This is a genomic window from Streptomyces sp. NPDC018045 (assembly GCF_044327445.1).
Classification (GTDB): Bacteria; Actinomycetota; Actinomycetes; order Streptomycetales; family Streptomycetaceae; genus Streptomyces.
Genome location: NZ_JBIRFL010000009.1, coordinates 115,344 through 173,014, shown reverse-complemented (window position 1 = coordinate 173,014; position 57,671 = coordinate 115,344). Strand labels below are relative to the sequence as shown.

Annotated in this window: 33 protein-coding genes and 2 pseudogenes (1 of these 35 only partly in view); 15 read left to right on the top strand and 20 right to left on the bottom strand. The window is 70.4% G+C overall.

Annotated features, from left to right (window positions below):
* The 7 genes from ACH4EB_RS22105 to ACH4EB_RS22075 all read right to left on the bottom strand — a co-directional run.
* Positions 1-641, bottom strand: partial view of a cytochrome P450 gene (locus ACH4EB_RS22105; protein WP_398349257.1) — the 5' portion only. Its footprint begins 553 nt before the window's first position; only the first 641 of its 1,194 coding nucleotides appear in the window; its start codon is at positions 639-641; the stop codon falls past the left edge of the window.
* A gap of 129 nt (positions 642-770) precedes the next feature.
* Complete coding sequence (locus ACH4EB_RS22100; protein ID WP_398349256.1) at positions 771-974, bottom strand: ferredoxin; 204 nt, start codon at positions 972-974, stop codon at positions 771-773.
* Between the two features lie 3 nt (positions 975-977).
* Positions 978-2,066: a cytochrome P450 gene (locus ACH4EB_RS22095; RefSeq protein WP_398349255.1), complete on the bottom strand. Its 1,089-nt coding sequence runs from the start codon at positions 2,064-2,066 to the stop codon at positions 978-980.
* A gap of 463 nt (positions 2,067-2,529) precedes the next feature.
* The gene (locus ACH4EB_RS22090; RefSeq protein ID WP_398349254.1) at positions 2,530-3,321 is read right to left on the bottom strand and encodes an ABC transporter permease; all 792 of its coding nucleotides are present in this window, start codon (positions 3,319-3,321) and stop codon (positions 2,530-2,532) included.
* Positions 3,321-4,301, bottom strand: coding sequence for an ATP-binding cassette domain-containing protein (locus ACH4EB_RS22085; protein WP_398349253.1), 981 nt, complete (start codon positions 4,299-4,301; stop codon positions 3,321-3,323). Before ACH4EB_RS22085 ends, ACH4EB_RS22090 begins: the two co-directional genes overlap by 1 nt.
* A gap of 113 nt (positions 4,302-4,414) precedes the next feature.
* Positions 4,415-5,290: a DUF4097 family beta strand repeat-containing protein gene (locus ACH4EB_RS22080; protein WP_398349252.1), complete on the bottom strand. Its 876-nt coding sequence runs from the start codon at positions 5,288-5,290 to the stop codon at positions 4,415-4,417.
* A 48-nt stretch (positions 5,291-5,338) separates the two neighbouring features.
* On the bottom strand, positions 5,339-5,860 hold the full coding sequence (locus ACH4EB_RS22075; protein ID WP_398349251.1) for a hypothetical protein: 522 nt from the start codon (positions 5,858-5,860) through the stop codon (positions 5,339-5,341).
* A gap of 292 nt (positions 5,861-6,152) precedes the next feature.
* Between ACH4EB_RS22075 and ACH4EB_RS22070 the strand changes: the two genes are divergently transcribed.
* Positions 6,153-7,325, top strand: coding sequence for an acyltransferase family protein (locus ACH4EB_RS22070; protein WP_398349250.1), 1,173 nt, complete (start codon positions 6,153-6,155; stop codon positions 7,323-7,325).
* A gap of 107 nt (positions 7,326-7,432) precedes the next feature.
* Here the strand turns inward: ACH4EB_RS22070 and ACH4EB_RS22065 are convergent, their stop codons facing one another.
* The 4 genes from ACH4EB_RS22065 to ACH4EB_RS22050 are packed head-to-tail and all read right to left on the bottom strand — an operon-like array spanning position 7,433 to position 36,163.
* Positions 7,433-7,663, bottom strand: a complete 231-nt coding sequence (locus tag ACH4EB_RS22065) for an MbtH family protein (protein ID WP_398349249.1) — start codon at positions 7,661-7,663, stop codon at positions 7,433-7,435.
* A 53-nt stretch (positions 7,664-7,716) separates the two neighbouring features.
* Positions 7,717-9,066: a lysine N(6)-hydroxylase/L-ornithine N(5)-oxygenase family protein gene (locus ACH4EB_RS22060; protein ID WP_398349248.1), complete on the bottom strand. Its 1,350-nt coding sequence runs from the start codon at positions 9,064-9,066 to the stop codon at positions 7,717-7,719.
* 10 nt (positions 9,067-9,076) lie between these two features.
* Entirely contained in the window at positions 9,077-17,224 is an 8,148-nt protein-coding gene (locus ACH4EB_RS22055; protein WP_398349247.1) for an amino acid adenylation domain-containing protein, read from the bottom strand.
* 3 nt (positions 17,225-17,227) lie between these two features.
* Positions 17,228-36,163 carry an amino acid adenylation domain-containing protein gene (locus ACH4EB_RS22050; protein ID WP_398349246.1) on the bottom strand — a complete coding sequence of 6,312 codons (18,936 nt, stop codon included), beginning with the start codon at positions 36,161-36,163 and terminating at the stop codon, positions 17,228-17,230.
* A gap of 324 nt (positions 36,164-36,487) precedes the next feature.
* On the opposite strand from ACH4EB_RS22050, the gene ACH4EB_RS22045 reads away from it, so the two are divergent.
* From ACH4EB_RS22045 to ACH4EB_RS22010, 8 genes and pseudogenes are all read left to right on the top strand, one after another.
* Positions 36,488-37,678: a LeuA family protein gene (locus ACH4EB_RS22045; protein ID WP_398349245.1), complete on the top strand. Its 1,191-nt coding sequence runs from the start codon at positions 36,488-36,490 to the stop codon at positions 37,676-37,678.
* Complete coding sequence (gene leuC, locus ACH4EB_RS22040) at positions 37,675-39,120, top strand: 3-isopropylmalate dehydratase large subunit (protein WP_398349244.1); 1,446 nt, start codon at positions 37,675-37,677, stop codon at positions 39,118-39,120. Before ACH4EB_RS22045 ends, leuC begins: the two co-directional genes overlap by 4 nt.
* Positions 39,117-39,755, top strand: a complete 639-nt coding sequence (gene leuD / locus ACH4EB_RS22035; protein ID WP_398349243.1) for a 3-isopropylmalate dehydratase small subunit — start codon at positions 39,117-39,119, stop codon at positions 39,753-39,755. Before leuC ends, leuD begins: the two co-directional genes overlap by 4 nt.
* The gene (locus ACH4EB_RS22030) at positions 39,752-40,927 is read left to right on the top strand and encodes a pyridoxal phosphate-dependent aminotransferase (RefSeq protein WP_398349242.1); all 1,176 of its coding nucleotides are present in this window, start codon (positions 39,752-39,754) and stop codon (positions 40,925-40,927) included. The genes leuD and ACH4EB_RS22030 overlap by 4 nt, the downstream gene beginning before the upstream one ends.
* 37 nt (positions 40,928-40,964) lie before the next feature.
* Positions 40,965-42,164 carry a cytochrome P450 gene (locus ACH4EB_RS22025; RefSeq protein WP_398349241.1) on the top strand — a complete coding sequence of 400 codons (1,200 nt, stop codon included), beginning with the start codon at positions 40,965-40,967 and terminating at the stop codon, positions 42,162-42,164.
* 244 nt (positions 42,165-42,408) lie between these two features.
* A pseudogene (locus ACH4EB_RS22020) lies at positions 42,409-42,456 on the top strand (hypothetical protein); the annotation flags it as partial.
* A 246-nt stretch (positions 42,457-42,702) separates the two neighbouring features.
* On the top strand, positions 42,703-43,095 hold the full coding sequence (locus ACH4EB_RS22015) for a hypothetical protein (protein ID WP_398349393.1): 393 nt from the start codon (positions 42,703-42,705) through the stop codon (positions 43,093-43,095).
* Between the two features lie 203 nt (positions 43,096-43,298).
* Positions 43,299-43,544: a hypothetical protein gene (locus tag ACH4EB_RS22010; RefSeq protein ID WP_398349240.1), complete on the top strand. Its 246-nt coding sequence runs from the start codon at positions 43,299-43,301 to the stop codon at positions 43,542-43,544.
* Between the two features lie 63 nt (positions 43,545-43,607).
* Here ACH4EB_RS22010 and ACH4EB_RS22005 read toward each other — a convergent pair whose 3' ends face one another.
* Together ACH4EB_RS22005 and ACH4EB_RS22000 are read right to left on the bottom strand one after the other, a co-directional pair.
* Positions 43,608-43,847, bottom strand: a complete 240-nt coding sequence (locus ACH4EB_RS22005) for a hypothetical protein (RefSeq protein WP_398349239.1) — start codon at positions 43,845-43,847, stop codon at positions 43,608-43,610.
* Between the two features lie 894 nt (positions 43,848-44,741).
* The gene (locus tag ACH4EB_RS22000; RefSeq protein ID WP_398349238.1) at positions 44,742-45,671 is read right to left on the bottom strand and encodes a hypothetical protein; all 930 of its coding nucleotides are present in this window, start codon (positions 45,669-45,671) and stop codon (positions 44,742-44,744) included.
* 296 nt (positions 45,672-45,967) lie between these two features.
* On the opposite strand from ACH4EB_RS22000, the pseudogene ACH4EB_RS21995 reads away from it, so the two are divergent.
* Positions 45,968-46,273 (top strand): annotated as a pseudogene (locus ACH4EB_RS21995) (IS5/IS1182 family transposase); the annotation flags it as partial.
* Between the two features lie 33 nt (positions 46,274-46,306).
* Here ACH4EB_RS21995 and ACH4EB_RS21990 read toward each other — a convergent pair.
* Positions 46,307-47,719, bottom strand: a complete 1,413-nt coding sequence (locus ACH4EB_RS21990; protein WP_398349237.1) for an MmgE/PrpD family protein — start codon at positions 47,717-47,719, stop codon at positions 46,307-46,309.
* A gap of 116 nt (positions 47,720-47,835) precedes the next feature.
* Between ACH4EB_RS21990 and ACH4EB_RS21985 the strand changes: the two genes are divergently transcribed.
* From ACH4EB_RS21985 to ACH4EB_RS21970, 4 genes are all read left to right on the top strand, one after another.
* The gene (locus ACH4EB_RS21985; protein WP_398349236.1) at positions 47,836-48,738 is read left to right on the top strand and encodes a LysR family transcriptional regulator; all 903 of its coding nucleotides are present in this window, start codon (positions 47,836-47,838) and stop codon (positions 48,736-48,738) included.
* 170 nt (positions 48,739-48,908) lie between these two features.
* A complete protein-coding gene (locus ACH4EB_RS21980) occupies positions 48,909-49,817 on the top strand; it encodes an oxaloacetate decarboxylase (RefSeq protein ID WP_398349235.1) in 909 nt (302 codons plus the stop codon).
* On the top strand, positions 49,817-50,956 hold the full coding sequence (locus tag ACH4EB_RS21975) for a 2-methylaconitate cis-trans isomerase PrpF family protein (protein ID WP_398349234.1): 1,140 nt from the start codon (positions 49,817-49,819) through the stop codon (positions 50,954-50,956). Before ACH4EB_RS21980 ends, ACH4EB_RS21975 begins: the two co-directional genes overlap by 1 nt.
* A gap of 359 nt (positions 50,957-51,315) precedes the next feature.
* Positions 51,316-51,447: a hypothetical protein gene (locus tag ACH4EB_RS21970; RefSeq protein ID WP_398349233.1), complete on the top strand. Its 132-nt coding sequence runs from the start codon at positions 51,316-51,318 to the stop codon at positions 51,445-51,447.
* A gap of 153 nt (positions 51,448-51,600) precedes the next feature.
* Here the strand turns inward: ACH4EB_RS21970 and ACH4EB_RS21965 are convergent, their stop codons facing one another.
* Positions 51,601-52,539 carry a hypothetical protein gene (locus tag ACH4EB_RS21965; protein ID WP_398349232.1) on the bottom strand — a complete coding sequence of 313 codons (939 nt, stop codon included), beginning with the start codon at positions 52,537-52,539 and terminating at the stop codon, positions 51,601-51,603.
* Positions 52,540-52,678: 139 nt separating this feature from the next.
* Between ACH4EB_RS21965 and ACH4EB_RS21960 the strand changes: the two genes are divergently transcribed.
* Positions 52,679-53,263, top strand: a complete 585-nt coding sequence (locus ACH4EB_RS21960) for a hypothetical protein (protein WP_398349231.1) — start codon at positions 52,679-52,681, stop codon at positions 53,261-53,263.
* A 2-nt stretch (positions 53,264-53,265) separates the two neighbouring features.
* On the opposite strand, the gene ACH4EB_RS21955 is transcribed toward ACH4EB_RS21960, so the two are convergent.
* From ACH4EB_RS21955 to ACH4EB_RS21935, 5 genes are all read right to left on the bottom strand, one after another.
* Positions 53,266-53,658 carry a hypothetical protein gene (locus tag ACH4EB_RS21955; RefSeq protein ID WP_398349230.1) on the bottom strand — a complete coding sequence of 131 codons (393 nt, stop codon included), beginning with the start codon at positions 53,656-53,658 and terminating at the stop codon, positions 53,266-53,268.
* Positions 53,659-53,684: 26 nt separating this feature from the next.
* The gene (locus ACH4EB_RS21950) at positions 53,685-54,806 is read right to left on the bottom strand and encodes a hypothetical protein (protein ID WP_398349229.1); all 1,122 of its coding nucleotides are present in this window, start codon (positions 54,804-54,806) and stop codon (positions 53,685-53,687) included.
* A 140-nt stretch (positions 54,807-54,946) separates the two neighbouring features.
* On the bottom strand, positions 54,947-55,612 hold the full coding sequence (locus ACH4EB_RS21945) for a TauD/TfdA family dioxygenase (RefSeq protein ID WP_398349228.1): 666 nt from the start codon (positions 55,610-55,612) through the stop codon (positions 54,947-54,949).
* Positions 55,593-56,096, bottom strand: a complete 504-nt coding sequence (locus ACH4EB_RS21940; protein ID WP_398349227.1) for a hypothetical protein — start codon at positions 56,094-56,096, stop codon at positions 55,593-55,595. The genes ACH4EB_RS21945 and ACH4EB_RS21940 overlap by 20 nt, the downstream gene beginning before the upstream one ends.
* 6 nt (positions 56,097-56,102) lie before the next feature.
* Positions 56,103-57,572, bottom strand: coding sequence for a radical SAM protein (locus tag ACH4EB_RS21935; protein WP_398349226.1), 1,470 nt, complete (start codon positions 57,570-57,572; stop codon positions 56,103-56,105).
* Between the last annotated feature and the right edge of the window lie 99 nt (positions 57,573-57,671).

Here is a 57,671-nt window from a genome sequence, read left to right as displayed (position 1 = left end):
GCCTCGACCAGCCCGGTGACCAGGTCGTTCCGTGGGTTGGTACGGCGCTCCTTCGCCAGGTCCCGCAGGTAGTCGGTGAGATGGCGTGCTTGCTCCACTACGGTTTCGATCTCGCTGCCGAGGCTGTCGCGTTCGAGCAACGAGAACTCTGTGGTGCCGCTCAGCATTCTGTCCACCCACCCGTTGATCAGGGCGTGGTCGGCGGCCGGCACACCGAGCAGCTCGGTGATGACGGTGATCGGCAGGGGGTAGGCGAAATCGGCGACCAGGTCGAAACCGCGCTGTCCCTCGGCCTTGGTCAGCAGTCCGTCCACGATGGCGTGAATGCGGGGCTCCAACGCGTTGATCGCCCCGGGTGTGAACGCGTGGCTGACGAGCTTGCGCAGCGCCGTGTGCCGCGGCGGGTCCAGCTGGGTGATCGTGCCCTCGTCGAACTCGCTCCGCTCGGGTATGAGGCGCCCGGTCTCGGAGGAGAAGAGCTGTGGATTGTTCAGCACGTGCAGGGCCTCGGAATATCCGTGGACGTTCCACAAGCCGGTTGTGTCGTCGTACGCGACCCGCTCGGGCGCGAGGTCCTTGTCACCGTACAGCCAGAAAAATCGCTTCGCGTCCAAGTTCCATCGTTCGGCAAGTGCGGACATGTTTTCCCCTGTCGTCACCGATTCCGCTGCGCAGGCGGCTGAACTCATTGAGCGTCTTCTTGCGAATTGCCCCCGGAAATACCGGGGCTGCTCGGCCGCGGCTCGTCCGGGGCACGGGCACACGGGAATTCAGCCGGGCCCGATTTCCTCGGTGATCGCCCCGCACGGGCACGCCTCGACGGCCTGCCGGACCGTCTCATGGAGGGCAGGCGGCGGTGTGGGGTCCACAAGCAGCACCCGCCCGTCCGCATCGTCCTGATCGAACACCTCGGGCGCCGTGATGACGCACATACCCGAACTACAGCAGCGTGCTCGGTCCGTGCCGAGGCGCACCGGTTACGCCTCGTCCCAGGTCACCGGAAGCCGCTGCACACCGTAAACGCTGCCGGTGTAGACCGGCACGTCCTCCGGACGGACCGCCAGGCGCAGGGACGGAAAGCGGGTCAGTAGCGCGGGATAGGCGACGCGCATCTCGACGCGGGCCAGCTGCTGGCCGAGGCACTGGTGGATGCCGTGCCCGAAGGCCATGTGCCCGACGGCGCGGCGTCGCAGGTCGAGTCGGTCAGGGTCGGCGAACCGTGCCGGATCCCGGTTGGCGGCGTGCAGCGAGACGGTGACCGTGTCGCCCGCCTTGATCAGCTGTCCGCCCAGCTCGATGTCTTCGAGCGCCGACTTCGCCTCGGTGTGGATGACGGTGAGATAGCGCAACAGTTCCTCGACGGCGCTGTCGGCAAGGCCCGGGTCGGCACGCAGGGCGGAGAACTGGTCGCGGTGGTTCAGCATGGCGAAGACGCCGAGCGCGATCATGTTCGCGGTGGTGTCCAGCCCCGCGCCCAGCAGGACGGTGCCGATCGCCGCCAGTTCCTCGTCGGTGAGGTCCGTCGACGTCAGATCGCTCAGGAGGTCGTCGGCCGGCCTGGCGCGCTTCGCGGCGACCAGCTCGTGCATGTACTCGTCCATCGCGGTGACCGCGGCGGACACCTCTTCTTCCGTGGCATCGAGCGAGTTCATGACCCTCGCGTCACGCCGGAACACGTCGCTGTCCGCGGCGGGTACACCGAGCAGTTCGCAGATGGTCAGCGCGGGTATCGGGTACGCGTAGGCACTCACCAGGTCCACCGAGGGGCCCTGCTTCTCCATGGCGTCCAGGTGTTCGGTGGTGAACTGCTCGATGCGGGCGGTGAGCTGCTTCATCCGGCGAACGGTGAACTGACCGGTCAGCATCTGCCGGTAGCGGGTGTGCTCGGGCGGGTCCATCGCGTGGAAGTGCCCCACCGGAGCGGGGGGCAGGACGATGTCCGGCGCCCCGGGAAAAGGGAAGTGGATGAGTTCCCGCCGCGTACTGAACCGTGAGTCGGCCAGTACTTCCCGGGCGAGCGCATGACCGGTCACCAGCCAACCCACATGTCCATCGGAATAGGACATTCGACTGATCGGGTGTTTCTCGCGTAGCGGAGCGAGCTCGGCCGGCGGGTCGAAGGGACAGCCGACGGGGCGCGTAAAGGGTAACGGCGCCGCCTCGGGGAGGGTTTCACTCACGTTGATTCCTTACTGCCTGATGAATCGGGTCGGCATGCCGTGACGCGAATCTGCGGTCGCCGTGCCCGACCTGCGGACCGCGCCGATGCTAGCGACACGGAGATCGCCATGTAAATGGCCCGCTATTCCTGATCCGAATTTTCGGTGCCGGGGTAATCGAATGGGCCGGTCGCTGTCGGCGTACGGCCCGGGTCGGAGCTGAGCCGGCCGCTGACGGGGCAGCGCGTCGCAGCGTGTCCTGTCGCCGGGACAACCGGGTGGGGGTGCCCGAGTGGGAACGGAGCTCCACAGCAATACGACAGCAAGCCGTCCGCTCCCGGAGCGGACGGCTCACCGGCATTCCGATTGTTCAGGTCGTACGGGGATCGCGCTTGAACAGCCTCGCCGACCACAAGTAGCCGACCAGCGCGATACCGAGGCACCAGGCGACCGCGATGATCCAGTCGTTACCGAGCGGCCGGCCCAGGAACAGGCCGCGGAGCGTCTCCGCGATCGGTGTGAACGGCTGGTACTCGGTGAACCAGCGCAGGCCCGAGGCCATCGATTCGGCCGGCACGAACGCGCTGGACAGGAAAGGCAGAAGCTGCAGGAGCATCGGCGTGTTGCTCGCGCTCTCGACGGTCTTGGCAGCCAGGCCGAAGGCGACCGCGATCCAGGTGAGCGCGAAGCTGAGCAGCGCCACCAGGCCGAGCGCGGCGAGCCACCCGCCGACGCCCGCTGCGGGCCGGAACCCGGCAACCAGCGCGACCGCGAGCATGATGACGACGCTGACCAGAGCCTGAACCACACTTCCGACGACATGTCCGACGAGGACCGACGTGCGGGCGATCGACATGGTGCGGAACCGGTTGATGATTCCCTTGGTCATATCCATGGCCACCGAGACCGAGGTCGACATGGCGGCCATGACCAGTGCCAGCAGAATGATCCCCGGCGAGAGGTAGTCCACGTAGGCAGTGCCCGCGTCTTTGCCGACCAGGCCCTTGCCCATGACGCCGCCGAAGGCGAAGACGAAGAGCAGGAACATCAGCGCCGGGATCACCACGGTGGCGAGCAGCATCGAGGGATAGCGCGTGATGTGCCGCACATTGCGGCGCACCATCGTCCACGAATCGCTCATGGCGTACGACATTGAAGCCATCAGACCGTCTCCTTCGCTGCGTTCTCCGCCGCTTCGCCGGCCGCCGCGGGGCGGCCGGTGAGGGTAAGGAAGACGTCGTCAAGGTCGGGAGTATGGATGGAGAGGTTCTTGGCCGTCACCGAGGCCGCGTCGAGCCGGTCGAGCAGGCCGCGTATCGCCCCCAGGTCACCGTTGCTGGGCACCCGCAGCGTGAGCCCTTGGTCGTCGCCGGCAGATCCGCCCAGGACGCGGGCGGCCGCGTCGAGTTCGGTGGTGTCGCCGAACGTGAGAAGGATGTGGCTGCCGGGAACCAGGCTCTTGAGCTCGGCGGGGGTGCCCTGGGCGACCAGCTTGCCGTGGTCGAGCACCGCGATCCGGTCGGCGAGTTCGTCGGCCTCTTCGAGGTACTGCGTGGTCAGGAAGATGGTGATGCCCTCGTTGGCGACCAAGCCGCGGATGATCTCCCACATGGTGTGCCGGCTGCGGGGGTCGAGACCGGTGGTCGGCTCGTCGAGGAAGATGATGCGCGGGTTGCCGACCAGGGTCATCGCCAGATCGAGTTTGCGGCGCATACCGCCGGAGTAGGTGCTGGCGACCTTCTTCCCGGCGTCTTCGAGGTCGAACTGCTGGAGGAGTTCGTCGGCGCGGCGCCGGCTCGTCCGACGGTCGAGATGGTGGAGGTCGCCCATCAGAAGAAGGTTTTCCTCCCCGGTGAGCATTTCGTCCACCGCCGCGAACTGTCCGGTCACACCGATGGATCGGCGCACCGCATCGGGGTCCTTGGCCAGGTCATGGCCGGCGACCTGCACGGTCCCGGCGTCGGGCCGGATGAGCGTGGACAGAATCTGCACCATGGTGGTCTTGCCCGCGCCGTTCGGACCGAGCAGCGACCAGATCCGCCCCGAGGGCACATCGAGGTCGATTCCGTCGAGAACGACTTTGTCACCGTACGACTTCCGTAAGCCGAGTGCGGAAATCGCCGATGGAGGGGTGGTTGTCAATTCCCTTTCCTTTCACATGGCCGAGCTAGTGGAATATACCTGCGGGCAGAAACGCCCACGGGTCGCGGCGCCATGGCGCCATCTGGCCGGGGGGTTGGTGAAGCCGTGGTGCCTCACTCGTGCGCCGAAGGGCCGTGCTGCGGTGCGCGGCGGATGACGACGTCGCCGGAGCGGGTACGGGCGCGCACCTTGACCTTCTCCGCGAACTGCTCGGGCCCTTCTTGCGCGGCAAGAGAGTTGCGTACGCTTCCGGTCCTGCTGCGCGCGTCGATCCAGGCAGCGGTGCCCTCTCGGATGCCGACGTCGAGCTGTCCCTCCGCGGTCATCAGCTCCGCCCGGCCGCGCGCCACCTCTCCGATCCGGATGCTGCCGCCGGAGCTCTGGGCAGTGACGTTGCCGGCGGCGCGGTCGACGGCGATGTCGCCGTCGGCTGTGCCGATTTCCAGATCCTGGGCGGCCTGGCCGATCCAGATGTCGCCGTTGACGCCGTCGATCGCGCCGGTGCCGTCGATCTCGCCGATCCGTACCCGCCCCGACGCCACGCTGACCGCGGCGTGCCCGCTCACCCGCCCGACCGTGAGCGGGCCGTCCGCACTGTCCGCGCGCAATGCGCCGGTCCGGTCGAACCGGACCGGGGCCGACGCGGTGTGGACCCGGCATTCGCCGAGCAGGCCCTCGGTACGGATCTCCGCCTTCGCCGTCGTGACCTCAAGGCTGGAGCCGGCCGGCAGCTCAATCGTCACATCGACCGAGTTCTCCGTCCCGATGGCACTCTTCAACCCGCTCGGCTCCGGAGCGGTGACCGTGAGCCTGCCACCGGAAAAGTCGACCTGGGTCTGCTCGGCCGCCTTCACATCGGATGCGCTGGCCTCGTTGCCGGGGTTGATCTGTACGGCTGTGTCGGCGCGGTCGCCGGCGACGATCCTCACCTGGCCACTGGTGACACCGAGGACGACGGTGATGGGCTCGGGGGTGGGAAAGACAGGCACGGTGGTCCCTCTCTGTGGATGGTTGGCTCTGCGGGTGGCCGGTCAGGTTCAGCCGACCCAGCCGGTGAAGCGCTTCTCGCGACCGGCCGCGCGCCGCGGCCGCCGGTGGTTCTGGTTGTCGGCCAGGGCCGCGGTGGTCACACCGACCAGGTAGGCGTTGACGGACAGCCCCTCCTCGGCGGCGGCCTCCTCGATGCGCTGCTTCAGCGGCTCCGGCGGCCGGAAGTTGATCCGGGACACGGGGCCTTCGAGACCGCTGGGGACCGCGGAGCGGGCCTCGGTCGGGCGGCCCGGCGGCGCGGTGCTGTCGTCGCCCGCGAACTCGTCACCGGCGTCGGCGGTCGTGACCACGAAATCCGGGTCGCGCCCACGCAGCCGGACCTCCACCGAACCGGGCGCGAGGTCCTGGCTGATCTCGTCCGCCGCGGCCGACAGCACCTCCAGCATGGTGAGCCGGGTTGCCGCTGCGACCGAGACGACCAGCCGCTCGGCCAGCGCCGTGGCTTCGTCCGTCTTCGCGGCGGCCATGAGTTCACTACGGAGGTTGTCGATGTACGGCGTGAGGTCCATGGCGCCATGGTGCGCCCCTCATGGCGCCATGTCAAGGCGCCATGGCGCCACCTCGTCGGCGGGCGCTTCCACGCAGCCGGGCCGACCGCATTCGGACACCGGCAAACAATCGGGCGACACCGTTTCCCCTTGACCGAAACGAATGGCGGCTTGCGCACCTGCGCGTCAGGTAAGTAGTTTGACCATTTACCGACGACACGGGCGCCCTGCCTTTCCCGCGCCACTATGTCGACATTCGCGCCCCTGGCCCCATCTCGGACCAGGAGAGCCCAAAGATCCGAGGTCGAATTCAGTGCCAACCACGCACATACATCCGTACGCCACCAGGCTGCCATCTCTGACCGGATTACGATTCGTCGCAGCTCTGCTCGTATTTGCTTTCCACGCCACTTGGCGAAGCAACTACATCACCGGCTCCACCGGGGACGCGCTGGGAAAAGTTTTCGCCAACGCCGGTTCCTACGGGGTCACATTTTTCTTTGTTCTCAGTGGTTTTGTGCTGACCTGGTCGGCGCGACCGAACGACACCGCGCCACGCGTCTGGCGGCGCCGGATCGTGAAGATATTTCCCAACCATCTCGTGACGTTCGCGATGGCAGCGGTACTGATGCTCGTCACGGCACAGCCCTTCGTCCAGCTGGACACCTTCGCCGGTCTCTTCCTCGTGCAGGCGTGGATCCCCGACATGACGGTTCCGACTGCCATGAATCCCGTCAGCTGGTCGCTGTCCTGTGAGCTGTTCTTCTACCTGTGCTTCCCGGCGTTGCTGTGGGCACTGAAGCGGGTGCCGGTGCGCGCGCTGTGGGCGTTGGCGGGGGCACTGGCTGCGCTGACCTTGCTGGCGCCGGTGGCCGCGCAGCATCTTGTCGGCGGCGTCCCCCTGCCGCCCATCGCGGATGGCACGCTCTCTTTCGAACAGATCTGGTTCGTGTACTTCCTCCCACCGGTCAGGGCTCTTGAATTCGTCCTGGGCATGGTGGCCGCGCGGCTGATGTACGAAGGCGTCTGGCCGCGGCTGCGACTGCTCCCCGCACTGCTGATCGCCGTAGGCGGCTATGCGATCAACTCCAGCGTCCCTTACCTGTACGGCACGGGCAGCACGGCGGCGCTATGGCTCACACCGCTGGTGGCTGCTGCCGCCGGCGCCGATCAGCACGGAACAGCCTCCCCCTTCCGGGGAAGGACGCTGCTGAGGCTGGGCGAACTCTCCTTCGCCTTCTACCTGGTGCACGGGCTGGTCATCACGTACGCGCACACGTGGTTCGTCGCGAGCGGCCACCCTTCACCGGCCGCCCGGGGCGGAATCCTCCTCGCCGTGTTCGCGGTCTCCCTGCTGCTCGCCCATCTCCTCTTCACCTTGATCGAGTCACCGGCCGTCCGCAGATTCAGCACGGCACGACTACGGCACCCGGGCCCGGTCCCCGTCGTTCCCGGACCGCGGAAGACTCTTGAGGTAAAGGAATAGCGCTTGGCCGCAGACTCAAGCGGCACGGAACCGCTCGGATCACGCCGGGCGGTGAAACGACATCGGGGCGGGTGCGCCATGGCGCACCCGCCCCGATGTCCGTCGGTCTAGGATGTGGTGGCCGCGTCGGCATCCATCGCCCGGCGCAGCCCGGCCGGCCGCATGTCCGTCCAGTTCTCCTCGATGTGGTCGAGGCACCGCTGGCGGCTCTCGGGCCCCAGGGCCACCCGCCATCCCGCGGGCACCTCGGCGAAGGCCGGCCACAGCGAATGCTGGTCCTCATCGTTGACCACGACGAAGAACGTGCCGTCCTCGTTGTCGAAGGGATTGGTGCTCATGGTTCGTTTCTCCCTCTGGTTCGGTCTCGTTCGGTGAACAGCGTGCTGCCGGGTTACCGGCGGTTGCCCGGCACGGCCGGCGTGCCGGAGGCGGAGCCGGTCTCACCGAGCAGCCGTCCGATGATGGAATCGGCGATTTCGCCGCCGCGCACGGCCACGTTGGACAGCAGCGAGGACGAGAGGCCGTGCGTGTGCTCGGTGCCCCCCTGCACATAGATGCCGCAGTTCAGGGGGGACGAGGTCGCCAGCCGGTAGTCCCGCTCGACAACATGGCTGCCGTCCTGGTGACGGGCACAGTGGGCATCGAGGTCGCCCAGCAGGCCGCCCGGGGCCATCGCGTCGTATCCGGTGGCACAGACCACCAGGTCGACAGCGAACTCGGCGGCCTGGTCGCCGACCAGTGAGTGGACGGTGACCTGCGTCGCGTCCCCGGTGTCCTTGACACCGGTCACCCTGGAGAGGCTGACGAACTCAAGCCGCCGGTCGCCGCTGACTTCGTCGTCGTACGCCCGCTGGTACAGGTCCTTGATCACCTCGTCGTCCACCACGGAGTAGTTCGTGTTGCGGTGGTAGCGCCAGATGGCGTCCTTGGCCCGCTGCGACCCACCGTGGAAGTCGTCGACGGCGGACGCGTCGAAGACCTCGTTGGCGAAGGGGGTGTTCTCCGCGATCGAGTAGCCGTACGACGGCAGGATCGCGTACACGGTCGTACCGGGCAGTGTGTCGTAGAGGAAGCGGACGACCTCGGCGGCGCTCTGGCCCGCGCCCACGACGGCGACCCGCTTGAGCGCCGCGCGGTCGCAGGCTCCGAACCGCCCGAGGAACTCCGAGCTGTGCCATACACGTCGGTCGCGTTCGATTCCCACCGGCATCCGTGGGGTCAGACCCGTGGAGATGACCACGTTGCGGGCCGCGACGGTCGACACGGCGCCGCTCCCGCCCCCCTCGCGCACATCGACGTACACGTGGTCGACCGGGGCGGCCGGGTCGGTGCGCGGTGGCAGCCGGAGTGCGACTGCCTCCGCGCCGTAGGTGACCCGGTCCGTGAACGCCGACTCCGCCCACTGGAGATAGTCGTGGAACTCCTGCCGCGTGGGGAAGAAATCCTGTCGGTTCACGAACCGCGCCAGCCTCTCCTTCGCGTGCAGGTAGGACACGAAGCTGAACCGCGAGGTCGGGTTGCGGAACGTCGCGAGGTCCTTCATGAAAGCGACCTGCATCTTGGCGGAGGGCAGGAGCATGCCGCGGTGCCAGCCGAGCGTGTTCTGGCGCTCGAAGAAGGCTGCGGTCACCGGATGCCGGTGCTCTTCCAGCGCGATGGCCAGGGCCAGGTTGGCCGGGCCGAACCCCAGCCCCACCACATCATAGCTGCCGGAGCAGCGGCCGGTCCCGGAACTTCGCATAAAGGCCCCCTCACAGTGGGTTGTCGATGTCGGCGAGCACCCGGTCGATCACCGCGCAGATCGCGGCCGCATGCGCGGGCCGGGACATGTCGCGGTGCTCGCAGGGGATCTCGTGCTCGTGGATCTCGCGCACGTACGGCGCCCATTGGGCGGCGAATCCGTGGTTGTTCACCGTGGCGGTGAAGAACAGCAGGTCGCCGTCGAACACGGGGGTGGTGAAGGCGTCCAGGAGCGCCGAGTGCTCGACGGTGACACGGGCCATGGTCCTGAAGAGCGAGCGGAAATCGACCCCGTCCGCCGCGCTGCCCAGGTAGTCACGCACCAGTTCCTGCGTGCGCGCGTCCTGGAGGATATCGTCCTCGTCAAAAGCGCTGTCGGGCCCGCGCCCACCGGAGGTGGCGCTGTCCAGCATCGCCAGCAGGCCCACCTCGTACCCCCGTCGCCGCAGTTCCACGGCCATCGCATGCGCGAGGATGCCGCCGCTGGACCAGCCCAACAGGGAGTACGGGCCCTCGGGCTGCACCGTGGCGATGTGGTCCAGATAGGTGTCAACCATCTCCTCGACAGAGCGCGCCCTCGGGTGCGCCGGGTCGTACTCACGCGCCTGGAGACCGTAGAGCTGCCGGTCCGGCAGATGGTCGACGAAGCCCATGTACGCCCAGCACAGCCCGCCTCCCGGGTGGATCATCCAGAGGGGTGGCCGGCGCCCCTCCGTGGTGATCGGCAGCACCACGGCGAACGGGTCTTCCGGCGTGTCGGGCGCGGTACCGGACCGCAGCCGCTGGGCGAGGTCGGCCACGACCGGGTGCCGGAACACCTCCCGGACCGGCACGGACACCCCCGTGACCGCGGCGATCCGGCTGACCAGGCGGGTCACCAGCAGCGAGTGGCCGCCCAGAGAGAAGAAGTCGTCGTCGGCACCGACCCGGTCCACCCCGAGCACCTCGCCGAACAGCCCGGCCAGGGTCTCCTCATCGGGTGTGCTCGGTGCCCGGTATGCGGCACCCGCGAAGGCCGGCTCGGGCAGGGCCGCGCGGTCCAGCTTCCGGTTGGGCGTCAGCGGCAGCCGGTCCATGAGGACGACCGCCGAGGGCACCATGAAGTTCGGCAACGTCCCCGCCAGGTACTTCCGCAGGTCGCCGGGGCCGGGCTCGGCGGCCACCGCATAGGCGACCAGGTGCGTCCCGGTGTCCCGGACCCTGCGGGCGATCACGACCGCCTGCGTCACCGCCGGGTGTGCCAGCAGCGCCGCTTCCACCTCACCGGGCTCGATGCGGAACCCGCGGACCTTGACCTGGTTGTCCGCGCGGCCCCGGAACACCAGCTCACCGGCAGCGGTCCATGCTGCCATGTCCCCGGTCCGGTACATCCGCTCGCCCGGCCGGCCGAAGGGGCAGGCCACGAACCTCCCGGCCGTCAGGCTGGCCCGGCCCGGGTAGCCGCGCGCCAAGCGGGTACCGGCGACGTACAGCTCGCCCACCACTCCGGACGGAACCGGCCGTAGCGCCGCGTCCAGCACGTACACCCGCATGTTGTCCATCGGCCGCCCGATCGGCACCTCCGCGACCGCCTGCCCCGGCGGCAGCTCGTGCACGCTGGAGCAGACGGTGACCTCGGTCGGTCCGTAGGCGTTCACGAACACCGTGTCCGGGCAGCTCTTCGCGGCCCGCTCGACCGATGCGGGTGAGAGCCGTTCACCTCCGATCCACACCTCGCGCAGCCCGGAAAGGCACGCCGGGTCCTGGTCGACCAGATGGTGGAAGACCGAGGTGACCAGCAAGGTCGTGGTGATCCGCTGCTCAGCCACCAGGGGCGCGAAGACGGCGGCGTCGTCGATGTCCCCGGGCGGCGCCACCACGAGCCGGGCACCACGCAGCAGCGTCGGCCACAGTTCCCAGGTCATGGCGTCGAAAGTGTGGGGGGACCGCAGCAGGACGCTCTCCTCCGCCGGACGGAGCCAGCACCGGTCCACCGCCAGCTGGACAACGCCACGGTGGGTGATCCCGGTGCCCTTGGGCAGCCCGGTGGATCCCGAGGTGTACAGCACGTAAGCGAGGTGGTCCCCGTGACTGACGCGGTCCACCGGTGTGCCGAGCGCGCCGGTACCCATGGCAAGGTCCTCGAAGACCACGCGTGGGCAGTCGTCCTGGCCCGAGCGGGCGGCGAACTCGGCGGTGGACACGACGAACAGCGGCCGTGCGTCCCGCAGCATGAACGCCTGCCGCTCCGTCGGGTACCCGGGATCGATCGGCAGGTAGGCGGCGCCGGACTTGACCACCGCCAGCAGGGCGACGATCAGGTCCAGGGATCGCGGCAGGGCCACGGCCACCACCGACCCGACCGCCGCGCCCCGCCGGACCAGCTCGGCGGCCACCGCCTCGGCCCTGCTGTCGAGCTCGCGGTAGGTCAGGGACTCCCCGCCCGCCGTGACCGCGACCGCGTCCGGGGTGGCGTCCGCCTGCCGCGCGAACAGCATCGGGATCGTGCCGCCGGGCTCCGGTACGCATGTGTCGTTCAGCTCCTCCACGTGCCGCCGGAGTTCACCGGGCTCCAGCACGTCGACCGTGCCGGCGGGGCGGGCCGGGTCGGCAGTGACCTGCTCGAGGACGTGGAGGAACCGGTTCACGAGCTTGGCGACGGTGCCGTGGTCGAAGAGGTCGGTGTCGTACTCCAGAAGACCGAGAGCGCCGCCACGCGCATCGGGGCTCAGGAGGAAGGAGAGGTCGAACTTGGCGGTGGCGGTGCCGGGGACCGGTTCGACGCCGACCGTGAGGCCGGGCAGGCGGAGTTCGGCCCGTGGGTTGTTCTGCCAGGCCAGCACAACCTGGAACAGCGGGTGGTGGGCGGCGGAGCGGTCGGGGTTCAGCAGCTCGACCAGGCGGTCGAAGGGGGCCTCCTGGTTGTCGTACGCGGCCAGGGCCTTGCCCCTGACCTGATCGAGTACCTGCTCGAACGTCGGGTCGCCGGTCAACCGCACCCGCAGCACCCAGCTGTTGACGAAGAACCCGACCAGATCGGTCAGCGCCTGGTCCGTTCGGCCCGCGATCGGCGAGCCGATGGTGATGTCGTCGCCGCTGCCCAGCCGGTGCAGCAGGGTGGCCAGGGCCGCTTGCAGCACCATCGAGACCGTCACACTGCGGCGACGGGCCAGCTCTTCCACAGCGGCGAGCAGGTCCGGTCCGACCGCGAACTCGATCTGGTCCGCGCGGCGGGCTCCCATGGCCGGGCGCGGACGGTCCAGCGGCAGCGGCAGCGGCTGGGGCGTTCCGGACAGCTCCTGGTGCCAGTAGGCGACTTGACCGGCCAGGACACTGCCGTCCTCTGACTCCTGGCCGAGCATCGCCCGCTGCCAGATGGCGTAGTCCGCGTACTGCACGGGCAGCGGGGCCCACGGTGGCGCCTGACCGTCCCGGCGCGCGGTGTACGCCGCCGTAAGGTCGTTGACCAGCGGGGTCGCCGAGCCTCCGTCGCCGGCGACGTGATGGAGCACCAGCGCGAGGACGTGGTCGTCCTCGGCGCAGCGCAGCACTGTGGCCCGTAGGGGCAGGTCGGTGGAGAGGTTGAACCGGTGCCCGGCCGCGGCCCGCATGGCGTCGGCGAGGCCGTCGGGCGAGACCGGCGTGACCGGCACGTCCAGCGGCACTTCGGCTGCCGGGATGATCCGCTGATACGGCGTGCCGACCTCGTCCTCGACGATCAGCGTGCGCAGACTCTCGTGCCGCACGAGCAGGTCGAGGAGCGCCGCCCGCAGCGCCGCCACGTCGAGGGCGCCGCGCAGCCGCAGCATGGTCGGCATGTTGTAGCTGGTGGAAGGCCCTTCGAGTCGGTGCAGGAACCACATCCGCTGCTGTGCGTAGGACAGCGGCACCCGCTCGGGGCGGGTCTGCCGCACCAGGGCCGGGCGCGCACCCGATCCCGCGGCCAGGTGCGCGGCCAGCCCGGCCACCGTGCTGGTCTCGAACACGGCCCGCACCGGCACCTCGACGTCCAGTTCGGCGCGGATCCGGCCGACGAGCCGCGTGGCCAGCAAGGAGTGGCCACCCATCACGAAGAAGCCGTCGTCGACGCCGACGCAGTCGAGTCCCAGCACCTCGGCGAACAGGCCCGCCAGGATTTCCTCCTGCGGGGTCCGGGGCGCTCGCCCGTCCGTCGTACCCGCGTAGTCCGGGGCGGGCAGGGACCGCCGGTCCAGCTTGCCACTCGGTGTCAGCGGAACGCTGCCGATGGCGATGACAGCCGAGGGCACCATGTAGTCGGGCAGTCGCTCGCGCGCGTATCCGCGCAGGGCCGTGAGCAGGGAGCCGACTTCGCGCACCCCGGCCGGATCGTTCGACAGCGCCTTGCCTGTACGGCCGTCCGGGAGGTAGCTGTCGGTGAACACCCGCCCGGGCGCCGGGCCTCCCGTCCACACGACGGCGTCGAACCGGTCGACCGCGTGGGACCAGGTCACCAGCGAGCCCCAGCCCTGGGCGACGGCCCAGTCCTGAACCTCTTGCGGGTCGATTCCGGTGACCCCACCGGTGACCTGTCCTCCCTCGCCGATCAAGCGGGCGTTGGGGATGCCCGTGATGCGTACGGGGGTGCCGTGCTCGAAGCTGCACCGCCGGCCTAGGCCCGCGAGGTCTGCAATGTCGGTGCCCCACTCAAGTGTCGGCAGCTCGCCGAGGGGAACGGGACGCGCCGGGGCTTTGTGCAGGACCACTTCGTAGCGGTGCCGGGTCAGTTCGTTGTGAGCGGTGCCGGACTTCAGCCGGACGTCGACGGCGGCAGCGCCATGGCGCTCGCCCCACCGCGTGAACCATTCGGGTTCCAGCACCAGTTCCTTCTCCACGAACACCGCGTGCTCCACGGCGGCCCGGAGCGCTCCGGCGGTGGCGCCGGGGTACCTGGCCTGCTGTACGGCGCGGTACAACAGGCTCAGCGAGCCCGCGTACCGCACATCGCCGAGGACGACCCGGCCTCCCGGGGCCAGCAGTACCATCGCCTGGCTCAGCACCCGGTCGAGGTAGTCCGCGTCCGGGAAGTACTGCACCACCGAGTTCAGGACGACGGTGTCGAACCGGCCCGCCGGAAGGCCCGAGACATCGTCCGCGGCCTGGTGGCGCAGGTGAACCCGGTCCGCCCAACCCGCCGCGCGCACCTGGCTGCGCAGCCCCTCGACCGCGGTGACGGAGAAGTCCGTGCCCCAGTACTCCTCGACGTGCGGGGCGATACAGGCCAGCAACAGGCCCGACCCGGTGCCCAGTTCGAGCACCCGGCGCGGGGACCAGCACAGGACGCGCTCGACGGCGGCGTCCCGCCATTGCCTCATCTCCGCCAGCGGGATGGCCTTGCCGGTGTAGCTGGAGTTCCAGCCGGTGAAATCGTCGCCCAGGCCGCCGCCTCCGGCGGCATACATCCGCTCGTAGACCTGCTGCCACTCACCGACCTGTTCGTCGGCGGCCGAGCCGGCCCCGGTCACGTCAGGGACGACATAGGCCACCAGGCGCTGGTCGCCTGCCTGGTCCTCGCGGGAGACCACGACGGCCTGCGCGACGGCGGGGTGTCCGGTCAGGACGGCCTCGACCTCCCCGGGTTCGATGCGGAACCCGCGGACCTTGACCTGGTGGTCCGCACGGCCCCGGAACACCAGCTCGCCTGCGGGGTTCCACGCCGCCAGGTCCCCGGTCCGGTACATCCGCTCACCCGGCCCGCCGAAGGGGCAGGCCACGAACCTCTCAGCGGTCAGGCCGGGCCGGTGCAGGTAGCCGCGCGCCAGGCCGGCGCCCGCCACGTACAACTCGCCCACTACACCCGGCGGAACCGGCCGCAGCCCCGCGTCCAGTACGAACACCCGCATGTTGTCCATCGGCCGTCCGATCGGCACCTCCGGGCCCGGCTGCCCGGAGGACACCGGGTGGCTGGTGGCGAAGACGGTCGTCTCGGTGGGGCCGTATCCGTTGACGACCGTCAGTCCCGGGCAGGCGGTCAGGACGCGCTCCACCGCGGCCGGGGAGACCGCGTCGCCGCCCACCCAGACCTCGCGCAGCCCGGCCGGGCATGTCGGGTCCTGGTCGACGAGCACCGCGAACAGCCCGGCGGTCAGCCACAGTGCGGTGAGCCGCCGCTCGGCCACCAGCGCGGCCAGGGTGGCGGCCTGGAGGTCGTCCGGGGGGCTGATCACCACCCGGCCGCCGCCGAGGAGGGGCGCCCACAGTTCGTAGGTGGAGGCGTCGAAGGTGTGCGGGGAGTGCAGCAATACGCGGGCGTGGGCGCCGCCGTTCCAGCGCCGGTCTGCGGCCAGGCTCACCACGTTGTGGTGGGTCACCGCGATGCCTTTGGGAACCCCTGTCGAGCCCGAGGTGTACATGACGTAGGCAAGGGAGTCGCCGTGGTCCGCCGGGTACGGTGCGTGGCCCACGGCAGTGCGCAGCACGCCGACCGGCACGCTGGGTACGCCGTCCGGCACGGCGAGTTCCCCATCGGTGATCACGACGGTGGTGTCCGCGTCGCGTAGCGTGAACGCCACGCGCTCCGCCGGGTGGCCGGGGTCGATCGGGAGGTAGGCGCCGCCTGCCTTGAGCACGGCCAGCATGCTCACCACGAGGTCGGTCGAACGCTTGAGAGCGACCGCCACAAGAGCCCCGGGGCCCACCCCCCGGCGGATGAGGTGGTGCGCGAAGGTGCCGGAGAGCTGGTCGAGCTCCCGGTAGGTCAGTGTGGTCTCCCCGGCCTCCAGCGCGATGGCGTCGGGGGTGGCTGCCGCTTGGCGCCGGAACCGTCCATGGACCGATCTGCCCGGTACGGGCACGACAGTGTCGTTGAGCTCGTGCAGCAGCCGTGTCTCTTCGCCGGGCACGAGGACACCGACGGAGCCGACCCCTCGGCCGGGGTCGGACACCACCTGGCGCAATACGCTCCGCAGCCGCTCGGCGATCCGCTCGACGGTGCCGCGGTCGAACAGCTCGGTGGCGTACTCGATCACTCCGTACACGCCCCGCCCCGTCGCGTCGGGGGCGAAGTTGAAGAACAGGTCGAACTTCGCGGTGGTGGAGGGCACGGGCTCGGCGGTGACCTGCAGGTGCGGGAGTTCCAGGTCGAGCCGGGTGTAGTTCTGCCAGGCGAACATCACCTGGAAGAAGGGGTGGTAGGACAGCGACCGGTCCGGGTTGAGCAGTTCCACCAGCCGCTCGAAGGGCGCGTCCTGGTTCTCGTACGCGGCCAGCGCCTTGTCCCGCACCTGCTCAAGGACCCGCTCGAACGACGGGTTGCCGGCCAGGCCTACCCGCAGCACCCAGGTGTTGACGAAGAACCCGACCATGTCGGCCAGGGCCTCGTCCATGCGGCCGGCGATCGGCGACCCGATGGTGAGGTCCTCTCCGCCGCCGAGGCGGTGCAACAGGACCGCGAGCGCCGCCTGGAACACCATCGACACGGTCATTCCGCGACCGCGGGCCAGTTCCTCGATCCGGGCGAACAGCTCCGGCCCGACGGTGAAGTCGACGACGCCGCCACGGTACCCCGCGAGCGCTGGCCGCGGCCGGTCCAGCGGCAGCGGCAGCGGTTGCGGAACGTCCGCGAGCTCCTGCCGCCAGTACGTGACCTGTCCGGCCAGCACGCTGTCCTCGTCGGACGCCTCGCCGAGCAGTTCGCGCTGCCACAGCGTGTAGTCGACATACCGGACCGGGAGCGGCGTCCAGTCCGGCGCGCCTCCGCTCAGCCGCGCGGTGTACGCGGTGGTGAGGTCGCGGATGAACGGGGCGACCGAGCCGCCGTCGGCAGCGATGTGCTGGATCACCAGCGCAAGGACGTGCTCCTCGTCGGTGCGGCGCAGTACGCGCGCCCGTACCGGGATCTCGGTGCCCAGGTCGAAGGGGTGCCCGATCACCTCCGCGATGGCGGCGGCCTCACCCTCCGGCCCCATGTGCGCCAGGGGGATGTCCAGCAGCACCTCGTCGGTCGGCAGCACGCGCTGGTAGGCGGTGCCGCTCTCGTCCTCGCCGATCAGCGTGCGCAGGCAATCGTGCCGGAGGACGACGTCCCGTATCGCCGCGCCGATCGCCTCGACGCCGAGACTGCCGCGCAGCCGCAGCACCACGGGAATGTTGTAGGTGGCCGACGGGCCGGTGAAGCGGTACAGGAACCACAACCGGCGCTGGGCGAAAGACAGGGGTACCATGCGTCACTCCTCGGTCATCCTGCGCAGGCGCGGCCTGCGGGAGGCAGCCATGTCCGTCCACTTGGCCGTCAGCCCGGCGACCGTCGGGGACTCGAATACCAGCCGGATCGGCACTTCCACGCCCAGTGCGGCGCGGATCCGGGCGATCAGCCGGGTGGCGAGCAGCGAGTGCCCGCCCAGCAGGAAGAAGTCGTCGTCGATGCCGACCCGGTCCACGCCGAGGACCTCGGCGAACAGCTCCGCGAGGGCCTGTTCCCGTGTGGTGCGCGGCGGGCGGTACTCGTGCACCGCGTCGAACTGCGGGTCCGGCAGCGCCTGCCGGTCCAGCTTCCCGTTGGGGGTCAACGGCAGCGCGTCGATCACCGTCACCACCGCGGGCACCATGAAGTCCGGCAGCCGCTCGGCGGCGAAACGCCGTACCGCGGCACCGTCCATTGGCTCGGCGCCTTCGACGGGTGCAGCGGACCGGACCGGTACGACATACCCGCCCAGATGCTTGCCGCCGCCCATCGCGAGGTCTCGGGCGACCACCACCGCCTGTGACACCCCCGGGTGGGATGCCAGGACGGCCTCGATCTCACCCGGCTCGATGCGGAAGCCTCGCACCTTCACCTGGTCGTCGGCGCGCCCCAGGTACTCCAGCACCCCGGCCGGGGTCCACCGCACCCGGTCACCGGTGCGGTAGAGCCGGCCGCCGCCCGGTCCTGTACCGAAGGGGTCGGGCACGAACCGCGTCGCGGTCAGCGCCGGCCGGCCGAGGTACCCCCGGGCCAGTCCGTCGCCCGCCGTGTACAGCTCACCCGCCACTCCGGGCGGAACCGGTCGTAACCACCCGTCCAGCACGTACATCCGGACGTTGCCCAGCGGACCGCCGATCGGCACCGAGCCGGAGCCTTGGGTGCCGCCGGTGTCCGGGACGGTGTACGCCGACGCGTAGAACGTTTCGGTGGGCCCGTATCCGTTGACGATCCGGACGCCGGGCAGCGCGGCCCGCGTGCGGTCGACGACCACCTGGGTCAGCGGCTCACCGGCGAAGACGACGGTCTCAGCGGTGACCGTGGTGCCGAGATGGTGCAGCAGCTCGTCGAAAGCGGAGGGCACACCGGACAGTACGCCGCCCGACCACGCCTCGCGTTCGCCGAGCGCCAGGATGTCGCGGACCACCTCCACGCTGCCGCCGGTGCACAGGGCGACGAAGACCTCGAAAACCGAGACGTCGAATGCGATCGAGGTGCTGGCCAGTACCCGTGGGGCGGCGCCCGGCCCGAGCAGGGACGCCATCGTGCTGACGCTGTTGACCATGTTGGCGTGCGTCATGGCGACACCCTTGGGCATGCCGGTGGATCCGGAGGTGTAGATCACGTAAGCCAGGTTGCCGGGACGCAGGGCGCCGGTGCGGTGGGCGTCGGTGGGATCCGGGGCCGCATCTCCGCCTGTCCCGGCATCGAGCAGCTCCTCCTCGATCAGCAGCCGCGGTACCGCCGTCGTGGGGACCTTGCCCGCAGTGGCCCGGTCGGTCAGTGCGGCCACCGGCGCGGCATCGGTGAGCATCAGCCGCACCCGGTCCGCTGGATAGGCCGGGTCGACGGGCATGTATGCGCCGCCGGCCTTCAGCACCGCCAGCATCGCCACCACCAGTTCCGCCGACCGGGGCAGCAGCAGCGCCACCCGCCGCTCCGGGCCGACACCGTGCTCGATGAGCCGGTGCGCCAGCCGGTTCGCCCGCGTGTTCACCTCCCGGTAGGTCGACGTCGCTCCGTCGAAGACCACGGCGACGGCGTCGGGTGTGGCGGCGGCCTGCCGCTCGAACAGTGCGGGAACGGTCAGTGCCGGTACCGGCTCCCCCGTGTCGTTGACCTCGTGCAGCAGCCGGTGGCGTTCGGCCTGCCCCAGCGTGTCCACCAGCCGGACCGGCAGGCTGGGGTCCGCCGCCAGGTGCCGCAGCACTCGCCCGAGGCGGGCCGCGATGTCCTGCGCGGCGTCCCGGTCGAACCAGGTGTCCTGGTACTGGAGTCCCACCCGCAGGTAGGGAGAAGCGTCGGCCGCCACCATCAACGGGTAGTGGGTACCGGTCAGCGGGCGGATGCCCGTGATGGCGATGCCCGCGGAGGTGTGCGCGTCGGTGAGTCCGACGCGGTCGACCGGAAAGGACTCGAAGACGACGAGGGTGTCGAAGAGGTTACCCAGCCCGGCCGCTTCCTGGATGTCGGTCAGCCTGTGGGAATGGTGGTCCAGCAGAGCGGCCTGCCGGGCCTGGAGGCCGGTCAGCAGTCCGGCCAAGGTGTCCTGGGGTGCGCACCGCACGCGTACCGGAACGGTGTTGATGAACAGACCGACCATGGAGTCGGCGTCCGCCACAGCGGGGGGACGGCCGGACACAGTGGCACCGAACACCAGGTCCTGGCGTCCTGTCAGCTGTCCCAGCACGATCGCCCAGGCACCCTGCACCACGGTGTTGAGCGTGATGCCCAGCTCGGCAGCACGCCGGGACAGTTCCCTGGCCACGTCCGGTGGCAGGGCGACCTCGACCTGCCCGGTCCCCTTCTGTGTCACCCCCGGGCGGGCATCGGGAACCAGCGTCGTCGGCTCTTGGAGGCCGGCGAGTTCCTCCGCCCAGGCCCGCGCCGACTCCTCGTGGTTCCGCTGCGCCAGCCACGCGAGGAAGTCCCGGTAGCTGCGGGTGCGTGGCAGCACCGAGGTGTCCGCGCGCGTGCCGTAGAGCCGCAGCAGATCCTGCATCAGCAGCGGCAGCGACCATCCGTCGAACAGGGCGTGGTTCGCGGTGAGGACCAGCTCCGAGCGGTCGGGGCCCATACCGACCCAGGTCATCCGCAGCAGCGGGGGGACGGCCGGATCGAAGTGGGCCATCCGGTCCTCGGCCAGCAGCCGCTCGAACGCCTCCTGGCGTTCGTCCTCGGCCGGCTCACTCAGGTCGAGCTGCCGCCACGGCAGTTCCAGGCCCTCCAGCACCAGCTGCACCGCGTGCCCGGACGCATCCGTGACGAACGCGGTCCGCAAGGCGGCGAACCGATCCAGCAGGGCCTGCCCCGCCGCCCGCATCCGCGCCGGATCCACCGGGCCGACCAGGTGGAACACCAATTGCATGTGATACGGGTCGGACACGGTGTCGGCCAGCATGCTGTGGAAGAGCATGCCGGACTGCATGGCACTCAGCGGCCAGACGTCGGCCACGCCCGGGTACCGCTCCTCCCACTGGTCGATGTCGTACTGGCTGACCGACACCAGTGGCAGATCGGACGGAGTGAGCCCACCGGCTCCGGGCCGGGCGACATGCCGGGCCAGTCCCTCCAGCGCGGCGCACCACAGGTCCGCCAGCCGGCGTACCTCTCCGCTGGAGAGCACCCCGGTGGGGAAGGTGAACACCATGGACAACTGCGGTCCCTGGCCGGTGTCGATGACGACCGCGCTCACTTCGAGGGCGGACATCACCGGCATGTCCGCGTCGGGCGTGGGCGCGCCGATCCCGGGCACAGCGCTCCAGCCCGGGCCGCCCACCGTCTCGGGCATGTCGGACGAGGTGAACTGACCGAGGTAGTTGAACCCGATCTGCGGCTGCGGGCAGGCCGCGAGTTCGGGCCCGGTCCGCGGGTTGAGGTAGCGCAGGAGTCCGTAACCGATCCCCTTGTCCGGGATCGCCAGCAGCTGTTCCTTGACGGACTTGACGAGCGTGGCCGCCCCCTCGCCGCCGCCGAAGACCTCCTCGGCGTCGGTCCCGCCCACTTCCAGGCGGACCGGGAACATGCTGGTGAACCATCCCAGCGTGCGGGAAAGGTCGGCGCCCGGGACCACCTGCTCCTCCCGGCCGTGCCCTTCGATCCGCAGCAGGACCGAGGTGTCCTCGGTCCCACGCCATTGCGTGACGGCGAGCGCCAGCGCCGCGAGCAGGCCGTCGTTGACTCCGCCGTGGAAGGCCGCGGGGACCGTGGTCAGCAGGGCTTCGGTCGTCGGCACTGGCATGTCGGCCCGTACGGTGTCCACCGTGGACGTCACGTCCACTGCGGGCTCCAGCCGCCGGGAGCCGATCACCGGGTCCGGCCCGCCGAGCTGAGCTCGCCACACCGGCAGTTCGGCCTCCCGGCCGGGGCGGTTCGCCTCTTCCACCAGTGCGTGGGACCACCGCCGCGCCGAGGTCGCCACCCCGGGCAGGAGGGCCGTCCGTCCGTCGCACACCCGCTCCCAGGCGGCGGCGAAGTCCGGGAGCAGGATTCTCCACGACACCCCGTCGACCACCAGGTGGTGCAGCGCCACCAGCAGCCAGCCGGGGCCCGCGTCGTGCCGGAGCCAGACGAACTGCGCCATGACACCGGCGGCCGGGTCGAGCCGACCGGCGGCCGCATCCAGCTCCTCAGCCACCCGTCGCTCCCACACATCAGCCGGTTCCCAGTCGGCGACCCTCACCCGCAGGGCGACGCCCACCGAGCCCGGCGCGCTCACGACCAGGCCCTCCCCTGGCTCGGTCACCAGGCGGGACCGGAGTACGTCGTGGCGGTCGACGACCGCGGACACCGTCGCCAGCAGCCCGTCCCAGTCGATGCCCTTCGGCAGGTCGAGAGCCATCGCCATCGAGAATCGGTCCCGGCCGCCACTGAGTTCGAGCAGATGCCGCGCGGCGGGCAGGTGCGGCATCCAACCGGTGCCGCCGCCGTCCAGCTCCGGCAGGCCCCGACCTGCGCTCGGTGTCCCGTTCACCGACGCGGACTCGGCCAGCCCGGCCACCGTCCGGCATTCGAAGACCTGCCGGGGCGTGATGTCCACTCCCTTGGCCCTGGCGCGGGTCACCACCTGGATCGAACGAATGCTGTCGCCGCCGATGGCGAAGAAGTCGTCGTCGATCCCGACCTCGGCCAGGCCGAGCACCTCGGCGTACACCTCGGCCAGGATCTGTTCCTGGGCCGATGCGGGCGCACGGTAGGTGGTACCGGTGAACTCCGGCTCGGGCAGGGCGGCCCGGTCCAGCTTCCCGTTCGCGGTCAGGGGCAGCCGGTCCAGCACGACGAACGCCGCGGGCACCATGTAGTCGGGCAGCCGAGCTGCGACGAAGCCGCGCAGTTCCCCTGCCGACACACCGGCTGTCAGGTCGACGCTGCCGGCGGACGCGGCCCCGGCCGGGACCACGTAGCCCACCAGATGCTTGCCGCCGGTCCCGCTCTCCGTGGCGATCACCGCGGCCTGGGCCACTCCGGGGTACGCCGTCAGGGCTGCCTCGACCTCGCCGGGTTCGATCCGGAACCCGCGCACCTTGACCTGCGCGTCCGCCCGGCCGGCGTACTCCAGTTGGCCGGCCCGGTTCCACCGCGCGAGGTCGCCGGTGCGGTACATCCGCGCCCCCTCCGGGCCGAAGGGGTCCGGCACGAACCGCTCGGCGGTCGGTCCGGGTCGGCCGTGGTAGCCACGGCCGACCGGCCCGGAGACGTACAGCTCGCCGACCACGCCCGTGGGCACGGGGGCCAGCCCGGCGCCGAGCACGTACATGCGCATGTTGGCCAGTGGACGCCCGACCGGCACGGTGTCCGTGTCCCACTCCGCTTCGTGCGCGGGCACTTCGAAGGCGGCGGCGTAGAAGGACTCGCTCTGCCCGTAGGCGTTGATCAAGCGGACGCCGGGGAGTGCGGCGCGTACTCGCCGCACCAGCCCGGAACGCAGCGCCTCACCGGCGAACACCACCGTGTCCACGGTGATCCGGTCGGCGATCCGCTCGACCAGATCGGCGAAGACCGACGGGACCGTGCTCACCACTCCGCCGCTCCAGCCGCCCCGTTCGTCGAGCACCAGCACATCCCGTACCAGCTCGACGGTGCCGCCCGCGCACAGGGTGGTGAACAGCTCGAACAGCGAAACGTCGAAGTTGACCGAGGCGCCCGCCAGCATGCGGGTCGTCCGCGTCACACCGGTCGCCTGGATCAGTGCCAGTACGCCGTTGGTGACGCTTTCGTGGGTGATGCCCACTCCCTTGGGCGTACCGGTCGACCCGGAGGTGTACATCAGGTACGCCAGGTTCTGCGGGTTCACGGCCGCCCGGGGGCGGTCGGGCTCACCGTACAGGTCGTCCAGGTAGCGGCGGGGAGTGTCGTCGTGCGGCAGCACTTCCTCGGTGGCGGGGTCGGTCAGGAGCAGCCGCGGACGGGCATCGGCCAGCACATGCCCCAGCCGGCCGCTGGGGTACGCCGGGTCGATCGGCAGGTAGGCGCCGCCGGTCATGAGGACGGCCAGCAGGGCGGCCACCAGGTCGGTGGTGCGTGGCAGCGCGACGGCCACCAGCGACTCGGGCCCGATCCCCGCCCTCCCGAGAGCCTGGGCCAGGCACCCGGCTCGCGCGGCCAGTTCCCGGTAGGTCAGCTCCATGTCGCCGCACACCACCGCGACAGCGTCCGGCGTTCCGGCGGCCTGCCGGTCGAACAGGTCCACCACGGTCAGCGCGGGCAGCGGCACCGCGGTGTCGTTGACGTCCCGTACCAGCCGGCCCCGTTCGCCCTCGCCCAGGATGTCGACGGAGCCGACCCGAACGGCGGGGTCGTCGACGACCTGGCGCAGCACCTGGACGAACCGGTCGGCGAGCCGCTCCACGGTCTCCTGGTCGAACAGGTCCGTGGCGTACTCGAAGACGCCGAGGGCACCACCGCCGACCGGGTCGGGGGTGAGGTTGACGAGCAGGTCGAACTTGGCGGTGGCGGCCGGGACCGGTTCCTCCTCGATCCGCAGTCCGCGCAGGTCCAGGTCGAGCGGGGCGGTGTTCTGCCAGGCGAACATGATCTGGAACAGCGGGTGGTAGGCGGTGGACCGCTCGGGGTTGATCAGCTCCACCAGGCGCTCGAACGGCGCGTCCTGGTTGTCGTACGCCGTCGTCGCCTTGTCGCGCACCTGGTCCAGCAGCTGCGCGAAGGACGGATTCCCGGACAGCCCCACCCGCAGGACCCAGGTGTTGACGAAGAAGCCCACCAGGTCCGCCAGCGCCTCGTCGGTACGGCCCGCGATGGGCGAACCGATGGTGACGTCGTCGCCACCGCCCAGGTGGTGCACCAGTACGGCCAGCGCGGCCTGCAGCACCATGGAAGCCGTCGCCTCACCGCCGCGCGCCAGCTCCGCCACCCCGGCCATCACGCCGGGATCGATGGTGAAGCCGACCCGGCCGCCACGGTGACTGGCCGCCGGCGGCCGGGGCCGGTCGGTGGGCAGGGCCAACGGGGCCGGTACGTCGGCGAGTTCCCGCCGCCAGTAGTCGGTCTGCTGGGCCAGGATGCTTCCGGGATCGCTCTCCTCACCCAGCAGCCGCGACTGCCAGAGCGTGTAGTCGGCGTACTGCACCGGCAGGTCTTCCCACTGAGGCGGCCGCCCCTCGCACCGCGCCGCATAGGCGGCCGACAGGTCGCGGGTGAGCGCGGCGGCCGAGCCGCCGTCGGCGGCGATGTGGTGAATCACCAGCACGAGGACGTGCTCGTCCGCGGCGCGGCGAAGCAGCCGCGCACGCAAGGGGACATCCACGTACACGTCGAATGCCTCGGTGACGAGTCCGGCGACCGTGCCGGGCACCTCGTCTTCGGTGACCAAGAGAACCGGCAGATCCAGTGGCACCTGGCCGGCGGGCAGCACCCGCTGGTACGCGACACCGTGCTCGTCCTCGGCGACCAGCGTCCGCAGGCTCTCGTGCCGGCCCAGCAGGTCGAGCAGCGCGTCGCGCAGTGCCGCCACGTTCAGCTCGCCGTGGAGCCGCACCGCCAGCGGCAGGTTGTAGGTGGCAGACGGACCCTCGAACCGGTCGATGAACCACAGCCGCCGCTGCGCGAACGACAGGGGGATCCGCTCGGGGCGTTCCACCCGCGTCAAGGCAGGCCGCCGTAGCCGTTCCCCCGCCACGAGCCGGGCCGCCAGCCGTGCGACCGTCGGTGCCTCCAGGACAGACCGGATCGGGACCTCGGTGTCCAGCTCCGCCCGGATACGGCCGACCAGCCGGGTGGCGAGCAGCGAATGCCCGCCCCGTGCGAAGAAATCGTCGTCGACGCCGACCCGGTCGACGCCGAGCACCTCGGCGAACAGCTCCGCCAGGGCCTCTTCCCTCCGGGTCCGCGGGGCCCGGTAGACGGTGCCGGCGAACTCCGGCTCCGGAAGGGCCCGGCGGTCCAGCTTCCCACTGGGGGTCAGCGGGAACCGGTCCAGGACGACGACGCCCGAGGGCACCATGAACGCGGGCAGCCGCGCCGCGACGAACGCCCGCAGCTCGTCGGCGGACGCCGGGGCGCCGAGCACCACGTACGCCACCAGCCGCACGGTGCCACCCGTCGTGCGGGGGACGACGACGGCCTGCCCGACTGCCGGATGCGCGGCGAGCGCGGCCTCGGCCTCGGCGGGCTCGATCCGGTAGCCACGGACCTTGACCTGCGCGTCGGCGCGACCGGCATACTCCAGCTCGCCGTCACCGTTCCAGCGGCCGAGGTCGCCGGTGCGGTACATCCGCGCCCCCGGAGGGCCGTACGGGTCCGGTACGAATCGCTGCGCGGTCAGTCCGGCGCGGCCGTGATAGCCCCGGCCCGTGCTCGCCCCGGCGACGTACAGCTCGCCCGTCACGCCCTCGGGAACCGGCGCCAGCGTGGGGCCGAGCACGTACACGCGCACATTGCCCAGCGGCGTGCCGATCGGCACGGAGCCGGTCGGCGGCCCGTCCTGATGGGCGGGCACGGTGAACGCGGTGGCGTAGAAGGTCTCGCTCTGCCCGTAGGCGTTGATCACCCGTGTTCCCGGGAGCGCCTGCCGGGCCTGCGGCACGAGCCCGGCGGGCAGCGCCTCGCCCGCGAAGACGACGGCGTCGGCGCTCACCCGGCCGGGCAGCCTGTCCGCCAGTTCGGCGAAGGCCGAGGGGACGGTGCTGAGCACGCCGCCCGCCCAGCTCTCCCGCTCGCCGAGCACCAGGACGTCGCGGACCACCTCGACGGTGCCGCCGGTGGTCAGCGTCGTGAACATCTCGAAGACCGATACGTCGAAACCGATCGACGTTCCGGCGAGCATCCGCCACCCCGCGGGCACACCCAGCCGGTCCACCATCTGCGCCACGCCGTTGACCACGTTGCCGTGGGTGATCACGACGCCCTTGGGTGTCCCGGTCGAGCCGGAGGTGTACATGAGGTAGGCCGGGTTGTCCGGCCGTGCGTGGTGTGCCGGATCGGTGGCCGTGGTCACGGCGAGTTCGTCGGGCCGGGCCCGGGGGATGCCGGGGCACGGTAGGACCGCCGCTGTGGAGGCGTCGGTGAGGATCAGCCGCGGTCGGGCGTCATTGAGGACGAAGTCCAGCCGTGTGCCCGGGAATTCGGGGTCGACGGGCAGGTAGCTGCCGCCCGCCTTCAGCACCGCCAGAATCGCCACGACCAGGTCCGCCGAGCGGGACAAGGCCACGGCCACGACGTCTTCGGGCCGCACGCCGTGCTCGATCAGGCCGTGTGCCAGTCGGTTGGCCCGGGCGTCGAGTTGCCGGTACGTCAGCGTCGTCGTCTCGTCCACGACCGCGACGGCCGCGGGGGTCTGCGCGACCTGCCGTGCGAAGAGATCGGGGAGCGTCACGGCAGGGACGGGCGTGACGGTGTCGTTGTACGCGTGCAGCAGGCGCTCTCGCTCCCCGGGCGCCAGCACGTCCGCCTCGGCGACCGGTCGGTCCGCCGCGCCGGTGAAGAATCGCAGCACGCGGGCGAACCGGGCCGCGATGGCCTCGGCCGCTTCCCGCTGGAAGAGACTCTGCCGGTACTGCAAGGACAGGCGCAGGTGCGGATCGGCGGCGGCCATCACGGTCAGCGGATAATGGGTGACGGTGAACGGGCGGATGCCGGTGACCTCGATGCCGGCCGCGGCGTTGGCCTCGCTGATTCCGACCCGGTCCATGGGGTAGGACTCGAAGGCGACCAGCGTGTCGAAGAGGGTGTCCAGTCCCGTCAGCCGGTGGATGTCGGTGAGCCCGTAGTGGTGGTGCTCCAGCAGAGCGGCCTGCCGGTCCTGAAGCCGGGACAGCAGCCCGGCCACGGTGTCGGACGGTGCGCACCCTACGCGTACGGGCACGGTGTTGACGAACATCCCCACCATCGCGTCGGCTCCCGCGACGGCGGGAGGCCGGCCGGAGACCGTGGCGCCGAACACCACGTCCTGTTGCCCGGTCAGCATGGAGAGAAGCAGCCCCCAGGCGCCTTGCAGGACCGTGTTGACCGTGACGCCCAGTTCGGCGGCGCGGCGGGACAGCTCCCGGGAGTCCGCTGCGGACAGGGGGACGTCCATGTGTCCGATCTCGGCCGTGGCCGGTACGGCCTCCGGTGCTCCGGACGCCGTTGCCTCGGGCACCGCCGGGCCGGACGCCGTACGCGCGACGAGCAGCGTCGGCTCCTCGACCCCGTCCAGCTCTTCGGCCCAGACGTCCTCGGCCTCGTCGCGGTCCTGGCGGGCCAGCCACTCCAGGAACAGTCCGTAGTCGCGGTGCCGTGGCAGTGCCGAGGGGTCGCCCCCGGTGGCGTAGAGGTGCAGCAGCTCCTTCATGAGGATCGGCAGGGACCAGCCGTCGAACAGCACATGGTGTGAGGTGAGTACGAGTTCGGCGCGGTCGGGTCCGGTGCGGATCAGGGTCAGCCGCAGCAGGGGCGGCGTGTCCAGCGCGAAGTGGCTCGCGAGGTCCTCGGCCAGGAACCGCCCGAACGCCTCGTCGCGTTCGGGGGCCGGCAGGCCGCGCACGTCGATGTCCTGCCAGGGCAAGGTGATCCCGTCGACCACGATCTGCACCGGCTCGCCGTTCGCGGCGCTGACGAACCCGGCCCGCAAGCCGGCGTGCCGGTCCAGCAGCGCCTGACCGGCCGCCCGCATCCGTTCGGGGTCGACCTGTCCCGCCAGGTGGAAGACCAGCTGGACCTGGTAGGCATCGAACGACGGGCCGGCCAGCGAGGCGTGGAAGAGCAGCCCCGACTGGAGCGGGGTCAGCGGCCAGATGTCGGAGAGCCCCGGGTGGCGGGCCTCCCACCGGTCGATTTCGCGCTGGCCCACCGCGACCAGCGACACGTCCGACGGCGTGAGTCCGCCGGCGCCGGGCGAGGCCGCGTGGCGCGCGAGTCCTTCCAGCGCGGCCTGCCATGCGTGCGCCAGCTCCCGTACCCGGTCGCGAGCGAGGACACCGGTGGCGAAGGTGAAAGTGGCGCTCAGGCGCCGGGCGCCGCCGTCGCCGGTGACGCAGGCGGTCACATCCAGCGCGGACATCATCGGCTGGTCCGCTGCCGGCGGCGCCATGATGCCGCCCGCTTCGGGAGCGGGTGCCCACCCCAGGCCACGCACCACCTCGGGCAGGTCTGCGGCGGAGAACCCGCCGAGGTAGTTGAACGTGATCTGCCCGGCCGGGTACGGGTCCAGTTCCGCCCGTGTCCGGTGGTTCATGTAGCGCAGCAAGCCGTATCCGATGCCCTTGTCGGGGGTCGCGAGCAGCTGTTCCTTGACGGACTTCATCAGGTCACCGGCCGCCGGGCCGCCGGAACGGACCTCGTCGGGGTCGTGGGCGCCGGCGTCGAGCCGAACAGGGAACATGCTGGTGAACCAGCCGACCGTGCGGGACACGTCGGCGCCCGGAACCACCTGTTCCTCGCGGCCGTGGCCTTCGAGGCGGATCAGGACCGAGGGGTCGTCGTCCGCCCGCCACTGCCGGACCGCGACGGCCAGCGCGGCGAGCAGCCCGTCGTTGGCACCACAGCGGAAGGCCGCGGGCAAGCTGGTGACCAGGAGCCGGGTCACTTCGGCGGACAGCTCGACCCGGACGCTGTCCCCGGTGGACATGAGGTCGATCGCGGGGTCCAGCGGACGCGTTCCCAGCAGCGGATCGGTGCCGGACAGTACGCCCTTCCACAGCGCGCTTTCCGCCTCCCGGCCGGGCCGGTGGGCCTCTTCGGTCAGGGCGTGCGCCCAGCGCCGTACGGATGTGGTCTGCGGCGGCAGCTCGACGGCATGCCCCTTGCTCACCTGTCGCCACGCCGTGGCCAAGTCCGAGCTCAGGATCTGCCATGCCACACCGTCGACGACCAAGTGGTGCAGGACGACCAGCAGCCGGCCCTGGCCCCGGGGAGAGCGGAACCAGACGAACCGCGCCATATGCCCGGCCGTCGGCTTCAACAGGTTCGCCGCAGCGCGCAGCTCTCGGGCCAGCACGCGATCCCAGTCGGCGCCGGACCAGCCACCGTCCCAGGTGATCCGGCGGATCAGGCCGTCCACGGCCACAGGGTCGCCGACGACGAGCCCGGCCTCGGGTTCGACCACCAGCCGGGACCGCAGCACCGGGTGGTGGTTCAGCACCGCGGTCAAGGTCGTCGACAGGCCCACCGTGTCGATGCCGTCCGGCAGTTCCAGCACCGTGCTCTGGCAGAACGCATCGCAGTTTCCGCCCAGTCCGAGGACGTACCGCGCGATGGGGGCCAGCGGCATCCACCCCAGGGCACCGCCGTCGAGCTCTTCCAGGGCCGCGCCCCGGCCGTCGGCGGCCACTCCGGCCACCTCGGCGAGCCGCGTGACGGTCCGGCACTCGAACACCTGCCGGGGTGTGATCTCGATCCCGGCAGCCCGCGCGCGGACCGCCACCTGGATGGACCGGATGCTCTCGCCGCCCACCGCGAAGAAGTCGTCATCGGCTCCGACCCGGTCCAGGCCGAGCACTTCGGCGTAGATCCGTGCGAGGGCCGTCTCCGTCGCCGACGACGGTACCCGGTAGGTCCTGCCGGTGTGTTCCGGTTCGGGCAGGGCGGACCGGTCCAGCGTCCCCGCCGCCGTCACAGGCAGGCTGTCGAGCACCACGATCACGGCGGGCACCATGGAGTCGGGCAGCCGCCGTGCCACGAACGCCCGCACCTCCCCCACCGTGACGCCGGCGTTCAGATCGACATCGACGTCACCGATGCTCACCGCGCCGCCCGTGTCCGCGGGTCCGACGGGAGCGACATAGGCCACCAGCCGCTGCTCGCCGAGGTGGTCCGCTCTGGCGACCACCGCGGCCCGGGCGACACCCGGGCAGGCGAGCAGGGCGGCCTCGATCTCGGCGGGGTCGATCCGCGCTCCGCCGATCCGCACCTGGACGTCGGCCCGCCCGGTGAATTCCATCCTTCCCGACCGGTCGTAGCGCGCCAGGTCGCCGGTGCGGTACATGCGCGAGCCCGGCGGGCCGTATGGATCGGGCACGAACCGCCGCGCGGTCAGCCCCGGGCTGCCGTGGTAGCCACGAGCGACGCCCGGTCCGGCCACGTACACCTCACCCACTGCGCCAGGGGGCAGCGGGGTGAGGCCCGGGCCGAGCACATGGGCCCGGGCGCCGTCGATCAGCCATCCCGCCGGTACGACGGTGTCCTGGTCCGCAAGGGCCTCGGTGAGGTCGAGGTGGCTGACCTGCCCCGTCGTTTCGGTGCTGCCGTAGGTGTGCACCAGTGCGGGCGCGCCGGGCAGCCGGCTCGGGTGCCAGCCCTGGAGCCCGGTCGGATCGGTCTCCTCGCCGTCGAGGAAAACCCAGCGCAACGCCGAGCTCAGGCCGTGCTCGAAGGAGGCCTGGGCGGACCGGGTCAGCTCGTGGAAGCCGGAGGGCACCATGCTGAGCACCGTGACCCCGTCGCAGACAACGAGATCCCAGAACGCCTCCGGGGACCTCGCCACGTCGCGCGGCACGACCACGGCCCGGCCACCGTGCAGCAGGGCGCCCCACAGCTCCCATACCGAGACGTCGGAGGCGGGCGAGTGACTCCAGGTCCATACGTCGTCCGGGCCGAAACCGCACCGGGCCCGCGCCCCCGTGAACAGGGACAGGACGCTGCGGTGGGTGAGAGCGACGCCCTCGGGCCGCCCCGTCGGGCCGGAGACGTACAGAAGACAGGCCAGTCCGTCCGGCCGCGCCGGGCACGGAACGGCGTCGGGGTGACCGTCCTCGGGGCGGACTTCCTCCGTGATCAGGAGGTGGGGCAGGTCGCCGCGGGGCAGCACCGCCAGGGTCTCCTCGTTGGTGAGGATCACCCGTGGGCGCGCGTCGGACAGCACGAACTGCGTGCGGGCACTGGTGTCTTCAGGATCGACCGGCAGGTAGACGCCGCCGGACTTGAGCACCGCCAGCAGCGCCACGGCCAGCTCGGCTGAGCGTGGCAGGGCGACCGCCACGACCGTCTCCGGACCCACGCCCTGCCGGGTGAGCTCGCGGGCCAGGAGGCCGGCGCGGGTGTCGAGCTCCTGGTAGGTCAGGGCAGTCCGGTCGGCGAGCACGGCGACGGCGTGCGGTGTCGCGGCCACGTGCCGCGCCAGTTCCCCGGGGAGTGTCGTCCCAGGAGCCGCTGTGCCAGGGACGGGTGCCACCGCTCCGGTGTGCCCCTCGGTGAGCCGGTTCCACTCACCGGCGTCCAGCACGTCGACGGTACCGACCGGCCGTGCGGGGTCGCCCACGACCTGCCGCAGGGCCCGGACGAACCGTCCGGCCATCCGCTCGACGGTCTCCCGGTCGAACAGGTCGGTGGCGTACTCGATCCCGCCCCGCAGGCCCTGCCCATCGGGCTCGGGTCCCAGGTTGAACAGCAGGTCGAACTTCGCGGTGCCGGTGGAAGCCACGCTCCACTCCGCCCGTACGCCGGCGAGCTCGAAGCCCGGCAAGGTGTCCTGCCAGGCGAACATCACCTGGAACAGCGGGTGGTGGGCCAGTGACCGGTCCGGGTTGATCAGCTCGACCAGCCGGTCGAAGGGCACCTCCTGGTGATCGTAGGCCGCCAACGCCTTGTCACGCACCTGCTCAAGGACCCGTGCGAACGGCAGGTCCCCCGCCACGCGCACTCGCAGCACCCAGGTGTTGACGAAGAACCCGATCAGATCCGCCGACGCCTCGTCGGTACGGCCCGCGATCGGCGAACCGATGGTGATGTCGTCACCGCCGCCCATCTGGAACAGCAGCACGGCCAGGGCGGCCTGCAGCACGATGGAGGCGGTCACGCCGTGCTCGCGGGCGAGCTCGTCCACCTGGGCGGACAGCTCCGGCCCGACGGTGAAGTCGAGCAGGTCGCCGCGATGGGTGGCCACCGGCGGCCGGGGACGATCCACCGGGAGCGGCAACGGTTGCGGGATGCCCGCCAACTCTCTCTCCCAGTACGAGCATTGATGGGCCAGGAGGCTCTCCTCGCCGGGTTTCTCCGCCAGCAACCGGCGTTGCCACAGCGTGTAGTCGATGTACTGCACCGGCAGCTCCGGCCAGGTGGGAGCGTGTCCCGCGTGCCGGGACGCGTACGCGGCCGCCAGGTCCCGCCCCAGCGGCACCACGGACTCGCCGTCGCCCGCGATGTGGTGGAGCACCAGCACGAGCACGTGGTCCCGGTCGGAGAGGCGCAGCAGGTCGGCCCGCACAGGGAGGTCGCGGGCCAGGTCGAAGAGACGGGCCGCCGACGCGGTCACGGCTTCGGTGAGCGCGGCGGGTGACACGGGCACGACCGGCATACCGACCACGGCCTCGGAAGCGGGAACCACCCGCTGGTACGGGACGCCCTGCCCGTCCTCGGCGATCAGGGTCCGCAGCGCCTCGTGCCGGGCGACCACATCACCCAGCGCCGCGGTGAGCGCCGCCACGTCCAGATCTCCGGTCAGGCGGAACACGGCCGGGATGTGATAGGTGGCCGACGGGCCCTCGAACCGGTGCAGGAACCACAGGCGCTGCTGCGCGTACGACAGCGGCACGGGGTCCGGGCGCGGCATCGGCTCCAGGGGCGGGCGCACCGGCGCGCCGGTGTCGAGCCGCTCCGCAAGGCCGGCGACGGTGGGTGCCTCGAAAACCTGGCCGATGGAGATTTCGGCCCCCAGCTCGGCGCGGACCTGGTTGACCAGCCGGGCGGCGAGCAGCGAATGCCCGCCCAGCAGGAAGAAGTTGTCGTCGATGCCGATCCGGTCCAGCCCGGTCAGCTCGGCGAACATACGGGCCAGGGCCTCTTCGCGTGGCGTCCGGGGTGCCCGGTACGTCTCGGTGCCGGCCTCGGGGTCGGGCAGCGCTGCACGGTCGAGCTTGCCGTTGGGGCTGACCGGCAGCCGGTCCAGCAGGACGACGGCCGCGGGCACCATGAATTCGGGCACCCGTCGTGCCAGGAATTCACGCACTTCACCAACGGTCAGGGAGTCAGCCGGTGCCGCGTAGGCGACCAGTTGCCTTCCCCCTCCGGCGCCGGGGTCCTCGCGGGCGACGACCCCGGCGGCAGTGACGTCCGGGTGGGTCTCCAGCACCGCCTCGATCTCCCCGGGTTCGATGCGGAACCCACGAATCTTCACCTGGTCGTCCGCTCGGCCGAGGAAGACCAGCCTGCCCGACGGTGCCAGGGCCACGATGTCGCCGGTGCGGTACATCCGCTCGCCCGCCTCCCCGTACGGGCAGGCGACGAACCGCTCCGCGGTCAGCCCGTGCCGGCCGACGTACCCGCGGGCCAGCCCGGGGCCGGACAGGTACAGCTCGCCGGCACTGCCCGGCGGCACCCTGCGCAGCGCCCCGTCCAGCACATGGGCCCGGGTGTTGTCCGTCGGGAGGCCGATGGGGACCTCGTCGCCGACCGGGTCACCGGCCGTGACCGAATGGCAGGTCGCGGCGACGGTCGTCTCCGTCGGCCCGTAGACGTTCACGAAGGTGGTCGTGGGGCAGGCCCGCACTGCACGCCGGATGGTCGCGGGCAAGGCGCGTTCCCCGCCCGTGACCACGTGGGTCAGCCCGGACAGACACGCGGGGTCGTGCTCGACGATGAGGTTGAGCAGCGCCGCGGGCAGGCAGACCGCGGTGATCCGGCCGCCGGCGAGGATCCCGGTGAGCGTGGCGGTGTCGAGGTCGCCGGGGGGAGCCACGACCACGGTGCCACCGTGCGTCAGCGGCACCCACAGCTCGTACGTCGACGCGTCGAAGGCGTGCGGCGAGCGCAGCAGCACCCGCTCGTGGCCCGAACTCCAGGCCCGGTCCAGCACGAAGTCCACCATGTTCCGGTGTGTCACCCCGATGCCCTTCGGCGCGCCCGTCGAGCCCGAGGTGAACATGACGTACGCCAGCCGGTCCACGGGCCCGCCGCTGCCGGCCACCGCGTCCGACAGCGGGCCCAGGCGGTCCAGGAGCACCGAAGGACAGGTGCTTTCGGGGACGGCACCGGCGTGCTCGGTACGGGTCAGCGCCAGGGCCGGGCGGGCGTCCGACATCATGAGCCCGACCCGCTCGACGGGGTGGGCGGGGTCGATCGGTACGTACGCGCCACCTGCCTTGAGCACCGCCAGCAGTGCCGTCACCAACTCCGGCGACCGGGGCAGCACCACTGCCACCAGGCTGTCCGGACCGACGCCCCGGCGCCTCAGCTCGGCGGCGAGGCCTCCGGAGCGTTCCTCCAGTTCCCGGTACGTCAGCGAAATGCCGTCAGCGGATACGGCGACCGCGTCGGGTGTGGCCTCCGCCTGGCGCCGCACCAGGTCGGGGATCGTCAGCTCGGGGTGGGGCGTTGCGGTGTCGTTGAGCCGGGCCAACAGGTCGCGGTGAGCCGGCCGCAACACCTCCAGGCGGCCTACGGGGAGGTCGGGGCGGTCCACCGCGGCACGGATGAACTCCACCAAATCGCCGCACATCCGAAGCAGGTCGGACCCGGTGTGGAGGGCAGGCGGGGCGTCCATGCGGATGTGCAGGTCGCCGTCTTCGCGCCCGTCGTAGTATGTCGAGATTCCCAGGTCCTCGACGATGCCCCACGATCCGAGGAGGAGGTGCGCCTGGCTGCCCGCAAAATCCAGCGCCTTCACGAAGGGCATCACGTTGACCAGAGGGCCGAACGAGCTGCGCCCCGAGCCGGTCGCCCCCGCGCCGCGCTGGATATCGGAAATGTGGTATTCGGCGTGGCCGAGGAGCACCCGGACGTCCTCGCCCACCGCCGCGGCGATGTCGGTGAAGCTGGAGGACAGCGGGACGCGGGCCCGAATCGGGACGATGTTCAAGGTGAGGCCGGGGGTGCGCCCCAGCGCTCCGCGCCGGTTCTTGACACTGAGTGAGAACAACGGGTCCGACAGTCCGCAGCGGCGCCCGAGGTACACGGCCGCGGCCGCGACCAGGAACGTGGACATCCGTACGCCGATCTTCGCGGCCGCACGCTCCCACTGCGCCGCTTCGGCTCCGGGCACGGAAATCACACGGCTCGCCATCCCGATGGCACCGGCCAGTCCGGCCCAGATGTCCGCCGACTCGCCGCGCTCGCCGGAGTCGCGGCCGAGCGCGCCGGACGCTCCAACGCCTGGGCGGGGTAGCTGCGCAGGAGGCGGCGAGTCCGCCAGGTAGTCCTTCCAGAACTGCGCGTCCTCGGCAAACCGCGGAGATTCGCGGTAGTTCCGGTCTGCTTCGTAGAGCGCCTGCGGGCCCTCGAACCGCGACGGCGGCACCGGCTGCCCGTTGTGGAGCGCCGTGTAGACCTCGGCCACCCGGTGCGACAGCAGGGAAACCACGCCGAAGCCATCGGCAACGGTGTGGTGAAAGATCACGACCAGGAGGCAGCGCGCGGGCGCGAGCCGGACGCTCCCCACCCTGAAGAGCGTGTCGCGGGCCAAGTCGAAGGGTTCGCGCACCAGGTCCGCCAGTAGCGCGCGGGCCGCCCTTTCCGGGTCCTCCTCCTCGCTGACGTCGGCAGTGAACGGCGCCAGTCGCCCAGGGAACGAGATCACCTGACGCAGGCCATCCGCTTCCTCCCGGAAGTTGACCAAGGCCGCTTCGGTCTCGCCGAACACCCTGCGCAGCGCGTCGTCGAGTACACCGAGGTCGACCTCCCCCGCGATATCCCAGAGCATGGTCGGATTGTTGGAAACCTCTGGTGTCATTTTCTGGGCCAGCCACAGCCCTTGCTGCGCTGCTGACACGCCGAACGAAAGCAAAATGGCCGTCCCCTCGGTCCGTCGTAAAAGCCCACTCGGAGCAGACGCAGGCATTCCCCACTCTCCGGGTCGTGCGACCGGCCGGTCAAGGCTGAACAGAATCCACCGCATAAAGTGGTCCGGCGGGCACCTGTCCCGTTGACAGGACAGCTCAACGGGTTATCTCGACGCGCCGACCGGCGGCCCGCCTCGCCTGCCCAGCAGCTCGACTAGTACGGACAATGAAGATCTTGACAGGCCGCGCCGGGCGGAGATAATTTCGCAATTCACTCCCTCAACACTCGTGCGCCGCCGGTTCGCCTTCTCGGAGAGCGGGCGGCGCTCCACCTTTTACTGGAGAGACACCAGCCATGTAACGGAGCATGGAGGTAAGTTTTCGTGCCGACTCACGACGGATTACCGTTGAGAAGAACAAAGATTTTCGACACCACATTGCGCGACGGCGAACAGGCGCCGGGGAATGCGATGCGGCCCCATCAGAAACTCGACATCGCGCTGAAAATCGAGGCACTGGGCGTCGATGTGATCGAGGCGGGTTTCCCGAGTTCCTCGCCGAGTGACCGTCAGGCCGTCCGGCTGATCGCCGACGCCCTGACCTCCGCCCGCGTCGCCACCCTCAACCGGCCTGTACCCGAGGACATCCGCCTCGCCGTCGAGTCGGCCGGCACCGAGCGGCACCATCTGCAGATCATGGCGACCGGCAGTGAGATCCACCTCCGCCACAAGCGAGGCATTCAACAGGCCGAAGCGCAGGATGAGGTGGTCGAGGCGATCGGCTTCGCCAGGTCACTGGGCGTCAGGCACGTGACGCTCGCCATCGAGGACGCCTCGCGCGGCTCCGACGGCCTGCTGCGGCCCCTGATCACCCAGTCGGTCTCGGCGGGCGCGGACACCGTGACGGTCGCCGACACCACCGGCTGCATGGTGCCCGCCCAGTACGGCGGCCTGATCGCCCGTATCCGGTCCTGGATCCCGCCGGAGACCGTGGTCTCCACGCACTGCCATGACGACCTCGGGCTGTCTCTGGCCAACGCCCTGGCCGGAATCGAGGCCGGGGCCGACGAAGTGCAGACCACCCTTGCCGGAATCGGCGAGCGGGCGGGAAACACCCCGCTGGAGGAGCTCATCGCGGTGCTCACGTACAACGGCGAAGCAATCGGCGCCGGCACGTCCGCGAAGACCGAGGGCCTGTACGCCGCGTTCAATCTGCTGTGCGAGGTGATCGGGCTCTCCGCCCCCCGCAACAAGGCCATCTTCGGCACGAACTCCTTCGCCACGCAGGCCGGGATCCACCAGGCCGGGATCCTGCGCGCGCCCCTCACCTACGAGTACGTCGAGCCCGCACGGTTCGGCCGGGAGCGCAAGATCCTGGTCGGCCGGCACTCAGGCCGGGCCGTACTGCGCCATGTCCTCCAGGAGCTGAAGCTGCCGACCGACGAGCGGCTCGTGGACCGTCTCTACGAGGAATACGTCGCACACCGCACCAACGGTGAGTGCATCAGCCTGGCCGACCTGCGGGCGATCATCACCGAGCAGCACGCCACGCGTTCCCGGACGTTGACCCGATGACCACGGAAAACCCGACCGTGGGACGAACGGCCACCGGACGGACGCTGGCCGAGAAGGTCTGGGACGGCCACGTCGTGGCGCGTACTTCCGGCGAGGCGAATCTGCTCTATATCGACCTGCATCTGATTCACGAGGTGAGTTCACCGCAGGCGTTCGACGGCCTGTGCCGGTCCGGCCGCACCGTGCGGCGCCCCGACCTCACCCTCGCCGTCGAAGACCACAATGTCCCCACCGACTCGCTGCTCGTCCTCGACCCCATGGGCAGGGCACAGGTCGAGACCCTGCGGAAGAACTGCTCCATCCACGGCATCGAGCTGTTCCGCCTCGGGGACCGCCGGCAGGGCATCGTGCACGTGGTGGCACCGGAGCACGGGTTCGTCCGCCCGGGGATGTCGGTGGTCTGCGGTGACAGCCACACCTCCACCCACGGCGCGTTCGGCGCCCTGGCCTTCGGCATCGGAACAACCGATGTGGAGCACGTGCTCGCCACCCAGACACTGCCGCTTCCACGGCCGCGCACCCTGGCGGTCGAATTCACCGGAGTGCCGCCCGCGGACGTCACGGCCAAGGACCTGATCCTGGCACTGATCGCACGCATCGGTGCCAACGGCGCACACGGACACGTCATCGAGTACCGGGGCCGGGCCGTCGAACGGCTGTCGATGGAGGGCCGGATGACCCTGTGCAACATGAGCGTCGAGGCCGGGGCCCGTGCCGGGCTGATCGCACCGGACCAGGTCACCTACCGGTACCTGAAAGGGCGTCCGGGGATGCCGGACGGCACCGCCTGGGAGCGGGCCGTGGCCCACTGGGAGACACTGCGCACCGACGAGAACGCCGTCTTCGACAGGGTGGTACGGATCGATGCCGCGACCCTGACCCCGTTCGTCACCTGGGGCACCAACCCGGGCCAGGCGGTTCCCGTCACCTCCCGCGTACCCGCCCCGGAAGCCTACGCCGACGTCCAGGAGCAGGCGGCGGCCCACCGTGCCCTCGCCTACATGGGGCTGACCGCTGGCACCCCGGTGGAGTCGATCGAGATCGACACCGTGTTCGTCGGCTCGTGCACCAACGGGCGTATCGAGGACCTCGAGGCCGCCGCCGCGGTGCTGCGGGGCCGGTCCGTTGCGCCCGGCGTGCGGATGCTGGTCGTTCCCGGCTCCACGGAGGTCCGTCATCAGGCCGAAGGCCGGGGCCTGCACCGGGCCTTCACCGATGCCGGGGCGGAGTGGCGGCTGTCCGGCTGCTCCATCTGCCTGGGCATGAACGCCGACCGGCTGACCGGGCCCGCCCGCTGTGTGTCCACCTCGAACCGGAACTACGAGGGCCGTCAGGGCCTGGGGGTCCGTACGCATCTGGCGTCGCCGGCGGTCGCGGCGGCAACCGCCGTGACCGGAAGGCTGACCGCGCCCAGCTGCCTGCCGCAACAGGAGACCGGGTGAAACCGCTGACCGAACACACGGGGTACGGGGTCGCACTGCGCCGCGGCGATGTCGACACCGACCAGATCATCGCCGCCGAGTACTGCAAGCGGCTGACCAAGAGCGGATACGCGGATGTGCTGTTCGCCGAGTGGCGGAAGGACCCCGCGTTCGTACTGAACCGGCCGGCGGGTTCGGACGCCAGCATTCTGGTGGCGGGCCACAACTTCGGCACTGGCAGCTCCCGTGAGCACGCCGTGTGGGCGCTGCGGGACTGGGGTTTCGCGGTGGTGATCGCGAGCAGTTTCGGAGACATCTTCCGGCGCAACGCGTTCAAGAACGGTCTGCTCGCGGTCGAGTTGCCGGTCCCCGTGGTCTCCGGGCTCGCCGACCGTGTCGACGCCGAGCCCCACGCCGAGATCACCGTGGACCTGGCCGGCCTCGAAGTCCGCTCCGGCGGGCTGCGTCACCCGTTCACCGTCGAAGCGAGGGCACGTCAACTTCTGCTCGAGGGGCTCGACGAGATCGCGGTCACCTCGGCCCAGGACCACGCCATCACCACGTACGAGAGGTCGCGAGAGGAATGGCTGCCCAGCGTACCGGTCACGCCGCTGCGACCGGTGCGCCCGGCCACGGTGGAAGGGCGGCCCGTATGACACAGTTCCCGGTGGCCGCACGCGTCGGCAAGCTGGCGCGCAGCGGTCTGTTCAAGCTGCTCAGTGAGGGACGCGGCGAGCGGGTGGTCGATCTCGCGCTCGGTGTACCCGGTGCGCCCGCGACCCCGCCACGGCTGATCGAGACGGCCTGCGCAGCCCTGCGGGAGGGCAGGAATCAGTACGAGGTGCCGGACGGCAATCTCGAACTGCGGCGCCACATAGCGGCTGCACTGGCTACGCCCGCAGACCCGATCACCGAATTGACGGTCACGGTCGGTGCCAGCGAGGCGCTGTCCGCGGCGGTGCTGGCCACCGTCGATCCGGGCGACGAGGTCATCGTCTTCGAACCGCTCTACGAGAACTTTCTCAGCGCCATCGCACTGGCCGGCGGTATTCCCCGCCCCGTGCGGGTGCACGCGCCGGACTGGCGCTACGACCCCGCCGCATTACGCGCGTCGTTCGGCCCGCGTACGAGGGCGGTCGTCCTCTGTACGCCGAACAATCCCACCGGCCACATGCTCACTCCGCCGGAGTTCGCCGAGATCGCGGAACTGTGCGAACGCTGGAACGCAGTCGTCATCTCCGACGAGATCTACGCCGGACACGTCTATGAAGGAAGGCAGCATGTGTCGACGGCCGACGTGCCCGTCCTCCGCGAGCGCGGCATTGTCATCGGCAGCCTCTCCAAAAGCCATGCGGTCAGCGGCTGGCGCATCGGCTACCTGCGCGCCTGCCCAGCGCTGACCAGCGCCGTTCGCCGGGTGCACGAGGCGGTCTGCGGGGGCGCCGCGACTCCCCTGCAAGAGGCGGCCGCGCGCGCCGCCGCGGAGGAGCCGGATTTCCTCGCACCGCGCTCGGATCTGCACGTCCAGCGGGACCTTGCGACCCGCATTTTCTCCGCCGCCGGTTTCCACTGTTTCCCACCGGACGGCGGGTGTTACGTGATGGCAGACATCCGGCCCATCGCGGATGAGGACAGCGAGTCGCTGGCCTACCGCCTCGTACGAGAGGCCGGGGTCATGGTCGCGCCTGGCACGTTCTTCTACACGGACAGCGCGGCAGGCGCGAGGCTCATCCGTATCGCGTTCAACCGCCGGACGGAAACCCTCGACGAAGCCGGGGGCCGCCTCGCGGCGTACCGCCCGCCCGCCCACACCCGATCGTCTCGATGAGGCGACCCACCACCAGGCATTGCGAAAAGGACAACCGATGGCCACCCTCGCCGACCGATGGAACATCCACCCAGCGCATTTCTGGCTGCGCGGCCACCAACCGGAGCACCCCGTCCGATTCGACGAAGAGCTGGGAACCTGGAACGTCTACGGATACGCGGAAGCCGTGAGAATACTGGGCGATCCGGCGGTCTTCTCCTCCGACACGAAACGGCTGTATTCCTCCGAAGCCGTCAATGAGCACAAAGAGGGCAACCTGATCCAGATGGACGACCCGGAGCACGGCAAGCTCCGCACGCTGGTCAGCCGCGCGTTCAACCGGAAGATCGTCGCCGACCTCGAACCCCGGGTCCGCGAGGTCACCCACGAACTGCTCGACGCGGTGCCCGACCCGGGACAGCTCGAAGTGGTGACCGATCTCGCGTATCCGCTTCCAGTGATCGTCATCGCCGAGCTGCTGGGCGTGCCGAGCAGCGATCGCGACCTGTTCAAGCAATGGGTGACGGTGATGCTGGAGGGCACCGGACAGCTCTCCCTGCGCGACCGCGACCTCAGCGAGGAGGAGGAACGTGATCAGCAGGCCGTGATCGAGCAGTGGCAGCCGATGTTCGACTACATCCGCGAGCACGTTGCCGAGCGCAGGCGGCAGCCGCGCCAGGACCTGCTGACCCAACTGGTCACAGCGGAGGTCGACGGTAGCCGGCTGACCGACGGCGAAGTGGTCAATTTCGCGGTCCTCCTGCTGGTCGCCGGGCATGTCAGCACCACCCTGCTGCTCGGCAACACCCTGCTCTGCCTCGACGCCCACCCGGAGTGGGCAGCGCGGGTGCGCGAAGACCGCTCGCTGGTGCCGAGCGCGATCGAGGAATCGATGCGCCTGTTCAGCCCATTCGCGGGCGTCACACGGTCCACATACACCGAAGTAGAGATCGCCGGGCAGCGGATACCCGCAGACCAAATGATCATGGTGTGGCTCGCGGCGGCGAACCGGGACGCGCGCCAGTTCACCGACCCGGACACTTTCATCCCGGACAGGGACCCCAATCCGCACCTCGGACTCGGCCGCGGCATCCACTTCTGCCTCGGCGCGCCCTTGGCAAGGCTTGAAGGCCGTATCGCCCTGAACATGCTGATGGACCGCTTCCCGGTGCTGCGGGCCGATCCCGCCGATCCTCCGACCTTCGTCCCCACGCCCAACATGACAGGCGTCCGCACCCTCCCCATGCGGACCATCTGACCCCCTTGCTCGGCCCCGTCCGCGGCTCCGGCTGACGGGCACCCTTCTTACGCCGACGGCGCGTCACGCTCCAGCGTTGACTTCGCGACTAAGATCGGAAACTGGTCACGAAGTCAACGGGAGCACGGGCAAAGGATCGAAAAACAACCAGGGAACGGGAGAACAGGCCGTGGAGCGGGCACAACGCGCCGAGCGCATCTTCGAGTCAGCGGCCGAGCTGCTGCTCGCTTGGGGTTACTGACGGGTGACAATCGACGAGGTCGCCCGTCGCGCCAAGGTCGGCTTGGCAACAGTCTATCTGCATTGGAGGACCAAAGACGCGCTATTCCTGGCCCCTTGGCCAAGGAGCAATTCCACAGCCAGCGCCGCCGGTTTCAGCAGATGCGCGACGAACCGCTGGAGATTCTGCCCGGTCGGCACGCTGGCGGCATCTTCCGGGAGTTCCTGGGACAGCCGGCGCTCCGTGCCCTGTACACCGATGACTCCGATCTCCTCGGCCGGCTCAACGACATCGCGAAGAAGGAGTTCGCGCAGACTGATGGCCGAAGGCGACCGGGTGCACTGCCGCCACCTGGAAGTACTGCGCGAGCACGGCCTCGTAGAAGACGACGCCGACATCCGCCACCAGCAGTACACCCTGATGGCGATGCTCGCCGGTTTCCTCACCGCTGACAGGCTCCTCGCGGACCGCGCCCCGGACACACCGGAGATACGGGCCGACCTCCTCACCCGGATGGTCCGCAGGGTCCTGGAGGCACCAGGCCCCGATCCCGTACGCGCCACCGCGGCGACCGCGGCCGCCCCAGAGTCATCGCCCTCTACGAGCACATGGCAGAGCTCAGCGAACAGGAGATGCGTCGGCGGCTCCGCGGCTGAGAACGGCTCAGGGCATGTCCGACGGGTCAGAGGGGCGCCGCCGGACATGCGGTAGGGCGAGGAGCCTAGTGGCCAGGTACCCCCTTCCGGGCACCGCGGCAGGGAGTCGGCGGATGGCGCGGTGGAGGGACAGACATCGATGACCAAAACGGTGAGCGGCCCGATGCCAGGCAGCGCGGTCAGGGCCTTGACCCGCGGGTCCGCCTTCAAACGACCTGAACGAGCGCGGCGTCGAGCCGATCGATGATGATCTGCAGCGTGTCGATGGCCTCCAGCCGGTCGACCACCGCCCGGCGGGCGCTGTCCGGCAGCGGCAGCGCCTCCAGCCAGGGCCGGTTCCACCCCGCTCCAGCATCTGGCCCCGCGGTCGGAGCCGTGATCGGCCAGGACCGCGTACAGGGTACGCAGCCGCACGAGCTGGGTCCGGTGGCGCAGCATGGCGCGTTGCTCGCGTACTGCTGCGGGGGCGACCCACGCCTCGGGCAACGTATGGGCCCGCAGTAAGTGGGCCGGGGTTGTCGCGTCGACTCTGTCGTTCTTCAATCGGGCCGAGGCGATCGCCTTGCACTACAAGGGGTGCGCAAGGTGCGCGTCGAAGCCGTGGTCCTGGAGCAGCTCGATCAGCCGGCCCCAGCCGTAGGCGGCCTCGAACGCCACCGGCGTTCCCGTCGGCAGTTCGCCGAGCACGCCCAGCACCGTCTCACGCCCGCTGGTGACGTTGCGGTGCGCCGCCGTCCGGCCGTCTTTGTCCATCACGGCGATCTGCGACCGCAGGCGGTGCACATCGATCCCGACGTAAGCCTGCATCGCGGGCGTCCTGACCCGGGCCCGGCTTCCCCACCGAAAGGGTGCTTCGAACGCGCCCGGAGGGGAAGCCCCAGCCCTCATAGGGTCAGGTCAGGAGCCCTTAGCGGCCTTCTCAAGAATCATCACGCACTCCACATGATGCGTAACCGCAAACACATGAAGCGGCTCAACGAGCTGCCAGTCGTACGCGTTACCCTCCGCCTCGATACCGAGGCCTGCCGGCCCGACGCGAGCATCAGTCCGCCTTCCTCGGCCGTCGGCTCGCGCCGTCTCGCCCTGACTGCCGGGCACCGCAGCGGAACGTATCCTCACTTCGGAAAGTCGGCACCGCCGCCGTTGCGCAGTCCTCACGTAGCGGAGCGGTCAGGCGCATGGATCACTGGACGACCAGACAGGCCTGGCAGCCAGGATCACCAGCCATACCAAGGTGACCACGGCGTCGAACTGTATGCGTGTCGTGGAGACCGTGCTCTGCGCACCCCAGCCGCCCGCAGCATCGCTCCATCGCGCTGCATCCGACTGGCTCACCGCTACGCCGGCCGTAGAGCGCCGGCAGGCCGCGCCCGACGGCCAGGTAGATGACGAGGCAGGCCAGTACGAGCAGCAGCAGTCGCACGCCGCCCCACTGGAAGAAGAGGCCGGCAGCGTCTCGCGCTTCGCGGCGGTCTGCCCCAGCCACGCCGGCACGCGGCTTCGTGCCTGCGAGCCGGCCCGGCCGCCGCGGCCGTCCTGGCTCCGGCATCGGGGAGCCGGGGCCGTCCGACGGGTGGAACGCGCCACCACACCGGCCGGTATCGAGAGGTGGAGGTGCTGGCGGATCAAAGGGGCCCAAGGTTCGGGCAGAACGATGAGTGGACTGCTGCGAGTTCGGCGCCGTAGATGCCCCTCAGACGTTCATGGTTGGTGCGCGTCGTGGTACCTGCGCAGCCGGGGAGAGCGTATGGCGGGCAGCCCGGCCAGGGTGTACTCGAAGGCACGGTGGTGGGGCGTCAGTGGGCACGAGGGGCGCGGCGGCAGAGGGTACTCGTCGCGCAGGACGCCGTCCGGAAGCACTCCCGCCGCAGGCATCGGTGAGGTCTCGCCCGAGTGGGCGAGGTACGCCCAGACTCCGCTGTCCAGCGGCACCACGGCCGCGTCGTCGCCGGGCGGGCGCCAAGGCGTGCCCGTAAGGGGGTGGCGCGGGACGAGGAGGACGTCGGGACGGGACCGAGGCGTGCGGATTCCCGGGCCGGCCAGCCCCACGGTGAGGGCATCGGACCCAGCCGGCAGGTACCGGCCGACGGCGTGGCCCAGCAGTTCGGTGACATGGCCGGTGGGGAGGATCACAGGGCGGCCCTCGGTGACCGCGACGAGGTGAGCCAGCGCGACCCCGACCGACGCCTCCCAGCGACGGCTCCACGACCCGTCGGGGTCGACGGGCGGGACACGGTGCTCGGCGCGCTCCAGTGCGTCCCAGCCGGGAGGCGGACCGGCGGGGAGCTCCGAGGGGCGGCGTACGACCGCGTCGGGCTCCAGCCACACCGTCTGCCACAGTCCGCAGTCGTCCATGCGGGTCGCCACGGCCCGCCCGCACCCCTCGCACGCCAGGTTGGGGCCGGCCCGCCCGTCCACGCCCCGGCAGTAGCCCTCGCACTTCTCGGGTATCAACGCCATGGACCGGGAGTCACCGGGGGCGATGACGATCCTGTTCCGCGCGCCGAAGGAGACGGAGTACACCGGCGCGTACACGCCCTGCCGGACAGCCGCGTCCTCTCCCACCTCTTCCCACAACCGCCACGGCGGTCCGGTGGGCCGGGGGTCAACGGCGTACGTCGCGGGCTCCATCAGCGGAGGATGAAGTTCCTCCCAGCCCCCGTGATGGGTGTGGTCCGGGAGGGCCACCCGGGACACCGGCGCCGTCAGCTCGGTTCCACACCCGGCACACGCGAACACGTCCAAACAAGCTCTCCTTCACCGGGTTTCTCGGAGATGGTGCCTCATCCACGGCGCAGGAACCACTCGGATTACCTGGGGTGGGGCAGGCCGGTGGGCCGCGTCCACGTCGCCACAGCGAGCCGCCGCTGTCCGCATCCCATGGCGTGCACGGCAGCGGTCCCGAAGCGGAGGCACCGGCCACGACATGCGGCGGACTGACCGCAAACATCTGCCTCGCAGGCGACGGCCAGGGGCGCCCTCTGGCCTTCACGCTGACCGTCGGCAACGTCAACGGCTGCACCCAGTTCGGCGGCCATGGCCCGCATCCGTATCGAGCGCTGCGGACCCGGCCGCCCCGGACACGACCGGGGGCGGGACGTCGCGGACAAGGATTACTCGTCGACAAGGATCCGCGCATACCCGCGGCGGCGAGGCGTCGAAGCCGCGATCCCGAGCGGGCCGACCAGACCCACGGCCGCATCCGGCGAGGCGAGAACCGGCGCCGGCTGGAGCCGCCCAGGCCGCACCGTTCGTACCTCGCCCCCTCACGCCCCACCGGTCACTACCGACCCGCCGCACGCCTCGGCGAAGCCGGAGGCGGGGCGGCTGTCGCCCAGCGCCAGCACCGCTCGTCGCACGCGATCGGCCGTTTCGCGGTCGGCGACACGTCCGATCGTGCCGCGGAACTTCCGTACGATCTCTGCGTCGGTGAGCGGTCGCTGTTCGTGGCCGCGGTTGTACTGCTCACGGTGGCGCACCACTCGCCCGTCGGTGAGTTCGATCTCCACGAAACCGGAATAGGCCGACGGGAAAGCGCTGTCGGGATCGTCGTCGACGCGTACCTTGCGGGCCAGTTCCCGGATTCGGGCGTCGGAGCGGGCGTCGGCTTCGAGTTCGTCGAGGGTCAACCGGCCGCGGACCAAGGACGCGGCGACGGCGAAGGGGAGGCTGAACTTGGCGTCGTACTCGTCGCGCGGCGCCTGTTTGGCCCCGGCAGGCTCACACACCACCTTCCGCGGAACCGGGTGGATCGCGCAGCGGATCCCGGCTATGTCCTCCGCCCGCAGGGCGTGCTCGTTGCGGAGGATGAGCGCGGCGTCGGCGAAGGCGTGGAGGAAATGGCAGACGGGGAAGGGTTTGACGGCGGTGCGCAGCAGTTCCCAGCTCACGCCCAGGTCCTCGGACACGGCTGCCGGGCGTGCGTCCCGGCTCGGCACGTGCGTGGCGTAGAGGCCGAAGCGGCCTTCGTAAACGCCGGGAGGACCGCTCCAGCCGGCCCTGGCGAAGCTCGCGGCGGTCAATCCGCTCGCGGCGGCCCAGCCGGGATGGAAGCGCTTGGTCCACGCCCCGTCCTCCAGGAACTCCATCAGGCCCGCCGCCTGTGACCCGACGATGCCCTGCGCGGTGGCCAGGCCGCCGGCGTCCAGGCCCATGATCTTTCCGGCGGCGACGGCGGCTCCGAACGCTCCGGCCACGGCCGTCGGATGAAAGCCCACGTCGTGCAGGCCGCCGGCGGCTCCCATGCCGACCCGGGCCATGACCTCGACGCCGAGGACGTAGCCGAGCAGCAGGTCGCGCGTCGAGGCGTTCGAGGCGACCGCGGCGGACAACGCGGCGGGCAGGACCACGGAGGTGACATGGGCGACGGCGGGCAGGTGAGTGTCGTCGAAGTCCAGGCCGTGGATCAGGATGCCGTTGAGCACGGCGGCGTCGCGCGCGGTGAGCCGGTCCGGCATGCCGAACACGACGTGGTCCCCGTCCCCGAATGCCGCCAGGGCGTCGCGGGCCACGCCGGCGAAGGGGAACGCGGTGGAGGCGAAGGCGATCCCGACGGCGTCGAGCACGAGGTGGCGGGCGCGCTGGAGCACCTCGTCGGGGACGTCACCGATTTCGGTCCGTGCGACGAACTCGCCCACCTGCTCGGCCAGATACCGCTGGTTCCGGCTTTCGAGGGTCATTTCGAAGGCTCCTCTGTTCGCTGTGCCGACATCTCATCCGAGGATCGGTGTCCAGGGCCGCCGCGGTGAAATGACCATAGGGAAGCCCGCTCATGCGCGCGGCGTATGGTCGCTGGATGGAGTTACGCGAGCTGAGCTGGTTCATCACCCTCGCCGAAAGTGAGCATGTCACCGCGGCGGCGCAGAAGCTGAACATCTCGCAGCCGACGCTGTCCCGCGCGCTGGCGCGGCTGGAGCGGCGGCTGGGCGTGCGGCTCTTCGACCGGCAGCAGAACCGCTTGCGCCTCAATCGCTACGGTGAGGTGTTCCACGCGCACGCCGTACGAGCGGTCGGTGAGGTCGCGTCGGCCGAACAGCGCATCCGGGTCCTCCTCGACCCGGACGCGGGCACCATCGCCCTGGGGTTTCTCCACTCGCTGGGCGGCTGGCTCGTCCCCGAACTGCTGCGGAAGTACCGCACGGTCGCGCCGTCGGCCGCCTTCCAGCTACGGGGGAACGCCGCCGACATCGTCGTGGACGAGGTCCGTCACCGACGCCTCGACGTCGGGTTCACCAGCCCCCGGCCGGCCGGGGAGGACATCCGCTGGGTTCCGCTGCTGGAGGAACGGCTCACCCTCCTCGTCCCCGAGAACCACCCGCTGGCCGCCCGGGCAGCGGTCACGGCCGGGGAACTCGCGGCCGAGCGCTTCGTCACGTTCCCCCGGGCGTTCGGGGTACGGCAGATCCTCGACCAGGTCTGCACCGAGGCGGCGTTCACGCCCCAGCTCGCCGTGGAGGGCACGGAACTCAGCACCTTGCGGGCCCTGGTCGCGGCCGAGGCCGGTATCGCGATCGTGCCGGAGTCCCGGTCAGAGACCGCGCTCCACCCCGGCACCGTGGAGGTCCCGTTGGACGAGAGCGGCGCGAAGCGGGAGGTCGGTATCGTCACCGCCGCCGACGGACCGGCCACCCCCGCCGCCCGCCGTTTCTGTGCGTTCGTCACGAGAACCCTCCGTACCCCTCATACGCCTGACGCATAGACCGGCCCAACGTCCGTCATTTCCCTTGTCGGCCACCGCGCCCGCAGGCTGGTGGTGCCCGTCGGACACGCTTCCCGCTCCGTACGGCAGGACGTGCTTCCGCGCCGTACGGCAGCCGGCTGCGCCCCGTCGGGACTCAACGGGACGTACCTAACGAAAGGAGTGAGGAGTTGACCACCCATCCCGCCCGCCTGCTGCGTGAGCTGATCAACGGCGACGAGCTGGTCATCGCTCCAGGCGTCTATGACGGCTTGACCGCCACGCTGGTGGAACGCGCCGGGTTTCCCGCCGCCTACGTGAGCGGAGCGTCAGCTTCCGTCAGCGTGCTCGGCCGGCCCGATCTGGGACTGATGTCCGCCGGCGAGGTCGCCGCACACGTCGTCCGCCTGCGAGGCGCCACCTCGCTGCCGCTGATCGTCGACATCGACACCGGCTACGGCAACGAGCTCAACGTCCGCCACGCGGTGGAGACCCACATCCGGCTCGGTGCCGCCGCCATCCACATCGAGGACCAGGTCTTCCCCAAGCGCTGCGGACACCTCAACGGCAAGACCGTCGTCGACAAGGAGGAGGCCGTACGGAAGGTACGCGCCGCCGTCGCCGCCCGGGGGAGCAACGATCTCGTGATCATCGCCCGTACCGACGCGCTGACCCCGCTCGGCCTGGACGAGGCGATCGACCGCGGTCGCCGGTTCGCCGACGCCGGTGCGGACATGGTCTTCGTCGAGGCTCCCGAGAACCGCCACCAGATGGACCGGATCACCCGCGGCATCGACGTCCCGCTGGTGATCAACGTGATCGCCGGCTCCCGGACCCCGCTGCTCACGGCATCCGACTACGCCGGCCTGGGCTATCGACTGGGCATCTACCCCTTCGTGAACATCGCCGCCGCGAGCGCGGCCGTCGACTCGGCACTGACCCGACTGCGCGAGACCGGTCTGCCGCCCCGGGACGCGGCCGGACCGGCCGAGCTGTTCGGCACCGTCGGTCTGGACGACTGGCTCCAGTGGCCCGACCGGCTCGGCACCGCCAAGCCACCGTCTCCTGCCCGGCCGGCGACGGGAAAGGAGAACTCCTGATGAGCGGACAGGCATCGATTCCCCTCGTCCTCATGCGGGGCGGCACCAGTAAAGGCCTCTACCTCCACGAACGCGACCTCCCCCCAGCCGGCCAGGCACGTGACGCGCTGCTGCGCCGGCTCATGGGCTCTCCCGACGTCCTCCAGATCGACGGACTGGGCGGCTCCCGCCCGATCACCTCCAAAGTGGCCGTCGTCGCGCCGTCCGCCCGCGACGACGCCGATGTCGACTACACCTTCGCCCAGGTCGACATCGAAAGCGGCCGCGTCAGCTACAACGGCAACTGCGGCAACATCTCCTCCGGCGTGGGCCCGTTCGCGATCGACGAGCGCCTCGTCCCCGCACACGAGGGTGTGACCGAGGTCCGCATCCACAACACCAACACCGGCAAGGTCCTCGTCGCGCGGGTGCCGGTCTCCGGCGGCCTCGCCGAGGTGACGGGCGACCTGGCCATCCCGGGCGTACCGGGAACCGGAGCCGAGATCGTCATGGACTGGTCGGCCACGATCGGTGCCATGACCGGGCGCCTGCTCCCCACCGGCGCCCCCGTCGACAAGCTCACACTGGAGGACGGCCGCGTCATCGACGCCTCGATCGTCGACGCGGGCAACCCGGTCGTCTGGCTGCGCGCCGAGGACTTCGCACTGACCGGAGACGAACGTACCGAGATCAACGACGACCGCGATCTCCTCGCGCTCGTACGCGAGGCGCGCGGAAAGGCCTGCGTCCTGATGGGCCTGTGCGCCGATTGGCGTCGCGGCGACACGGACGTCCCCGCGGTGCCCTTCGTCGGCCTCGTCGCACCGCCGCTCTCGTACAGCACCTTGAACGGTCAGCGGGCCGAGGCCGAGGACATGGACCTGCGGCTCCACCTGATGTTCATGAACCGCCTGCACGAAAGCATCGCCGTCACCGCCTCGATCAGCCTCGCCGCCGCGTCCCGCGTCCGCGGCACCACCGTCCACGACGCAGCGAAGTCCCGCCGGCCCGGTGCGGTGCTGGTCGGCCACCCCTCCGGGATCACCGACGTCTCGGTCACCGTCGATGACGACACCAGCGGCCCGGAGGTGACCTTCCGGTCCCTCGGCATCAGCCGGACCGCGCGCCGGCTGATGGCGGGACGCGCCTTCTACCCGTAAGCAGGTGCTCTTCGAGCCGAGGACATGGTCGTGGGGCCCAAGACGACGCAATGGTCGAACTTAGTTTCAGGAAATGCCGGTGGAAGCGAGCGCAGGACAGGACGAAGGGCCCACTGCGGAGGCAAGCGTTGGCTCCGCGGACGGTGGCCGCGGCGCTCAGGGCGATGTCTGCGGCGGCGACAGCGGTGAGCTCACCTTCGGCGCGGTAACCGAGCTGGGTGACGCGGGTGCCGGCCTCGACAGGGCGGCGCAGGACGCTCCTCACCGTTGGCGCTGTGGCCGCCGTGCGTACGCAGCGGCAGAATCTCCGGACCGTCTTCCCCGACTCTCCGCGAAGCCCCTGCCTCTGCCCCACCACCGTGACCTCAGCTCGATGTCCACTGGACGGCGGCGACTTCGTCAAACCCAGCGCGAAAATCGAAGCGAACCGCGAACTCAAGCCGGTCATCGCCCGCCAGGGCACCGCCCCCGGCTCCGGCCCGGGAATCTAGCGGTGGGTCGTCGAGCAGGCCGTCGCGCCGCTGCACTGGTTCGGCCATCTGCGCATCCGCTGGGAGTCCCGCGACGACGTCCAGCAAGCGGCCTTGAGACTCGCCTGCTCACTCACCTGCCGACGACGCGGCTGCATCCCCCGTGAGTTGGGCCTACGCGCCTGCGTATCGCAACCGCTCCTCGATGCCACCAGCCAGCCTCGCGACGACGGGACCGCCGTCGGAACGCAGCGTCGCCTTCTTGGCGTTGAAGCAGTGCACCCAGGCGCCGGCGGCCCACGCTGCCTCACGGTCGGCGGCGGACCAGGTCAATCCCCTGGCCGCTTGGTAGGCGTCGATGAACTCAGCCGTCTGCGGGATCGTTGCTTCGCCGGGGCGGCCACCCACGACGGCGTGTACCGCGGCGGCCGCGCCGGCGATGACGATTTCCGGCAGCGCCACGACGCTGTCCCAGTCGTGTACGGCATGCAGGGTGTCGCCCTTCCACATCACGTTCTGCGCCTCCCAGTCGCAGTGGCCGACGACGGGGGCGCCGAGGTCGTGCTCGGCCAGCCGGTTCCGTACCCGGGTCGCCGCGTCGTCCAGCCAGTCCGGCCCCGCATACTGGTTGAGGTCCTCCGGCTGGTCGTCGGGAAGCGGCCAGAGCCGGCCCTGGTCGTGGTTCCACCACACCCACGGCGGAGGCGGGTCGAGTCTGCCGATCGCGTCGACGGCGGGGGCGATCGACACGAACCGGGCCAGCTCGGCGGCCGACCTGGCTGAGGAGCGGACGGCGCCGTCGACGGCCCCTCCGTCGTCGACCAGCGTCTCCATCGTCACGATCCGGCTGCCGACCCGGACCTGCTCGCCCAGTGGTTCAGCACACGGCAGCCCGGCCAGCCACATCAGCCGGTGGGTGTCACAGCAGCCGGTCAGCCGGTCGGCGAAAGGACGGATCTTGATCACCACTCGGCGCCGGTCCGCCAGTTCCATGGCGAGGACCGTGGACAGATGCGACCAGCGCCACAGTTCCGTCCTGGGGCGGCTGCCGAGGCGGCTCTCCACCAAATCGAAGAGGAAAGGGATATCGGGTGCGGCCGTCTCGCCGAACATTGCCGTGGCCCCTATCTTCGGTCGTACGCAACTCGGGCGGTGCGCCATGGGCGCGGTGTGGGGAGAGGGATGGGGAATGCGGGCCGAATTCGCCAGCACCGCTGCCGACAGTGACCGGCCCCTCAGGAGCTGGGCGGGTGTGACCACCGGCGCCGCCGCTCTGCTCGACGGCGCCGGCTCCTGGGCGGAGCGGTGCGTGGACCTGCTCGGGACCGCGGTCCTCGGTCGCCTCACCGACCGCGCGGTCACCGTCGAAGCGTGCCTCTCCCGAGCCACGACGGAGGTCCTGCGGACACGAGAGGGTGCGGTCGACGCACGCGGTGGCGCTCCGCATCGCCTTGGTGCCGCAGTGGTCAGGGCCGGTGACGGCACGTTGGAGTGGCTGGTCTTCAACGGTGCGGTGGTGATGTTGGACCTGCCGAGTGGCCTTGAGGTCTGCACGCACGACAGTGCTGCGGGCCGTGAGCCGGCGGTGGGCGGGCCGGTCTCGGGCCGGGTGGAACTGGGCACGGTACGGCAGGCCGCCGTACTGTCGAGCGGTGCCGCCCGGCTGGTGACATTCGGCGTCGCGGTCTGGGAGCAGATGATGGACACACTCGCCAAGGACGGGCCGCAGGTCCTGATCGACGAGGTGCGCGCGTTCGAGGCGATCGACCCTGAACGCCGTTTGTGGCCCCGGTCCGGCGTCACCGCCGATGCCACCGCCGTATACCTGCGGTTTTGACGTCAGTAATGGCCGGCCTTGGAAATGTCCTCCGATCCGATGCCGATTTCCGCCCAGTCGGCCACGAACGCCGGCGCGTAGCTGAACGCGAGGAGCAGCCGCTCGCGCTCGGTGCTCTTGGGCAGGGTGCCGTGGGAAAGGGCCTCGTTGAGCAGGATGGCAGCCCCTGCCCCGGCCGGCGTGTTGTCGAGCGATGGGAAGTTCTCCTTCGTCAGAGCGGGGCAAGCGGAGAATGACTCGGCGCGGGAAACCATGGGAAATCGGCTTTGTGCGATCCTCGCAGGTTCGGCCGTTTCCGGGCTGAGGAACCCCTCGTTTTTCCGGTGCCCCGTCGTGTCGAACAGATACAGCTCTTTCGGGGACAGTGGTTCGGTGCGGACGGGAGTGAATGACATGCTCCTCGTTCCCCTCTGCGCCGTGCTCAAGACGCGGCCAACGGGTGCTTGAGCCGGAGGGCGCAGCCGGTGTGACGGCTGACGCCGATCAACGTGACGGTTTCGGCCTGTCCGAGGCGGACCGGGCGCCGGAAGTGGAACTCCTCGACCGGCACCCGTTCCACCAGACGCCCGTCCAGGTAGACGAACAGGACCGGATCCGCGGCGGCGTCCCTGGTCGGGCCCCTGCCGCCCCCGGCCTGAACCACCCCCGCGACCAGGCAGGAAGTGGCGTGCTGCGGCACCCGCCAGGACAGGCTGAACGGGAGCAGGAGGGCAAGGTCGGCGGCGCCCGGGGCGAATTCCGGCCCTTGCGCGGGGAGCCGTGCCTGCTGCCAGAGGCCGCGGACGACCGTGGGACGAACCGAACGGGGCGGGGCCTGCATGGTGCCCCACGGCGTACGGCCGTGGTCGGCGTCCGGAGGGAACAGAACGCCGGACTGGGCGAGCAGAAACTTCTTGGCCCGCCGCCCGCCGAAATGCGCCACGCACCCGAACACACCCGGATCCTTCAAGGCGCCACTGATGTAGTTCCACTCGTGGCCCAGGGCCAGGAGCCGTTCCCACAGCGGTCCCCGCTCACCGAGCAGCGACGACACCACGCCCATGTCATCGCCGGGCACGGCGTGCAACCGGCCCTCCTTGGCGGCCTCTGCCGCGAACCGCCACAGGCGATCGTAGAGTCCGCCGTCGTCGGCGGGATTGCTGAAGATCAGGCCGGCTTGCAGGAGCGGGCCGCCGGCGCCGGGGGTACCGAGCAGGGTGGCCACCGGCGTCGAGGCCACCTTGCCCAGCTCGGAGTAGTACTCCATGGTCGACTCGTCAACCACTGCCGCGATGCGCCCGCCGGCCAGCGGCCGGTCCAGCGCCCCCAGGTCCATGGGGCGCAGGAACAGCAGGTCTGCGTCGGCGTGGACGTCGTATCCGTGCCATGGCGGCAGGCTGTTCCGCAGTTCAGGTGAGTGACGCCAGTAGAAGAGGTGGCCTGGGGTGCCCCGGCCGACGGCTCGCGCCACCGCGTCATCGCCGGGGGCCAGGTGTACGACGTCGACGTGCTCCGGGGTGAAGTGCCGAGCGTCCAGGGACGGTTCGTCGTTGGCATCCACCACGACCACACGGGCGCCGGGATGGCAGCACCGCAACGACCGAACCGCCAGGACCACCAGTTCGTCGCTCTGGCGGCCGCGGCTGACGAACCTGAACCGGAAGCGCGGCGAGGCGGGCCGGGTGTCTGCTCGTACTGCGGCCCTCATGACAAAGCGAGGGCCCGGCTCCCGGCCCGTCGACGAACGCTGGACCGCTGGAGGTCGAAGGTGAGGGTGAGTTTGCGCAGCCACCGGTCGGTACCGTCATAACGGGGTGCGAACGGGTCCCGGCCGTGCACGGCCCGGTGGTTGTCGATGAGCACCAGGTCGCCGGGCCTGAGCCGGACTCGTGTGAGGGCCTCCTCCAGCCGGTGGCACAGCCGGGAGAAGGCCCGTGCGGCCACGTCGTCCCCCGGCGCGGTGGTGGTGTATGCCGGGTCGACCCTCAGGTACGGCCGCGAGCCGCCGATGAGCACCGGGCGCCACACGGGTGACGGGTCAGCGGATCGGCCGGCCTTGAGGTGTTCGGGGTCGGGGCGGATGGCAAAACGCGGCCGGCAGAGCAGCGTACGGTCCTCTTCGCCGACCCCGACGAGCGCGCCGGCGGTGGCGACGGTCGTCGCGGTCAGGCCCGGGTTACGCAGGCAGAGCAGTGCCAGCACGTCGCAGCGGTCGTCGTCGAAGGCGTCCTCGACGTGGAAGTCGAGGCTGTGCACGCTGCTGTGACCGGTCTGCGCGTGTTCCTGTCCCTCGATCGGCAGCACGTCGTTGAAGAGCCTGCCCTCCTGCAACGTCTGCCAGCAGACCGGATCACCGACCTGTACCGACACCAACGCCAGCCACAGGTCGTGGGCGGCTGTGGCGGTGCGTCCGCGCAGTCTCCAGTGTGACGGTGTCGGACCGGCGTTCTCGTCCAGGCGGGGCCTGGTGGTGGCGCATCCACTTCGAGAAGTGGTTGCGGTAATGGACGGCCAAGCGGTCGATGCGCTCATGCAGCCGGACGCGTTCGGCGGGGCCCAGTGCCGTGCCCTGTGCGACTGACGTCCGGATGGAGGTCCACTCGGCGGCCGCGAGGTCGGGGTCCTCGAAGAAGGGAGGGGTGTGCGGGGCCGGCTCCAACAGTGCGGACGACTCCTGCTCGGCCGGCCCGTACGGGAAGAAGGCGGGTTTGTCGGGGCGCCACGAGTAGCCCAGGTCAGCGGATACGGGCGTGTCGAACAGCTTCAGGTCGACACCGAGGCCGACCACGTTGCGGAAGATTGTCAGCAGGCCGCTGGCCGGCACTCCGTCCCCACAGACCAGTCCGATGCGCACCCGGCGTCACCGGCCCAGTTGAGTGTTCATGATGGCCTCCACCAACGTGGCTCCCGCCTCGGTGAGGGTGACGCTGCCGGCCCTCCGGTCGATCCGCATCAGCCCCCGGTCGGCGAGCGAGCCGAACTTCGCACCCCACCTGCCGGACAGCAGAGAACTGTGGGGAAAGCGGGAGCGGTGCACCTCTTCCAGCAGCGGCTGGCAGGTGGACAGCGCCATCTCCACCGCCCGCACCTCGCGGTGATCCGCACTCACCGTCGTGACGTTCTCCAACGGGATCTCCCCCTTCTCGACCCGGGCGAGGTATTCCGCCGGTGCGGCCACCGCATTCGCCTCGGCGTCCCCGCACCAGCTATAGGCGCCCAGGCCGATACCGACCTGCGGGACCTGTTGGTCCTGGTCGAGGTTCAAGGAGCGCCACAGTTCCGGGCCCACGTCACGCCGGGGAAAGTAGGTGGTGGGATGCTCGTAGTAGCCGGCAGCGGCGAGCCGGTCGACGGCTCCCTCCCGCATCTGCATCTGCTGTCCCAGCGACGGCCACCGGAATCCACGCAGCGCCAGTTGTTCGCGAACGCGCGGGTCCTCCCACGGGGCCGGAGACACGTGCCCGATGGCCGATTCGACGTCGTGGAAGGACCGCAGATGGAGTTTGATCGCGACGATGGTGCTGAACCGGGCTTCGATCAGACGGTCGATGTCGTCGAGGAAACCGGCGACCGTCTGGCCGGGCAGGCCCCATACGAGATCACCGTCGACCCTGGTGAAACCCGACCGTCCTGCCGCCGCCCGAACCTCCAGCGCCTGCTCCCCCGTGTGCCGGCGGTTGGCGACCGCCAGCAGCCGGTTGTCCAGGGACTGGATACCGTAGGAGAGAGCGGTGAAACCCGATCCGCGCAGAGTCGACAGGATCTCCTGGGTAAGGGAATCCGGGCTTCCCTCCGCCCGCATCGAGGTCTGCTCGTCGAAGGCGAACGTCTCCCGGTAGAAATGCACCAGCCGCTCGATCTCGCCGGCGGGCAGGACACTCGGCGTGCCGCCGAACAGACAGAACTCGCCGACCGGAGTGGTGCGCAGCGCCGGGACCGCCGCCACCCACGCCTTGGCTTCCTCGATGTTCGCGTCCACCCATCGACGTGCGGTCGCGTCGGCCGTCTCGGCCCGGCTACTCGTCACGAGCGTCGGGAACTGGCAGAAATGACAGCGGTACCGGCAGAGCGGAATATCCACCCACAGGTGAAAGGACGGCGCCTCGCGAAGCTCACGGTCCAGGTCGTGGAAAAACTGCTGCGGACCGCTTTCCACGTCTCCCGTGAAAACATGAGTGAACGCCTCGGCCTGCAGGTAACCGAGGAGTTCGTCGTTACGCTCGTCGGAGAGCAACGAGGACACCCTCGGCGCCGGGTATTCAGGATCGATCGCGGAGAGGCTGCACAGCGCCTCACTCCGGTCGTAAATGCGTGCCGTGCTGATCCCCATGCGTGCGACACTCCGTATCCACCACGTCCCCGTGGCAGGGCGCGCGCCGGTCCAGACAGCACACAGCCGACTGCCATAAGAGGCAACGGACAAAGATTT

Bases quoted from the DNA above. Each gene is read 5' to 3' on its own strand.
- ACH4EB_RS21985 (WP_398349236.1), top strand. From the start codon at position 47,836: ATGGAGTTACGCGAGCTGAGCTGGTTCATCACCCTCGCCGAAAGTGAG.
- ACH4EB_RS22000 (WP_398349238.1), bottom strand. From the start codon at position 45,671: ATGGAGCCCGCGACGTACGCCGTTGACCCCCGGCCCACCGGACCGCCG.
- ACH4EB_RS21965 (WP_398349232.1), bottom strand. From the start codon at position 52,539: ATGTTCGGCGAGACGGCCGCACCCGATATCCCTTTCCTCTTCGATTTG.
- ACH4EB_RS22065 (WP_398349249.1), bottom strand. From the start codon at position 7,663: ATGAGCACCAATCCCTTCGACAACGAGGACGGCACGTTCTTCGTCGTG.
- ACH4EB_RS21955 (WP_398349230.1), bottom strand. From the start codon at position 53,658: ATGTCATTCACTCCCGTCCGCACCGAACCACTGTCCCCGAAAGAGCTG.
- ACH4EB_RS22025 (WP_398349241.1), top strand. From the start codon at position 40,965: ATGGCCACCCTCGCCGACCGATGGAACATCCACCCAGCGCATTTCTGG.
- ACH4EB_RS21990 (WP_398349237.1), bottom strand. From the start codon at position 47,719: ATGACCCTCGAAAGCCGGAACCAGCGGTATCTGGCCGAGCAGGTGGGC.
- ACH4EB_RS22030 (WP_398349242.1), top strand. From the start codon at position 39,752: ATGACACAGTTCCCGGTGGCCGCACGCGTCGGCAAGCTGGCGCGCAGC.
- ACH4EB_RS22095 (WP_398349255.1), bottom strand. From the start codon at position 2,066: ATGTCCTATTCCGATGGACATGTGGGTTGGCTGGTGACCGGTCATGCG.
- ACH4EB_RS21975 (WP_398349234.1), top strand. From the start codon at position 49,817: ATGAGCGGACAGGCATCGATTCCCCTCGTCCTCATGCGGGGCGGCACC.
- ACH4EB_RS22075 (WP_398349251.1), bottom strand. From the start codon at position 5,860: ATGGACCTCACGCCGTACATCGACAACCTCCGTAGTGAACTCATGGCC.
- ACH4EB_RS22015 (WP_398349393.1), top strand. From the start codon at position 42,703: ATGGCCGAAGGCGACCGGGTGCACTGCCGCCACCTGGAAGTACTGCGC.
- leuC (WP_398349244.1), top strand. From the start codon at position 37,675: ATGACCACGGAAAACCCGACCGTGGGACGAACGGCCACCGGACGGACG.
- ACH4EB_RS21935 (WP_398349226.1), bottom strand. From the start codon at position 57,572: ATGGGGATCAGCACGGCACGCATTTACGACCGGAGTGAGGCGCTGTGC.
- ACH4EB_RS22005 (WP_398349239.1), bottom strand. From the start codon at position 43,847: ATGCAGGCTTACGTCGGGATCGATGTGCACCGCCTGCGGTCGCAGATC.
- ACH4EB_RS22090 (WP_398349254.1), bottom strand. From the start codon at position 3,321: ATGGCTTCAATGTCGTACGCCATGAGCGATTCGTGGACGATGGTGCGC.
- ACH4EB_RS22050 (WP_398349246.1), bottom strand. From the start codon at position 36,163: ATGCCTGCGTCTGCTCCGAGTGGGCTTTTACGACGGACCGAGGGGACG.
- ACH4EB_RS22055 (WP_398349247.1), bottom strand. From the start codon at position 17,224: ATGGTACCCCTGTCTTTCGCCCAGCGCCGGTTGTGGTTCCTGTACCGC.
- ACH4EB_RS22060 (WP_398349248.1), bottom strand. From the start codon at position 9,066: ATGCGAAGTTCCGGGACCGGCCGCTGCTCCGGCAGCTATGATGTGGTG.